A 56446-nucleotide genomic window follows, 5' to 3' on the forward strand; every position below is an offset into this window, starting at 1 on the left:
GTATCCTATTTCATTATTTCTTGTGAACATTTGATATTTTAAGTTAGACGCCAATCCGAAGATTGACGCTGCACTTACATCAAATGCCCACACTTATCGACTGTTAATTGTTAAAGAACTGTATTCGGCTACTGCTCTCGCGCTATCGACAAAGCGTTGTGTTTGTCAGCTGCGAAGAAGGAAGAGTATGAAGCTTTTTCAGCATTTCGTCAACCTTCTTTTTTTCCCACTTCACTCAGCATTTGCATGCATCGTTCAGCGAGGGAGCGAATTATAGCCTTGGGCTGCGCGTCCCACAAGGGCTATTTTGCAGCTGAGCAAATATTGCTGTGTGATATCGTAGCACCAACAATCCCCTGCCTCACCCACTTTGACTCTCATGCCTATCCCACACATCACCCCCACCGCCAATCCCGCACTGGCCAGCGCACTCGAACATGCCATCAATAGCAAGACCAAGCCGCTGGGCAGCCTGGGGCTACTGGAAACGCTGGCCCGCCAGATCGGCCTGATCCAGCAAAGCACGCAACTGGCACTACACCAGCCTGCCATCATCGTTTTTGCGGCCGACCATGGCGTCGTCGCCGAAGGCATTTCCGCCTATCCACAAAGCGTGACCTGGCAAATGGTGGAAAATTTCCTGGCCGACGGCGCCGCCATCAATGTCTTTGCCCGTCAGAACAATTGCGCCTTACATATAGTAGATGCGGGCGTCAATCACGACTTCGGCCCGCGCGACGGCTTGCTCGACCGCAAGCAGGGTCCAGGCACGCGCAACTTTGCCAAGGAACCCGCCATGAGCAAGGAACAGTGCATCGCCGCCATGCAGGCGGGGATGGACCTGGCCGCCACGCTCGATGGCAATGTGCTGGGCTTTGGTGAAATGGGTATCGGCAACACCACCGCCGCCGCCGCGCTGATGCACAAGCTGACGCAAACACCCGTTGCCGATTGCGTGGGCGCCGGCACCGGCCTGTCAAAGGAAGGCATCTTGCACAAACAGCAGGTGATCGAAGCGGCGGTCGCCCATCATGCGGCAGTCAATGCTCCACTCGACGTACTGGCTACCTTCGGCGGTTTCGAGATCGCCATGATGGCAGGCGCCATGCTCAAAGCGGCCGAACGGCGCATGATTTTGCTGATCGACGGCTTCATCGTCAGCAGCGCCTTGCTGGTGGCGGCCCGTCTGCAACCAGCCATCCTCGATTACTGCGTGTTTTCGCACTGTTCCGATGAAAACGGCCACCGCCAGCTGCTGGCCAGCCTGGGTGCGCGTCCGCTGCTGCACCTCGATTTGCGCCTCGGCGAAGGCACCGGTTCCGCCCTGGCCTTGCCGCTGCTGCACGCGGCCGTCAACTTCATGCGCGAGATGGCGACCTTCGCCTCGGCCCAGGTCAGCGAAAAGTCCACGCCAGACTAAGACCATGACCAATCCCGTTTCCGCCGCAGTCCATCAGTGCCGCCTCTTCTTCATTGCGCTGCAGTTCTTCACGCGCCTGCCGATTCCGCGCTGGGTGGGTTTCGAACCGGCCTGGTTGCAGCACGCCTCGCGCTACTTCCCGCTGGTCGGCGTGGTGGTGGCGGCCATTTCCGGCGCAGTGTATCTGCTGGCCAGCTGGCTCCTGCCTTCGGCGGTGGCCGTGCTGCTGGCCGTCGCCGCCGGCATTTATCTGACGGGCGCCTTCCATGAAGACGGCTTCGCCGACATGTGCGATGGCTTTGGCGGTGGGCTGACGCGCGAGCGGGTACTGGAAATCATGAAGGATTCGCGCATCGGCGCATATGGCGCCATCGGCATCATCTGCCTGCTCGCCATCAAATGCGCGGCGCTCGCTTCGCTGCCGCCACACATCGTCGTGGCGACACTGTTCATCGCCCATCCTTTGTCTCGCCTGGCCGCCGTCTCGCTGATCTGGGTCATGGACTATGCGCGCGACGAAGGCAAGGCCAAGCCGATGGCGCAAGAAATGACTGGCGGAGAGTTCATCATCGCCGCTACCTGCGCGCTGTTGCCCGCCATCGCCTGCGGCGTGCTGGGGATAGTTAACTGGGCTGCGCTGGTCTTTGCCATCGTGGTGGCGGCAGCTGCCGCATTCTGGCTGGGCCGCAAATGCCAGCGCCGCCTGCAAGGCTACACGGGCGACTGCCTGGGCGCAGTACAGCAACTGGCGGAAGTGGCGATTTACCTGGCCATCCTGTCCAGCTTCCAGCCTTCCATACGCTTCTATTAACATGCGACTGATTTTAGTGCGCCACCCCGCACCGCAGGTGACCAGCGGCACCTGCTATGGCCGCAGCGACGTGGCAGTGGCATCGCACGAAATGGCCTCGGCGCGCGCCAGCCTGCAAGCAACGCTGCCGGCCGGCGTGCCGCTGTATGCCAGCCCGCTGCGCCGCTGCGCCGGCCTGGCGACAGCATTGGCGCAAGACTTGCCTTCCAGCGGCTTGCACTTCGACGCGCGGCTGGCCGAGATGGATTTCGGCGCGTGGGAAATGCAGCCCTGGCACGCGATTGCACGCGCGGACATCGATGCCTGGGCCGCCGATCTGGCCTGGTACCGTCCCGGCGAGGGTGAGAATGTGCTGGCGATGGCCGCCCGCGTCGATGCGTTTTTAGGCGATCTGTTGCGTGAACAACACGAAACGGCAGTCATCATCTGCCACGCGGGCACCATCCGGCTGCTGTCGGCACTGCAAGCCCGGTTGCCATTGGAAGAAACCGCCCTGATGGCCGCCCGTTCCGCCCATAAAATCGCCTACGGCGCGACGGTTGTCGTCGATTTCTGATATCGAATCGTCCAGCCAGCCATTTCAGTCCACGCCCACTGCACGTATAATGACCGGGTTTTGGTGCCCGCGCTCATGTCCATGAGCGCAGTTAAACGGGAAACACGATGCCGCTCCCGCGGCGAGCGTGTGCTGCCCCCGCAACGGTAAGCAAGTGTCGCCCCTCCCGACAGGAAGCGGACGACAAGCTATCTCTGACAACCACTGTGCTTGCAATCATCGAGCATGGGAAGGTGGGATAGCGGTACTTGCCAGCCCGGATACCGGCCAGGACAGGTGGAAGTGTGCGAACGGGGATGTTCGCGATCCGAATGGCCCATGGCCATCTTCGATCGTCATCTTCAGTTCCCACTTCTGTTCAATCTGGCCTACGGGGACGTCGGCTGGTTGCATATTACTTACTGAAAATTATCATGACCCATGCTGTTTCCCGCCACGCGGCCCTCACGTCGCTCGCGCTAGCCATTGCCGCGCCTGCCGCTTTCGCCCAAGCCACGCCAGATACCTTCGATCCGATCGTCGTCACCGCCAGCCGCTACCCACAGCACCTGAGCGAAGTCTTGAGCGATACGCAGACCATCCGCTCGGAAGACATCGCGCGTTCGGGCGCCAGCTCGATTGTCGATCTGCTGCAAAAACAACGCGGCATCGAAGTGGCGCGTAACGGCGGCCCAGGCACCTCTGCCAGCGTATTCATCCGGGGCGCGAACAGCAGCCAGAATATCGTGCTGGTTGACGGCGTGCGCATTGGCTCATCCACTTTGGGTACGGCCAACTGGAGCGCCCTGCCCCTTTCCAGCATCGACCACATTGAAATCGTCTATGGTCCACTGAGCACCATGTACGGCGCGGACGCCATCGGCGGTGTGATCCAGATCTTCACGAAAAAAGGCGATGGCGCCACGCGCGTCTCCGCCTTCGCCGGTTACGGCAGCAACAACACGCGCCAGGTCGAAGCGCAAGTGGCCGGTTCCACCGCTGGCCCGAACAGCTTCAGCTATGCGCTGGCGGCTGGCAAGGAAAAATCGGATGGTTTCTCGGCCTCGAAACTCGGCGCATCGCCTGAATACACCTACAATCCAGACAAAGACGGCTACGACAAGGAAAGCTTCAGCGGCCAGTTCGGCTATCAGATGGCCAAAGGCCATGAAGTGGGCCTGACATTCCTGAATAGCGAATTGAAAGCGCAGTATGACGCCGGTCCTGGCTACGATGCACGCAGCAACGAGAAACTGGAAAACGTCTCCGTCTTCACGAAGAACGAATTTCTGCCCAACTGGACCAGTGAACTGCGTTATGCGGAAGCGCGCGACAAGGCCGGCAATGATGGCGGCACCGATTCGTGGAGCAAGAGCCAGATCAACACCAAGCAGACCGACCTGACCTGGCAAAATGACATCCGCTTCGGCCGCGACAACCTGCAACTGCTGGCCAGCTACCGCGATGAAGACGTGACGTCGACCCTGAATAAAGAAGTCACCGGCGGACGCAACACCAAATCCTTCGCTGCATCGTACAACCTGGTACGCGGCGCGCACCTGGTCAGCATCAGCGGCCGCCGTGATGACAGCTCGGCATTCGGCACGCACAACACGGGCAGCGTCGCCTACGGCTACCACATCACCAACGCACTGCGCGCCAACGCCAGCTACGGCACCAGCTTCCGCGCACCGACCTTCAATGAGCTGTACTACCCGGGCTATGGCCTGGCGACGAACAAGCCGGAACAGGGCCGCAACGCCGAAGTGGGTCTGCGCTACGACGACGGCGTGTCGAAACTGAGCGCCAGCTATTACCACAACAAGGTCAGCGACCTGCTGGTAAATGCCTCGCCTTGTCCCGATCCGCTGTTCACCGGCTACGGCTGCGCCTACAACGTCAACAAGGCGCTGCTGGAAGGCCTGACGATTGCTGGCGCACGCAAGTTCGGCGCTTTCAACGTCAGCGGCAACATCGACCTGCAAGACCCGCGCGATGAAACCAAGGACAAGCAACTGGTACGCCGCGCCAAGCAGCACGCCAACTTCGCCGTCGACTACACGGCTGGCGCGCTGACGTCGGGCGCCGAGTGGCAATTGTCGGGCAAGCGTTTCGATGATGCCGCCAACAAGAACGTCCTGGGCGGATATGGCCTGGTCAATCTGTACGCCACCTACCAGTTCACCCGCGACTGGTCGGTGCTGGCGCGCTGGAACAACATCGCCAACAAGGATTACGAACTGGCGCGCTTCTACGCGACACCAGGTTCGAAAGTCTTCGTCGGCGTACGCTACGGCATGAAATAACCCCGTCGTCATGATGTAAGCTGCGGGCGATGGCATGCCGCCGTCGCCCGCAGATGCAGTTCTGCAGTCCCCGTTTTTAAGGCAGTACATGCACCCATTTTTCCGCAACATGCGCCACCGCGCCACCGTGATCCTCACGGTGCTGATCGTGTGCGCAATTGCCAGTCTGATTTTCTCCGGCATGATCGGTTCGATCGCGATTCCGCTCGCCGACCTGCCGTCCGCCCTGTTCCATGTGGTGCAGGGCAAGACCGATACCCTCGCCGCCACCCTGCTCGACCTGCGCCTGGGCCGCGCGCTAACCGCGTTTGTCACCGGCGCGGCGCTCTCCTTGGCCGGCGTCATGATGCAGGCGCTGCTGCGCAATCCCCTGGCCGACCCGTACGTGTTGGGCATTTCCGCCGGCGCCTCCGTCGGCGCGCTGGCCGCGCTGCTGTTCATGTGCGCGCTGTGGGTGGTCGACGCTGCCGCCTTTGCCGGCGCCGTCGGCGTATCGATGCTGCTGTATTTCTTTGCCCGCCGCGACCTGCGCGGCGGCACGGCTGCCGAAGGCGGCGCCTCGCTCTTGCTGCTGACGGGCGTGATCCTGGCCTCGGCCTGCATGGCCATCGTCACCCTGATGCTGTCGATTGCCCCTGAGAGCCGCTTGCGCAGCATGGTGTTCTGGATGATCGGCGACCTGGCCGGCGCGCCCGCGCGGCTGATGCCCTGGCTGGTCCTGGCCGGCGCTCTGGTCTTTGCGCTGCGCTGCGCGCGCTCGCTGAACGTCATGGCCCTGCACGCGGAAGCGGCCAGCACGCTGGGCGTGCGCGTGGGCGCGTTGCGCAAAGGCCTGTTCTTCTGTTCCGGCCTGCTCACGGCCAGCGCCGTCACCAGTGCCGGCAGCGTGGGTTTTGTCGGCCTGATCGTGCCGCATGCGCTGCGCTTTGCCTGCGGCCCCGATCATCGCCTGCTGATACCGGCCGCCGCACTGGCCGGCGGCACCTTCCTGGTGCTGGCCGATACCTTGGCGCGTACCGTGCTGGCACCGTTGCAGCTGCCCGTCGGCGTGGTCACGGCCATGATAGGCGCGCCCGTCTTCCTGTACCAATTGCACCGCTTGCGCAGAGGATGAAACAAGCATGATCCGCACCCACCAACTCGGCCTGAAAGCAGGCACGCGCTGCCTGGTGGAAAACCTCACCTGGCACATCAGGGATGGCGAATGCTGGAGCGTGATAGGCCGCAATGGCGCTGGCAAGAGCACCTTGCTGCGCGCGCTGGCCGGCTTGCGCGAACCCGATGCGGGCCACGTCACGATACAGGACCGCGCCCTGGCCGACTGGCCGCTGGAGGAGCTGGCGCGTGAACGCGCCTTCCTGGCGCAGGCGCGCCACGATGCATTCTCGTACCGCGTCATCGAAACCGTGCTGTCGGCGCGCCACCCGTATCACGACAACCATTATTGGGAAGGCAGCGACGACCAGCGCATCGCCCTGGCCGCGCTGGCATCGATGGAAGTGGAACACCTGGCCGAGCGCGACGTGCGCAGCCTGTCCGGCGGCGAACGCCAGCGCGTGGCGATTGCCGCCATGCTGGCGCAGGATACGCCCCTGCTGCTGCTGGACGAGCCGGCCAATGCGCTGGACCTGGCGCACCAGGTCAGCGTCATGCGCCTGCTGTCGACACTGTGCCGCGAACAGAATAAAACCGTGGTGATGGTGGGCCATGACCTGAACCTGGCGCACAGCGTCTCGACCCATGCGCTGCTGCTGATGGGCGACGGCGGCTGGCTGGCCGGCTCCGTGGCCGAGGTGATGCAGGCCTCCATCCTGGGCGACTACCTGGGCCACCCGATCGAGATCATCGCCCACGGCAAACGCAAGATATTCATACCGAAAGAGGATTAAACATGAGCAACAACATCAACGCGGACACCGCAGCCAATACCGCAGCTGTCAACGAACGCCACCGCGTGCGCATGGAGCGCAAGAAGGCCATCATCGACGCGGCCATCGCCAAGGCCGACAAGGAAATCGGCATCATCATCGTCAACACGGGCAATGGCAAAGGCAAGAGTTCGAGCGGCTTCGGCATGGCCATCCGCGCCATGGGCCACGGCATGAAGGTGGGCGTGGTGCAGTTCATCAAGGGCGCCATGTCGACGGGCGAAGAAAAATTCCTGCGCCGCTTCCCCGACGAAATCAGCTTTCATGCGATGGGCGAAGGCTATACCTGGGAAACGCAGAACCGCGAACGCGACATCGAAAAAGCCGAACTGGCATGGGAGCAGGCGAAGACCTTCCTGGCCGACCCCAGCTACGGCCTGGTGCTGTTCGACGAACTCAATATCGCCCTCAAGTACAACTACCTCGACGTGCATAAGGTCATCGCCGACCTGCTGGAACGCCCGGCCATGCAGCACGTGGTCATCACGGGCCGTGGCGCACCGGACGAATTGATCGCCATCGCCGACACCGTCACCGACATGGCCGTCGTCAAGCATGCCTATGCGGCCGGCATCGGCGCGCAAGCCGGCACCGAGTGGTAACAGCGCCATGACGCGCACCCTGGTCTTCGGCGGCGCCCGTTCCGGCAAGAGCGCCTTTGCGGAAAAGCTGGCCCGCGAGTCGGGCAAGGAAGTGGTCTACATCGCCACCGCGCAGGCGGGCGATGAGGAGATGGTCACGCGCGTCAGGCACCACCGTGCGCAGCGCCCGGTCGAGTGGGCGACACTGGAAGAACCGCTGCGCCTGGGCGACGCCATCCTGCGGGAAGCACTGCCCGGGCGCCTGCTGCTGGTCGACTGCCTGACCCTGTGGCTGACGAATCTGATGTTTTCCACTGGCGAGGCTTACCCGGACGTGGGTGACATCGCCCTGCCCGAACTGTTCCACAGCGAGCGCGCGCACCTGCTGTACGCGCTTGCCGAAATCGAAGACAGCGGCTGCGACCTTATTCTGGTATCGAACGAAGTGGGCATGGGCATCGTGCCGTATGGCGCCATCTCGCGCTGCTTCACCGATGAAGCGGGCCGCCTGAACCAGGCCGTGGCGGCCGTGTGCGACAAGGCTGTCTTTGTCGCCGCCGGCCTGCCGCTGTACCTGAAAGGCGCCCCATGCTGAGCGGCCTGTCGCTGCCCATGCTGGCAGGCCTGATGACGGCCGGCGTGCTGCTCGATCTGATCCTGGGCGAGACGCGCCGCTGGCATCCGCTGGTGGGCTTTGGCCGCCTCGCCAGCGCGCTCGAACACCTGCTGAACCGGGGCCGTGGGCGTTTTCTGCGCGGCGCGCTGGCGTGGTCGCTGGCCGTGCTGCCGATCAGCTATGCCGCCTGGTGGCTGTGCGGCATGGCGGGTGCGGTCCTGCATGTCTTCCTGCTGTACCTGTGCCTCGGCTTGCGCAGCCTGCGCGACCACAATCAACCGATCGCCGATGCCCTGGCCATGGATGACCTGGGCAACGCGCGCCTGCTGACGGCGCGCATCGTCAGCCGCGACACGGCCAACGCCGACGCGGCCAGCCTGGCCAAGGCCAGCACGGAATCGCTGCTGGAAAACGGCAACGACGCCGTCTTCGGCACCCTGTTCTGGTTTGCCGTGGCGGGCGGCCCCGGCGCCGTGCTATTCAGGCTGGCCAATACCCTCGACGCCATGTGGGGCTACCGCAACGCACGCTACGACTGGTTCGGCTGCTGCGCCGCGCGCATCGACGACCTATTGAATTACCTGCCGGCGCGCCTGACGGCCCTGTCCTATGTCTTGCTGGGCAAGAGCATGGCGGATAAAAAACGCGCCTGGCAGTGCTGGCGCAGCCAGGCCCCCAGCTGGGGCAGCCCGAACGCGGGGCCCGTGATGGCCAGCGGCGCCGGCGCCCTGGGCCTGGCCCTGGGTGGCGACGCCATCTACGACGGCGCGCTGGAACGCCGCCCGCCGCTGGGCGCCGGCCGTCCGGCCGAAGCGCGCGACATCGACCGCGCCTGGCGCCTGGTGGCCGAAACGGCCGTGCTGTGGCTGATCTGGGTGGCGCTGCTGGCCGGGCTGTATTACCTGCGGGGGAAATACCTTGCTTGAACATGGCGGCAACCTGCGCGACGCCGCGCGCGAATATGGACGACCACTGGCCGACTGGATCGACCTGTCGACCGGCATCAATCCGCACGGCTATCCCGTGCCCGCCAGCAGCGCCAGCGCCTGGCACCGTCTGCCGGAAAGCAACCCGGCGCTGGTCGCCGCCGCCTGTGCCTACTATCACGCGCCAGCCATGCTGCCGGTGGCCGGCACGCAGGCGGCCATCCAGGCCTTGCCCCGGCTGCGCGCGCCATCCTGCGTGGTCGTCGCCGCGCCCTCATACGCGGAACACGCGCACCACTGGGGCCAGCACGGCCACAGCTTGCGGCATGTACCGTATGCGCAGCTGGCCGATGCCGTCGACCACTGCGACGTGCTGGTTGTCTGCAACCCGAACAACCCCACCGGCGCGCACATCGCGCCCGAGGTGCTGCTGGACTGGGCAAACAGGCTGGCCCAGCGCGGCGGCTGGCTGGTGGTCGATGAAGCGTTTGGCGACACGCAGGCGCAAGCCGGCCTGGGACCGCATGCGGGCCAGCCGGGACTCATCGTGCTGCGCTCGGTCGGCAAATTCTTCGGCCTGGCGGGACTGCGCCTGGGCTTTGTCGCCGCCCATCCCGAGCTGCTCAGCAAGCTGGCCGACATGCTGGGGCCATGGACCGTCAGCGGCCCGGCGCAGCAAGTGGCCCTGGCCGCGCTGACCGACGCGCGCTGGCAGGATGCGATGCGCCTGCGCCTGCGTGAAGAAGGCGAACGCCTGCGCCAGCTGCTCGCCAGCCACGGCATCGCCAGCGGCGGTTGCGCGCTGTTTCAATGGTGGCCGGAAGAAGACGCCGAAGCCTTCTGGCGCCACATGGCGCAGCAGGGCATCTGGGTGCGCCTGTTCCGCCACGCCGCCTACGGCATCCGCCTGGGCTTGCCGCCGAACGAAGACGCCTGGCTCCAGCTGGAACAGGCACTCACCACATGGAAGAAGCGATGAACCACTTGAAAACAGCACTGCTACTGGCGGGACTGATCTCGACCCAGGCGCACGCCGCCATCACCGTGCGCGATGACGATGGCAATGCCGTCACCCTGGCCAGGCCCGCGCAGCGCATCCTGGCGCTGGCGCCGCACGTCACGGAGCTGCTGTTCGCAGCCGGTGGCGGCGAGAAAATCGCCGGCGTCGTCAGCTATAGCGACTATCCGGAAGCGGCGAAAAAAATCCCGCAGGTAGGCGACAACCGCCAGTACGACATGGAGCGCATCATCGCCATGAAGCCGGACCTGATCGTCGTGTGGATGCATGGCAGCGCCGAGCGCCAGATCGCCATGCTGCGCCAGCTGAAGGTGCCGATTTATCACAGCGAGCCGCGCAAGCTGGCCGACATCCCGGACAGCATGGAGCGCCTGGGCCAGCTGATGGGAACGGAAAAAACCGCCAAGCCGGCCGCCGCGCAGCTGCGCGCCAAACTGGCCAGCCTGACGGCGCAATATGCGCAGCGCCCGCCCGTGCGCGTGTTTTACCAGGTGTGGGACAAGCCCCTGTACACCTTGAGCGGCGCGAGCATCATCAGCGACTCCATGCGCGTGTGCGGCGCGCAGAATATCTTTGCCGCGATGAAGGTGGTGGCGCCCGTCGTCACGCCGGAAGGCGTGCTGCAGGAAGACCCGGAAGCCATCTTCGGCACCAGCGAAAAAAGCGATCCGCGCAGCGAAGGCGGCCTGGCCATGTGGCGCGCCTTCCCCTCGATGACGGCCGTGCGCAGGAATAATCTGTTCCGCCTGAATGGCGACCTGCTGAACCGCGCCGGTCCGCGCATGATCGAAGGCACGGCCGCCATGTGCGAACAACTGGAGGTGGCCCGCCAGCGCCGCAGCGCTCCCGCAGCCAAGACGGCGCCATGAGTCACTATCAGCGCATCGCCTGCCTGTCGACGGAAGCCGTGGAAACGCTGTATGCGCTGGGCGCGCAAGACGTCATCGCAGGCATTTCCGGCTTCACCGTGCGCCCTGCCCGCGCACGCGAGGAAAAAACCAAGATCAGCGGCTTTTCGTCGACGAACCTGGAACGCATACTGGCAGTGAAACCGGATCTCGTGATCGGCTTTTGCGACATGCAGGCCGATATCTGCCGTGACCTGGTCAAGGCCGGCATCGAAGTACACCAGTTCAACCAGCGCACGGTGGACGGCATCCTGCGCATGATCGCCGTACTGGCCGCGCTGGTGCAGCGCGAGGATGCCGGCCACGAACTGATCGCCAGCCTGCGCGCGGACATCGCCGCCGCCCGGGCCCGCGCCGCCGCCTGGACGCGCCAGCCCGTGATGTACTTTGAAGAGTGGAATGACCCCCTGATGAGCGGCATCGGCTGGGCGGCGGAGTTGATCGGCATCGCCGGCGGCACGGACGCCTTCCCGGAATTGTCTGTGCATCCGGGCGCGAAAGAGCGCATCATCGGCGATCCTCAGGAGGTGGTGCGGCGCGCGCCCGACATCATCCTCGCCAGCTGGTGCGGCAAGAAGTTCCAGCCCGCGCAACTGGCGGCACGCCCGGGCTGGGAGGCGATTCCCGCCGTGAAAAACCAGATGCTGTTCGAGATCAAGTCGCCCGACATCCTGTCGCCCGGTCCGGCCGCCATTACAGAGGGGTTACGCCAGATCAGCGACATCATCGCGCGGTGGCAAGAGCGGCAGGAGCGCCAGCCATGAACACCCCCTTCCCCGCCCTGATGGTGCAGGGCACGACGTCCGACGCGGGCAAGAGCACCGTCGTTGCAGCCCTGTGCCGATTATTGATGCGCCGCGGCGTGACGGTAGCGCCCTTCAAGCCGCAAAACATGGCCTTGAATAGCGCCGTGACGGCGGACGGCGGAGAAATCGGCCGCGCGCAAGCCTTGCAGGCACTGGCCTGCGGCATCGCGCCGCACACCGACATGAACCCGGTACTATTGAAACCGTCGTCGAACACGGGCGCGCAGGTGATCATCCATGGCAAGGTGCGCGCCGAAATGGATGCGCGCGACTACCAGCAATACAAGACCATCGCCATGGGCGCCGTACTCGAATCGTACGCGCGACTGCGCCAGCAATATGCCGCCGTCATCGTCGAAGGCGCCGGCAGCCCCGCCGAAGTCAACCTGCGCGCGCGCGACATCGCCAACATGGGCTTTGCGGAAGCCGTCGACTGTCCCGTGATCCTGGTGGCCGACATCGACCGTGGCGGCGTCTTCGCGCACATCATCGGCACCCTGGCGTGTTTGTCCGACAGCGAGCGCGCGCGCATCCTCGGCTTTGTCATCAACCGCTTCCGCGGCGACATCTCGCTGCTGCAACCGGGCATCGACTGGCTGGAGCAGCAGACTGGCAAGCCCGTGCTGGCCGTGCTGCCCTACCTGCAAGGCTTGTTCCTCGACGCGGAAGACGCCGTCGACGCGATACAGACAGAACGCGGCGCCTTCAAGGTGGTGGTGCCGCAACTGCCGCGCATCAGCAACCACACGGATGTCGACGCGCTGCGCGCCCACCCCGGCATCGACCTGCAATTCATCCAGCAGGGGCAGCCGATTCCGCCGGCCGACCTGGTGATCCTGCCGGGCAGCAAGAACACGCGCGGCGATCTGGACTGGCTGCAGCAGCAGGGCTGGCCCGCCTATCTGGCGAAGCACCTGCGCTACGGCGGCAAGGTACTCGGCATTTGCGGCGGCTTCCAGATGCTGGGGGAATCCGTACACGACCCGCTGGGTGTGGAAGGGGTGGCTGGAGAATCGAAGGCACTGGGCCTGCTCGACATGGTGACTGAATTGACGGCGGAAAAGCGCCTGCAACAGGTGGCCGGCCACTGCACGTTTGCCGGCGCGGACGATGCGCGCGTGGCCGGCTATGAAATCCACATGGGCGTCTCGCAGGGCGCCGCCCTGCGGCAGCCGGCGTTCATGATCGATGGACGACCCGAGGGGGCCGTATCGGGCGACGGGCAAATCCTGGGCAGCTATTTGCACGGCATGTTCGACACGCCCGCCGCATGTTCCGCGCTGCTGCGCTGGGCGGGGCTGGACTCCGGCCACACGGTGGACACCGCCGCCCTGCGCGAGGCCAGCCTGGAGCGCATCGCCGACGCGGCCATCCCGCTGCTGGCCGCCCTGGAGCAAATCAAGCGCTGACTATTTTTTCAGGCACATGCCCATGTACGAACGGTCGGTCGAAAACTCGACTGCCATGCTCGACGACACGGGCATGAACATCGAATAATCGGCCGGCACATCGGCGGGGTCCTTGAACACGGCGACGCCATCGAAATCGACGGCTTGCGCGCCCAGGCCCAGCTTGTTGACGGTGATGGTTTCCGCATGCGTCTTGCCGGTCGTGTTATTCGTCAGGGTGGCGGTGCTGCCGGCAACGACGATGTTCGCGCTGATGCCCGACGCCGCGCAGGCATAGCTGCCATTGAGTTCCGTGCCGATCTTCTGCTGTTTGGCCGCCACGATAGTGCCCACGCGTAACACGTTCTGCTGGTTGCGGCTGTAGCGATCGATGAACAGCGCCAGCCCCCGGTCCCCGGCGTGCACGTGCACGATGCCGAAGTCCTGGCCACCCTGGCGGGCGACGAGCAAGCCGGTCTTCGCATCCTTGACCAGGGTCAGGCTGGCGTTTTCCGCTTCCAGCTGCGGCGATACCGCGGAGCACACGCCTTGCGCATTGAACACGCCGCCATTGCACAGTTGGGCCGCTCCGTCGGCTGCGATCTTGAGACTGCCTTTCGGATTGAAGCGGTCAGCGCCGTTCGATGCATTGCGCATGGCACCCAGGAAAATATAGTTGCCGGCCAACTTGGCCACGTCACCGACCGCATAGCCGCTGCCGCTGACGGTCGAGACCATGTTACCCAATTTGATATTGCCCGACAGCAGACGCGTGCGCGCATCGACGGTAACGCTGAAATCCGTTGCCGTGTAGGTGGTCAGATTGCCGGTGGTGGTAGCGCTGAACGTGCCGCTGCGGTCGCTCAAGCCGAACTGCGTCGACAGGACACGGATGGCATAGGTTTTCTTGACGCTGTCAAACGTGATGCGCCAGGTGTCGCCGATATCGGCGGCCACGTCATACACGCTTTCGTCAGCACTGGCGCCGGCAATGACATTCAGGCCAGCCTCTTTCGCCACGGCAACTGACGCCACCGTCACGCTGTCGGCGGCGACGACGGGCGGCGTCACCACGACAGGTGGTGTGACCACGACGGGCGGCGTGACTGGTGCTTCCGGCGTGCCGCCATCGCTGCCGCCACCGCATGCGGACAGGGCCGCGCCCAGGACAAGGAACGTAAATGCATTTTTCATGTGGTGTGACTTTCGGGAAAGAGGAGGCGGAGCTGCCAGAAGCACATGCTAGCCTTGCCCGCAATCTATTGCCATGGAACAAATGTTCCATGGACGCCGCCCCCGCACGCTGCCAGAATGACGATTGCGGGCGGCACGCCGGCGCCATTTATGTGACAATTCATCGTACTGTCGGCTCCGTTCTTCCTCCTCAGGCTCGCATCCATGACCAGTTCCCCGATTAAAAGCTACCTTCCCTGGGTGGTCGCCACTGCCCTGTTCATGGAGCAACTCGACTCCACCATCGTCAACACCGCCATCCCCGCCATGGCCGCCAGCCTGCAGGTAACGCCGCTGAGCCTGAAAGCCGTCGTCACCAGCTACATCCTGAGCCTGGCCGTGTGCATTCCCATCAGCGGCTGGATGGCCGACCGCTTCGGTACGCGGCGCGTATTTTCCGCCGCCGTGGCCATCTTTACCCTCGCCTCCATCCTGTGCGGCCTGTCCGTGAATGCTCCCATGCTGGTGGCCGCGCGCCTGTTGCAAGGGGTGGGCGCGGCCATGATGATGCCGGTGGGCAGGCTCACCATCATCCGCACCTTTCCCAAGTCACAATTGCTGGCGGCCATGAATTTCGTCATCATCCCCGCCCTGATCGGGCCCCTGCTGGGGCCCACGGTGGGCGGGCTGATCGTGCACTGGCTGTCGTGGCGCGAAATTTTCTTCGTCAACGTACCGGTCGGCCTGGCAGCGCTGTACCTGGCGCACCGCTACATGCCCGATTACTACGGCGACAAGCCCCGTCCGCTGGACCTGATCGGCCTGGTGCTGTTCGGCACGGGCATCGCCCTGCTGTCGTGGCTGCTGGAAATTTTCGGCGAACATCGCATCGATGCCACCTCGTTTGCCGTGCTGCTGTTCATTTCCATCAGCCTGCTGGCCGCGTATGCCTGGCATTCGAGCGAAGTGCTGCACCCGCTGCTGCGCCTGACCCTGTTCAAGATCCGCACCTTCCGCGTCTCCGTGGTGGGCGGCTTCGTCACGCGCCTGGGCGTGGGCGGCCTGCCTTTCCTGCTGCCGCTCTTGTACCAGCTGGGCCTGGGCCTGCCCGCCTGGCAGTCCGGCTTGCTGATGATGCCGTCGGCGGCGGCTGCCATGGGCATGAAATTCATTTCCGCGCGCGTACTGGCCCGCTTCGGCTACCGCCAGGTGCTGATCGTCAACACCGTGCTGATCGGCATCACCATCGCCATGTTTTCGCAGGTGGGCGCGGGCACGTCCCTGTACGTGATCGTCGGCATCAGCCTGTGCCTGGGCTTTTTCAATTCGCTGCAATTTTCCAGCATGAACACCATCGCGTATGCCGATGTCGACAAGACCGACTCCAGCATGGCCAGCACCATCGCCAGCTCGATGCAGCAACTGTCGATGAGCTTTGGCCTGGCCTTCGGTTCGCTGATCACGGGCTGGTACCTGGGCGACATGCCGCAGTCGGACCGCGCCATGCTCAGCACCGCCCTGCACCACACCTTTTTGACCCTCGCAGCCCTGACGGTGCTGTCCTCGCTGACCTTCTGGACCTTGCGCCGCGACGATGGAGAAAGCATCAGCAAGGGCACCGACAGCGACGAGGAAGAGGCGGCCGACGTGAAGGCCCAGGCCCTGGTGCAGACGGAAGTGCAAACCACCAAAGGCTGAGCCACATCAAGCTTGCCGCCAGCGCCGCTGGTGCTTTTGCCTGACGCTGCTACCGTGACGGCAGGAGGTGCAGATGGCGGCCGAGCGGCGCTTTGCATGGAAGGGGACGGACCGTCATGGCCAGGCGGTCGATGGCGTCTTGCGCGCCGCCGACGCCAGCACTGCGAAGGGCGCGCTACGCCGCCAGGGCATCCTCGCCACCCGTGTGCAGGCGGTGCGCGCCGCGCCCGGCAAGGCCATCACGCACAAGGATATCGCGCTGTTCACGCGCCAGCTGTCGACCATGATGGCGGCCGGCGTGCCGCTGCTGCACGCCTTCGACATCGCCGGCAAGGGCCACGCCAAACCCGCCGTCACGGAGCTGATGCGCGACTTGCGCCACGCCATCGAAGCGGGCAGCAGCCTGCAGCAAGCCTTTCGCCAGTTCCCGCAGCTGTTTGACGAGCTGTATTGCAAGCTGCTGGCGGCAGGCGAACAGGCGGGCATCGTGCAGGACTTGCTGGCGCGCCTGGCCACGCACCAGGAAAAGGCCATCGCCCTGCGGCGGCAAGTGCGCGGCGCGCTGATGTATCCGCTGCTCATCGTGCTCGTCGCCATCGCCGTCACGGCCATCATCATGAGCGTGGTCGTGCCCGCCTTCCGCCAGGTCTTCGACAGCTTCGGCGCACCGTTGCCGCTGCCCACCCTGGTCGTCATGGACTTGTCCGCTTTTGTTGTCCGCTACTGGCTGGCGCTGTTGGCGGCGCTCATGCTCGCTTGCCTGCTGCTGCACCTGGCCTGGCGCCGCTGGCCCGCCTTGCGGCGCAACACGCAGCTGCGGGCATTGCACCTGCCCGTCTTCGGTCCGCTCCTGCGCAAGGCGGCGATTGCGCGCTGGACGCGCACCCTGGCCGCCATGTTTGCCGCCGGCGTGCCGCTGCTCGACTCGCTCGGCCTGGTGGGCGCCGCCTCCGGTCACGCGCTGTACCAGGAAGCGACGGCGCGCATCGAGCGTGAAATCCGCGCCGGCGGCAGCCTGGCCCTGGCCATGGAGCACAGCGGCGTGTTCCCCCCGCTGCTGACGCAACTGGCCCTGATCGGCGAGGAATCGGGCGCGCTCGACGCCATGCTGTCGCGCGCGGCCGAGATCATCGAGGCCGATATCGACGCCACCGTGGCCACCCTTTCCGCGCTGCTGGAACCGGCGCTGATCGTGGTGCTGGGCGTGCTGGTCGGCGCCCTCGTGATCGCCCTGTATTTGCCGATTTTCAAGCTGGGCGCGGTGATTTGACTGCCGCCTGCAGTTCGCCACCGACACCCGGCATGCACCCATGCGTGTCATACATTTACCTTCTTATCAAATAATAGTAATTGACTATCCAATATATGTACAATATATTCAATTAATAGATAGCAAGTATTGTATATTCGTATCGCAATGCAGGGCATGAGGTAATCCAAGGGGTGGATCTGCCTGCTCGCCGTCGCACTGCGTACATGCTGGGGCCAGACTTGATTGTTTTGCCCCGCCCCGACATTTCACTCTTCTTCAAATTGCGATCATGCGTACTTCCAAAGCCCAACAAGCCAAAAACCATCGGCTGATCATTCAGACCGCCGTGGACCTGATGACCCAGCATGGGTTTGAGGGCACCACCATGAAGCAGATCGCGCGTGCCGCCGACGTGGGTGATGCCACCATCTACAAATACTTCCCTACCAAGGAGAAACTGGTAACCGCCTACTTTCAGCAAGCCATTGCAGACGCGGTGGCGCAAGCCGACCAGACGCAGGGACAGAGCGAATTTTCGCTGCAGGAGCGCCTGCAACTGGTGGTCGAGAGTCTGCTGGAAGGTTTGCTGGCCGACCGCGAATTTGTGGGCCTGGCGCGCGGCATGGTGGAGCGCGCGCCCACGCTGCTGTTGGGCGAGCAACTGCCCGGCAAGCCTTTGCTCCAGCAAACCTTCCTGCAGATGCTGGAGCAGGCCGAGACGACCGGTGAAATCGTGCCTTGCGGCTTCAAGCCCAGCCTGGCCGGACTGTTGGCCGACTATGTGTACGGCGTCATTGCATACTGGCTGCGCGACACCTCCGAGCAGTTTTCCAACACCACGCAAATGGTCGATTTAAGCTTGGGCGTGCTGGTGTTAGCCTTGCGCAGCGGTCTGGTGGACAAGCTGCTGGAGCTGGGCGGTTTCCTGGTGCGCAGCCAGCTGGCGCGCCTGATGCAAGACGGCAATGGCTTGCTGGACCTGCTGCAATTGGCCCGCCGCGGCTTGGGCGGGGTACGCTCATGAGGCCCACGACCAGGACGAACAAAGTTGCGCAATTGCCACGTACCGGGCGTCTTTCGCGTGGCGCGATTGTCGGCATGGCAGTGGCGCGGGCCGGGCTGACCCACCTGGGCCATAAGGCCAAGTCGATGACGCGCGACGATACGACAACGGAACAGGCCCGCGTGGCACATGAGGCGGAACTCGGGCGCATCCTGTTTGCCGCGTTGAACCAGCTCAAGGGCACGGCACTCAAAGCCTCGCAGCTGCTCAGCATGGAACTCGGCTTTCTACCCGAGGGCATGCGCCAGGAACTGGCCCGCGCCCACTATCAGGTCACGCCGCTGAACCGCGCGTTGGTGATCAAAGTGATGCGCCAGGAGTTTGGCCAGGATCCGCAAGCCCTGTTCCAGCAATTCGATCCGATCGCCTTTGCCGCCGCCAGTCTGGGTCAGGTCCACGCCGCCAGCATGACCGACGGTCTGGCAGTGGCCGTCAAACTACAATACCCCGGAATGGCGGACTCCATTGGCAGCGACATGCGTATGCTGCGCAGCCTGCTGCAAGCCTGGGGGGACCGCTCGGAGATGATGCCCAAAGCCGATATCATCGCGCGCATGATGGATGACATCGAACGGAAACTGGCCGAAGAGCTGGACTATTTGCACGAGGCACAGACCATGCAATGGTTTGCCCAGCATCTCACGCTGCCGGGCCTGGTGATCCCCCAGCCGGTAATGGGCCGCACCACACGCCGCGTGCTGACCATGCAACGCCTGCCGGGACTGCATCTCAACGAATGGTTGCTGACCGAACCCGATCAAGCCGCACGTGATCAGGCTGGTCAGCTGCTGTTTGACGCCTTCTTTCATTGCACCTTTGTGCTGCACCGCCTGCAAGCCGACCCGCATCCGGGCAACTATCTGTTCATGCCGGACGGCCGACTGGGCCTGCTGGACTTTGGCTGCACCCGCGCGCTGGACGCTGCCTTTTGCCAAGCGCTCAGCGCGCTTTGGTCGGCACAGCTGCGCGACCCGGCGGACCACGGCGCCATGCAGCAGGCCTATCGGGACTTGGGCCTGATTGGGCCGAATCTGAATGCGCAGGACTTTTGCCAGCAACTGCTGCCGGCAATGGCCGAGCGGCATGCCTGGCAGAAGTTGCCGTTTACCGTGGCGGTGTATGACTTTGCGCAACACCCGCCATACCCACGTCCATCAGCCGAACATCAGCGCCAGGCACTTCGGCACCTGCAGTCCTTGCCTGAGGAACTGCCCTACGTCGACCGGGCCTATTTAGGCCTGATCCAGCTTCTCAAAACCCTCGGTGCACGTGTGCGCACCGCCAACCCCTGGATTCGTTGAATGCATACGACGTTTCTGCCTCCGCGATGCGCAGTCTTCATCATGCCTGGCAGCAGCCACGCCGCGCTTGTGCAATATCCGAGCACCACCGTTCCATCACCTGGTGTTGCACTTGATCCTCAGTACCCCCCAAGCCTGTCGGCACGCTCTCAAAAAGGAAAAACATGTCCAAGTCTGCGTATAGCGCCAAAGTATTCGCCCTCTACTTGTTCGTCGTTGGGCCCGTGTTAGTCGTCGCGCCAAACTTCTTGCTGTCGATCTTACAAATTCCGCCAACCTCCGAGGTCTGGATTCATTTGCTTGGCGTTGTCGTATCCATGATTGGCGTCTATGCGTGGGTCGCAGCCAAGCACGAAAACAAGCCGTTTCTGGTCGCGTCGGTATACACGCGCCTCTTCGTGTTCGCGGCCTTCACGACCTTCGCTGCCATTGGCCTTGCCAGCCCGATGATCGTTTTTTTCGGCGTCGCAGATCTGCTTGGAGGAATGTGGACCTACTTCGCACTGAAAGCCGACGCGCAGTCGGCAAGAACTGTCCTGGCGGGCCAGCACTGAGGCCCGTCCAATTTTGCATGCGCGCCAATCAAAACAACCGCAGTCCGACCGTCACTCACTTTACAGAGAGAGTTTTATTCATGACAAACGAAGCAAACAAAGTCTTCTTCATTGCTGCGCCAGCGGCAGCCATGTCGGCGTCAGGATTGACGCGCATTGATTTCTCCGACGGCTATGCCGGTCAGGGGGATCGAACCTACGTGGACGCCGAACAAGCGGGGCGCGCCGTGTTCGCTGAACCGCATCGCATGCTCACCTGGCTCATTATTTTGCGCAACGGAATCGTCGCACCGTTGGGACTAAAGAAAAGTATCAGCTTTAGCGATCGCGGGCTGGGGAAGATTGGCATGTTTCCGATTATTTCCAGTACGCGCACTGAAGTCGTCGTCGGTGGTGACGACAAGCATCTGGATTTTCGGATCTGGATAAGCATTCAACCGAGTCTGCAGGGATCGGAAGTGACGGTTTCAACCTTGGTTAAAATACACAATCTCTTTGGAAGAGTTTATTTGTTTATCATCATGCCGTTTCATAAGCTGCTGACACGCTCGCTGTTAAAACGCGCGGTCAACCGGCGCGACAAGGTGCAGCGCAAGCCAGAAAGGTGACCTCATTGTTGCCGCCTACCGAATATTGACCATCTAAAGGCAGCGTCGGCGTTTCCAGCGCCCTGCGCAAAACATCCCCATGTGCAGGCAGATGTTTTACACTGCGGCAATGCCAGGCAATGTTTGCGCGGCAACATCATCACCTCAGACCCATCCACCATGCTGCAAGATACCCTGCTGTTCGCCGCGCCCGGCAATTTTCCCGTCGCCCTCGTCGCCGCCCTGTTCGGCCTGATCGTCGGCAGTTTCCTCAACGTGGTGATCCACCGCGTGCCGACAATGATGCAGCGCGAATCCGATAATTATGTGGCGGAAGAAAGCGGCCTGCCCTTGCCGCATACGGACCGCTACAACCTGATGCTGCCGCATTCGCACTGCACCGCTTGCGGCCACCGCATCACGGCCATGGAAAACATCCCCGTCATCAGTTACCTGCTGCTGCGCGGCAAGTGCAGCGCCTGCAAGGCCCCCATCTCCGTGCGCTACCCGCTGGTCGAGTTGCTGACGGGCGCGCTGTCGGCCCTGTTGATCTGGCACTTCGGCAGCGGCTGGACGGGCCTGGCCACGCTCGTGTTTGCCTGGCTGCTGATCGCCATGACCTTCATCGATGCCGACACGCAAATGCTGCCCGACGACTTGACCTTCCCCTTGCTGTGGGCGGGTCTGCTGGTCAACATCAATAGCACCTTCGTGCCCCTGCAGGACGCCGTCATCGGCGCGGCCGCCGGCTACCTGGCCCTGTGGGCCGTGTACTGGGCCTTCAAGCTGGCGACAGGCAAGGAGGGAATGGGCTATGGTGACTTCAAATTGCTGGCGGCGCTCGGTGCCTGGCTGGGCTGGACCATGCTGCCGACCATCATATTGTTGTCGTCGCTGGTCGGCGCCGTGGTCGGCATCGGCCTGATCGTCTTCGCCAGGCGAGGGCGCGACAAACCGATTCCGTTCGGCCCCTACCTGGCGGCGGCGGGCCTGATCGCGCTGCTGTACGGCGCACCCCTGTCGCGCCTCATGCCAGGCCTGAGCGGCTGACCGGTGCCGCACCGCGCCCCTATGGATAAATACATGCAAACACAAAACGTCCCCTATTTCAGCGTCGGCCTCACCGGCGGCATCGGTTGCGGCAAGAGCACCGTGGCCGACCTGTTCGCCGCGCACGGCGCCACCATCGTCGACACCGACCAGATCGCCCACAGCCTGACGGCGCCGAACGGCGCCGCCATGCCGGCCCTGGTGGCGGAATTTGGCCCCGACTACGCCGATGCGCGCGGCGCCCTCGACCGCACAAAAATGCGCAACCTGGTGTTTGCCGACGCCGCCGCCAAGGCCAGACTGGAAGCCATCCTGCATCCGCGCATCCGCCAGGCCACCTTGGCGGCGGCCGCCGCAGCGACGGGCAGCTATGTGATCTTTGCCGTGCCCCTGCTCGTCGAGTCCGGCGGATGGGTGGAGCGAGTCAACCGCGTGCTGGTCATCGATTGCCTGGAAAGCCTGCAAGTGTCGCGCGTGATGGCGCGCAATGGCTTATCGGAAGAACAAGTCAAAGCCATCATGGCCACGCAAGCCACGCGCGCCATGCGCCTGGCGGCGGCGGACGATGTGATCGACAATAATGGCGATTTGGCCGCCCTGGCGCCGCAGATTGCCCAGTTGCACGATTTATATCTGGCATTTTCAAAAAGAATGGCCGGAATCGGGCCGCAACGTTTGTAATTTGTCGACGCTTGGTTCAAAATCACGGGATTGTTTGCAGGTCCTTACTTAAGGGAATTATTTTGATTGTCTACGAATACCCTTTCAACGAACGCATACGTACCTTGTTGCGTCTGGAAGACCTGTACGACAAATTCAAGTTCTTCATCCAGCAAGAGCATGCAATGCAGCACCATGTTGCCTTGGCAACTATTTTCGACATGCTCGAAGTGGCCGGCCGTGCCGACCTGAAGTCCGACCTGCTGCAGGAACTCGAGCGCCAGCGCCAGAGCTTGCTCGGCTACCGCAGCAATCCGAATGTGGAGCCGGAAACCCTGGACGCCATCCTCGGTGAACTCGACAGTGTCAGCGGCGCCCTGGTGGCGGCGCAAGGCAAGACGGGCCAGAATATCCGCGACAATGAATGGCTGATGAGTATTCGCGGCCGCACCATCATCCCGGGCGGCGCCTGCGAATTCGACTTGCCTTCCTACTTTGCCTGGCAAAAACGCAGCTCCGAGCAGCGCCTGACCGATATCCACGCCTGGTTCGCCCCGCTGGCGCCCCTGTTCGATGCGCTGGCCCTGGTCTTGCGCCTGCTGCGCGATTCCGGCGGACCCGTTAAACTGATCGCCAATGGCGGCAGCTACCAGCAAATGCTGCAAGGCAAGGTGTATCAGATGCTGCGCCTGAGCCTGGATGAAAACATCGGCGCCATCCCGGAAATTTCCGCCAACAAATATATGCTGTGGGTACGCTTCACGACCCAGGGTGGCGACTTGAAACCCAAGCCGCTGGAAGTCGATGTTCCGTTCGAGCTCACGCTCTGTAATTTTTAACTGTTACTCATTTGCCCCATCATGACCGTCGTTAACTGCCCTACCTGTGCCGCCAAAGTCGAATGGACTGAAGCCAACAAATTCCGCCCCTTCTGCTCGGAACGCTGCAAGCAGATCGACCTGGGCGCCTGGGCCGAAGAGAAATACACGATCCCCGCCGCCGACCCGTTCGAAGATCCGCTCGCGGACGAAGACAACAAGCCGCAATAAGCCTCAATTAAACGGATTTTCCAGGCGCAGTCCCTGCGTCACGAAACTGTCGAGCCTGCCGCTGACCACCGTCAAATCATAGGCGATGCCCATCGCCGCGATCTGTCCATCGACGCCGTGCGCATGGCCGCGGCCATGCAGGCGCGCACACACAAGTGCGCAATCGAGGTCAAATTCCAGCAGCCGCGGCGCATATTCCGCCAGCACGGCTTCCAGCCAGCCTTCCAGCGCCAGTGCTTCCAGCGCCGCTTCGCGCCGCCAGCTGCGCTGTATGCCCGCACACAACTGCGCGATCACCTGCACCGGCACATAGCGCGCGTCAGGCGCTATCCGTTCGAAAAATGCGAGCACGCCTGCCGGCGCAGCGCCACCCTTGCGCGCCGCAACGATCACATCGGCATCGAGCAGATAGCCGGGCATCGGCATGGCGGGTCAGGAGCCGCGCTGGAAATCCGCGTCGTGCCCCACGTCGGGCATGCTGCGCAAAATATCGTCGAGCGGGCGCTTCGGCAGCGGTCGCAAGGCGCTGCGCAGGATGTCGCGGTGCTCCTCTTCGATGCTGCGCCCATGCGCGCGGGCACGCTTGTGCAGCGCGGCGATCAGCAATTCATCGGTATCGGTAAAGGTCAGTGTCAGCGGCATGCGAAACTCCCCGGTGCGTGATGCAAGCACTGTAGCGCAAAGCGCCGCCGATACAAGGAAAGTCACAGGAAAGCTTGCGCCAGCGCGCAGCAAGGAGCTGCCCGCTGGCACAAATAGAGATTAACAACACCTAACAAAACCGTAGCGAGCGGAAGGCAGAGGTGGCTAAGAAGCGCAACCGTACGAAGGTACGGGGGCGCCGAGCCGGTGAGCATCGCAGGCCGCCTATACCGACGCGCAGCAGGTTTTGATAGGTGTACTAAGCAGGCGCCAGGGATTCCCGGCGCACCTCATCAAGCCATTCCAGCAGGGGAATGGTGGCCGGCAGCAAGGGTTCCACACCGACCGTGCCTTGCCAGGCGAACGCCTGCCCTTCCAGGCTTTGCGGCTCGCCCCGCCATTCGCGGCTGATATAGAAATGCAGGCGCACATGGGCGTGCGGATACACATATTCGACGCCGCACCAGGCCTCGGCACTGTCGATATACAGCCCCAGTTCCTCGACGAACTCGCGTTTCAAGGCATCAAAAATGGCTTCGCCCGGCTCGACCTTGCCGCCCGGGAATTCCCAATAGCCGTCATACGGCTTGCCGGCCGGGCGCTGGCCCAGCAGCACGTCGCCATTCGGCTTCATCAGGATGCCGACAGCCACATCGACCGGTTTCACTTTCACTTCGCTCATTGCGGCAACTTTCCCGCAGGTAGTTTCCCAGCATAATCGCGCGCGAATTGCCAGGCGACACGGCCCGAACGCGAACCGCGCTGCAAGGCCCAGCGCAGGGCGTCGCCGCGCGCTTGCGCGATCTGCTCCGGCGTGCAGCCGAAGGAAGCGAGCCAATGGGCCGCGATATCGAGGTAGTCATCCTGCTTGAATGGATAGAACGACAGCCACAGGCCGAAGCGCTCGGACAGCGAAATTTTTTCTTCCACCGTCTCGCCCGGATGCAAATCGCCATCGTCGTCCGTCTTGTAGCTGCTGTTGTCCGACATGCGTTCGGGCATCAGATGACGGCGGTTCGAGGTGGCGTAGATCAGCACATTGTCCGATTGCGCGGCGATGCTGCCATCGAGCGCCACTTTCAGCGCCTTGTAGCCGTTTTCGCCCTCTTCGAACGACAGGTCGTCGCAAAAGATGATGAAGCGCTCGGGGCGCGCCGCCACCAGGTCGACGATGTCGGGCAGGTCGGCAAGATCCGCCTTGTCCACTTCGATCAGGCGCAAGCCCTGGCCGGCGAACTGGTTCAGGCATGCCTTGATCAGCGAGGACTTGCCCGTGCCGCGCGCGCCCGTCAGCAGCACGTTGTTGGCCGGGCGTCCGCTGACGAACTGACGCGTGTTCTGTTCAATTTGCGCTTTTTGCGTGCCGATATTGTGCAAGTCGTCCAACGCGATGTTCGACACGTGGGCCACGGCCTGCAAATACGCTGCTGCGCCCTGGCGCCGGCGCCAGCGGAAGGCAAAGCTGGTCCAGTCCGGCGCGGGCGTCGCCTGCGGCAGGATCGCTTCCACGCGCGCCAGCAAGCTTTCCGCGCGCAGCAGGAATTGATCGAGACCGGTCATGAGCGGTAGTCGGCGTTGATCGACACGTAGTCATGCGACAGGTCGCACGTCCACAAGGTCGCCGTGGCGTCGCCGCGCGCCAGTTTCACGCGGATGGTGATTTCGCTTTGCTGCATCACGCGCTGGCCATCCTGTTCCTGGTAGTCCGGGTTGCGGCCGCCATTCTTGGCCACCCACACGTCGTCCAGGTACAAATTCAACTGGCCCACATCCAGGTCGTCCACGCCCGCGTAGCCGATGGCGGCCAGGATGCGGCCCAGGTTCGGGTCGGAGGCGAAGAAGGCCGTTTTCACCAGCGGAGAATGGGCGATGGAATAGGCGATCTTGCGGCACTCTTCCACGTTGCGGCCGTCTTCCACGGTCACGGTCATGAATTTCGTCGCGCCTTCGCCGTCGCGCACGATGGCTTGCGCGAGGAAGGTCGACAGTTCGGTGACGGCAGCGGCCAGTTGTGCATAGTGCGGCGAGTCGATCGAATCGACGACCAGGCTGCCGGCGCCCGTGGCCACCAGCATGAACGAGTCATTGGTGGAGGTGTCGCCGTCGATGGTGATGCAGTTGAACGATTTATCGGCCGCCTGCTTCACCAGCTGGTCCAGCACCGGTTGCGCCACGGTGGCGTCAAACGCGAGGAAACCGAGCATGGTGGCCATGTTCGGCTTGATCATGCCGGCGCCCTTGCTGATGCCCGTCAGGGTCACCGCGTGGCCACCGATGGTGACGCTGCGCGAGCCGGCTTTCGGCTGCGTGTCGGTGGTCATGATGGCTTCGGCGGCCGAGAACCAGTTGTCCGAAGTGAGCGCGGCCACGGCTTGCGGCAAGCCGGCCACCAGGCGCTGCACGGGCAAGGGTTCGAGGATCACGCCGGTGGAAAACGGTAAAATTTGCTGCGGCGTGCAGCCCAGTAGCTCAGCCAGCGCGGTGCAGCTGGCCTGTGCGTCGGCCAGGCCCGATTCGCCCGTGCCCGCATTCGCGTTGCCCGTGTTGACCAGCAGCGCACGGATCGGCGCGGCGCCGGCCGTCACGGCGGCCAGGTTGGCTTTCGCAATTTGCACGGGCGCGGCGCAGAAGCGGTTCAAGGTAAATACGCCGGCCACGGTGGCCGTCGGCGCCAGTTTCAATACCAGCAAATCCTTGCGGTTGGGTTTCTTGATGCCGGCTTCGGCAACACCGATTTCAATGCCGGCGACGGCTTTCAAGTCGGCGGCGACGGGCTTGGGAGAATTGACGGCCATGGTGATTTCTTCTGCGAGGGAAAAGGGAAGCGCTATTGTAGCGCCTTCGCGGCCAGGGTGAACATGCGGCAAGGGAATAGTCGCGGCGGTGCCGAAGCGAAGCGGCTTGCGATTTATCAGAACCATGTCACTTGGGGGCGCTATGGTATGGGCATGGACGATGGTGAGTCATGCCATCGCACCGGCCAGAGAGGGTGTCATGGCGCATGCTCAGTCAAACCGAATGCAGCACAGCGATGCGGGTCTGTCATGCCTGTTGCGTCTGTTACGCCTGTTTTGCCTGCTGGCATGGTTGACGGCCTGTACGGTGCAAGATGGTGTGGCGTACCGTCTGGACGGCGACTCTGCCGAACTGGCATCTGAAGCGCCGCCTGCGGCTGAAAGCCCACCGACTGCCGGGGTAACGCGGCCATCGCCGCCCAGTCCGTGGAGCAGTGCATGGTCGGGCACGGGTGGCCTGCTGGGCAACCTCGGCAACCTGGTCGGCAGCACCGGCAGCGGCGGCACGCTGGCGTCCGGCAACGAGACTGCGCCAGCCGGCGCCACGCACGTCACCGTGTATTACGCCACCGACAGGCAATACCAGCCCAGCAGCCACAATTATGGCTGGCAGCCCAACCGCGCGGCGCCCCACCTCAGCTATGGCAGCGTCGTGGTGAGCATTCCTGAAAAAAGAGCGCCGGGCGAACTGCCGTTGCCGCCCTGGTACGCCATCCTTTCCAGCGATAATGCGCAAAAATATGTGCTGATCAAGGGAGCCACGCGCCTGTCGCGCGCGGATTTTCTCGCCACCGTCAAGGCCAGGATACAGGCTGCCCCGGAACGGCACGCCGCCTTCATCTACATCCATGGCTACAGCAACACGTTTGACGACGCGGCCCGGCGCACGGCGCAGATGGCGGTCGACCTCGATATCGGCGCCCTGCCCGTGTTCTACAGCTGGCCGTCGAAAGGCACCCTGGCCGGCTACGAATACGACCAGAATTCGGCCGAATGGACGCAGGCGCACCTGCAGGCCTTCCTGGCCGACTTCGCGGAACATTCTTCCGCCACGGATATCTACCTGATCGCCCACAGCATGGGCAACCGCCCGATGACCGTGGCCCTGGCCAACCTGCTGGAAAAACGCCCCGAACTGCTGCCCCTGTTCAAGCAGGTGGTGCTGGCGGCGCCGGACATCAATGCCGATGTCTTCCGCGACCAGATCGCCCCCCGTTTTGCCAGCCTCAAGCTTCCCACCACCCTGTACGCTTCCGCGAACGACAAGGCCATGCGCGCTTCCTATACCTTTGCCGACTGGGACAGGATAGGCGACATCCGCGGCCCCGTCGTCGGCATCCCCGGCATGGAACTCGTCGATGCCTCGACCGTCATCATGAACTTCATGGGACACGATTACTTCGCCAGCAACCGCGTCTTGCTGACCGATATCGCCACCATGATCAAGACGGGGCAACGGGCAAGGAACCGTGGCGGATTGAAAGGCATTCCGTCGCAGGCGCCGCAATACTGGGCCTTTCCCTGAGCCGCCTGGCGCGCGCAACAGGCAAAAAAAAACGGAGACCGCAGTCTCCGTTCTTCTCAGGCCGATAAAACCGGCTTTACGCCAGCTTGCCGTGGCAAGCCTTGTACTTCTTGCCGCTGCCGCAAGGGCATGGGTCGTTGCGGCCCACTTTGACGCCCATGCTCACGCTCATGTCATCGACGTTGTCCGTGTTGCCGCCTGCCGCAGGCGCCAGCAGTTCTTCCGGCGCCGCGTTCGGGTCGAACTCGGCGTGCTGGTAGTGCACGTTTTCCACGTGCGACTGCTGCATCGCCTGTTCGGCCGCATCAACTTCTTCGCGCGACTGGATACGCACCGTCATCACGTGTTTCGTGACGTCGTTCTTGATCATGTCGAGCATCTGGCCAAACAGTTCAAACGCTTCGCGCTTGTATTCCTGTTTCGGGTTCTTCTGCGCATAACCGCGCAGGTGAATACCCTGGCGCAGGTGATCGAGCGCCGCCAGGTGTTCGCGCCAGTGGCTGTCGACGCTTTGCAGCATGACATTGCGCTCGAAGCCGCCAAACGATTCCTTGCCGACGATATCGATCTTCGACTGGTACACGGCATCGGCCGCGACCAGCACTTTTTCCAGGATCTCTTCGTCCGTCAGGGTCGCATCGGCTTCCAGCATTTGCTGCAACGGCAAGTCGAGCTGCCATTCGCTGGACAGGGTATTTTCCAGGCCCTTGATATCCCACTGCTCTTCCACCGATTCATGCGGCACGTACTCATGCACCAGGTCGGTGAACACGCCATGGCGCAGCGAGCCGATCATTTCCGAAATGTCGGTCGTTTCCAGCAGTTCGTTACGCTGCTGGTAGATGACTTTACGCTGGTCGTTGGCGACGTCATCGTATTCCAGCAATTGCTTGCGGATGTCGAAGTTGCGCGCTTCGACCTTGCGCTGGGCCGATTCGATCGAACGCGAAACGATGCCTGCCTCGATCGGTTCGCCTTCCGGCATTTTCAGACGATCCATCACGGCGCGCACGCGGTCACCGGCGAAGATGCGCAGCAGCGCATCGTCGAGCGACAGGTAGAAGCGCGACGAACCCGGATCGCCCTGGCGACCGGCACGACCACGCAGCTGATTGTCGACGCGACGCGATTCGTGGCGTTCGGTGCCGATGATATGCAAACCGCCCGCATTGACCACGTGGTCGTGCAAGGATTGCCATTCATCGCGCAGCTTCTGCGACTGGGCGGCCTTGTCGGCATCGCTCAGTTCAGGATTGGCTTCGATGAACTTGATCTGGTTCTCGACGTTGCCGCCCAACACGATGTCCGTACCGCGACCGGCCATGTTGGTGGCGATGGTGATGGCTTTCGGACGGCCTGCCTGGGCGATGATTTCGGCTTCGCGGGCATGCTGCTTCGCGTTCAGCACGTTGTGCGGCAAACCGGCCTTGGTCAGGATGCCCGACAGCAGTTCCGAGTTCTCGATCGAGGTCGTACCGACCAGCACGGGCTGGCCGCGCTCGTAGCAGTCGCGGATGTCGTTCAACATCGCGTTGTATTTTTCCGCCGACGATTTGTAGACCTGATCCTGGCGGTCCTTGCGCTGCAACGGACGATTTTGCGGGATCACGACCGTTTCCAGGCCGTAGATTTCCTGGAATTCGTACGCTTCGGTATCGGCCGTACCGGTCATGCCGGCCAGCTTGGCGTACATGCGGAAGTAGTTCTGGAAGGTGATCGAGGCCAGGGTCTGGTTCTCGTTCTGGATCTTGACGCCTTCTTTCGCTTCGACGGCCTGGTGCAAGCCATCGGACCAGCGGCGGCCCGTCATCAGACGGCCCGTGAATTCATCGACGATGACGACTTCACTGTTCTGCACCACGTAGTGCTGATCCTTGAAGTACAGCGCGTGCGCGCGCAGGGCCGCATACAGGTGATGCACGAGGCTGATGTTGGCCGAATCGTACAGCGACGCGCCTTCCGGCAGCAGGCCCATTTCCATCAGGATGCGCTCGGCCTTTTCGTGGCCCGCTTCCGTCAGCAGCACCTGGTGCGCCTTTTCATCCTTGGTATAGTCGCCCGGCACGTCAACCTTGCCCTTGCCGTCCGGCGTTTCTTCGCCGATCTGCAAGGTCAGCAGCGCAGGCACTTCATTGATCTTGTAATACAGGTCCGTGTGGTTCTCGGCCTGGCCCGAAATGATCAACGGCGTACGCGCTTCATCGATCAGGATCGAGTCGACCTCATCGACGATGCCGAAGTTCAGGCTGCGCTGCACGCGCTCGCGCGCTTCGTAGACCATGTTGTCGCGCAAGAAGTCGAAACCGAATTCGTTATTCGTGCCATACGTGATGTCGGAGTTGTACGCCTGCTGCTTGGCGCTGTGCTCCATCTGCGACATGTTCACGCCCGTCGACAGGCCCAGCCACGCATACAGGCGGCCCATGGTCTCGGCATCGCGCTGCGCCAGGTAATCATTGACGGTGACGATGTGCACGCCCTTGCCCGACAAGGCATTCAGGTAGGCTGGCAAGGTGGCCATCAGGGTCTTGCCCTCGCCCGTGCCCATCTCCGCGATCTTGCCAAAATGCAAGACCATGCCGCCGATCATCTGCACATCGAAGTGGCGCATGCGCAGGACGCGCTTGCTGGCCTCACGGCAGACGGCAAAGGCTTCCGGCAACAAGGCATCGAGCGATTCGCCAGCGGCGATGCGTTCCTTGAAGGCAGGCGTCTTCGCTTGCAGCTCGGCATCCGACAGCTTTTCGATGGCCGGCTCGAGCGCATTGATCTCGCGTACCGTTTTTTGGTATTGCTTGAGCAGCCGCTGGTTGCGGCTACCGAAAATCTGGGTCAGTAATGACATGCTTGAATTCTTGAAAAAACGCCGTTAAAAAAAGCTCGGTAGGTGACAACGAGGTAACAATCGCGTGACCGCACGGAGTTCGACTATGGCAAAAGACGATGATTTTATCATGCGTTCCCGCCAAGGTTGGGCTAATGCACCATATAACAATAGCTTAATGACAAACAAATGGCAGAAATTGCGGACATTTTCCATACTGTAAGGCAATACGACCGGCCAGCCTGCGCCACACCCGCCGCCGCACTCGTCATGCGCGGGCGAGTGTGCTATGTTTCGGCCATGCGAACTCCCACTTATTCTCCGGCACCGCGCCGCGGCTACGGCTTTGCCCGTTCAGGCCCGGCCGTCACGGGCGCAACCGATTTTCTGCGCGGCAACGCCACGATGGCTTCCCTGATGCCCACCGTCACGCGCCTGGCCGCCCTGCAAAAAGATTGCGCCAGGGCCTTGCCGGCGATGTTCGAGCATTGCGACATCCTGCAATTCGAGGGTGGCCAGCTGGTGCTGGCCACGCCGAACGCGGCGCTGGCGGCCAAGCTCAAACAGCAATTACCGAAACTGCAAGGGGAACTGGAAAGAAAGGGCTGGCAGATTTCAGGCATCAAGCTGAAAGTGCAGGTCATCAGGAGCATCGCGCCCATCGTGCATACGCGGGCACTGGTCTTGCCGGAAAAAGCCATGACGGCCCTGGAAGAGCTGAGCACGGCCTTGCCCGCGTCGAAGCAGAATGAACAGTTGATCGCGGCGCTGCGCAATATGCTGCGCCACCACCGCGAACCTAAAGATTAGCAACGCCAGGCGGCAGCACGTAGGTCGGATTAGGCCCTTCGGGCCGTAATCCGACAACATTGTTGGCGCCTGCGGGGTTGTCGGATTACGGCCTGCGGCCTAATCCGACCTACGTCAACGACCACTCGCGCTCCATTTGACGGAGATATGACTGCGGCGCTTCCTCGTTGGTGGCGAACGAGACGATTTCATACGCGTCCGGCTGTTCCAGCAGCGCCAGCAGCAACTGGTTGTTCAGTGCGTGGCCCGACTTGTGCGCCGTGTAATACGCCAGCAAGGGGTGGCCCACCAGATACAGGTCGCCGATGGCGTCGAGGATCTTGTGGCGCACGAACTCGTCTTCATAGCGCAAGCCATCGGCGTTGAGGATGCGGTATTCATCCATGACGATGGCGTTTTCCAGCGAACCGCCACGCGCCAGGCCCATGCCGCGCAAGCTTTCCACGTCCTGCATGAAACCAAAGGTGCGCGCGCGCGCCACGTCGTGCACATACGACACGTCGCCGAAGTCGACCGAGGCGCGCTGCATCGTGCCATCGACGGCCGGATGATTGAATTCGATGAAGAAGTCGAGCTTGAAGCCATCGTACGGCGACAGGCGCGCCCATTTCTCCGCGTCGCCCTTGCCGTGACGCACTTCCACCGGCTTGATGACCTTGATGAATTTCTTCGCCGCCTGCTGCTCTTCCACGCCGGCCTGCTGCAGCAGGTAGACGAAGGACGAGGCGGAACCATCCATGATGGGAATTTCTTCCGCATTCACGTCGATAACCATATTATCGACACCCAGGCCGGCCGCCGCCGACATCAGATGTTCCACGGTAGACACCCTGGCGCCATCCTTGATCAGCACGGAAGCCATGCGCGTATCGCCCACGGCCATGGCGCTGGCGGGAAACTCGACGATGGGATCGAGGTCGATGCGGCGAAACACGATGCCCGTGTCGATCGCGGCAGGACGCAAGGTCAGCTCGACCTTGGTGCCAGAGTGCAAACCGACACCGATGGTGCGGACCTGTTGTTTGATAGTGCGTTGTTTTAACATCTGTCGATTATATCTATTTGCCGGATTTTCGTTGCGGTGCGGCATGGCTGACGCCAGAAATACCACAACCATTGATTAAGGATGCTCGCTCTCGGCGTGCACGGCTTCGCGGCGCACCAGATAAATCCCGCTGCCGATGATAATGGCCGCGCCGATCAGGGTGTATTTGTCGGGCAAGGCGCGCCACAGCAGCCAGTCCAGGGCCATGCCCCAGGCCAGGGCCGAGTATTCGAACGGCGCCACGCTGGACGCCTTGCCAAAGCGAAATGCCTCCGTGATGGCTAGCTGCCCCAGGAAGCCGCTGACGGACAGGCCCGCCAGCAGCCACCAGTCTTCGCGGCGGATGCCCACCCACTCGTGCGCCGACAGCGCCACGCCGCCGATGGCCATCATCACCATCAGCCAGAAGACCATGCTTTCGCTGGCGTCCGTACGGCTCAGGATGCGTCCCGTGACGGCCGAAATGGCGTAGCAGGCGGCCGAACCCAGCACGGCAAGGCCGGCCAGCGAAAAGAATCCCGAGCCGTCCGGGCGCAGCGCCACCAGCACACCCAGCAGCCCCACGGCGATGGCGCACCAGCGCGCGACATCGACTTTTTCCTTCAAAATAAAAACCGACAGGACCGTGATCAGCAAGGGCGCGACGAAGAACAGCGCATACGCCTCGGCCAGCGACATGCGCTTCAAGCCGTAGGCGAACAGCGTAATCATGGCCACGCCCAGCGCTCCGCGCAGCAAGTGCAGCGGCCAGCGCACCTTCAGCACGTTCTTGAAAGCGCCGCGGTACAGCAGGTACAGGCACACGAGCGGCAAGGACGACAGCGCGCGCAAGGCCGTCACCTGCATGGCGGGATAATGGGCGGACAGCAGCTTCATGGCCGTGTCCATCAGGGAAAACATGGCGACAGCGATCAGCATCACATAGATGCTGCGCAGGTTGGGGTTGCGGGGTAACAGGACAGACTCCGGGCAAAAGAACGGGACCGTCATCATGGCGACGGCAGGAGCCAGGACCGGTTGGCAAGGCCACACCGTCGGCCCGATTATAGCAAGCGCAGCCGTTTACCTTATGACACTGGCAACAGCATCACCAGCTTCAGCTCGTGCTGGCGCGCCAGGTGCAAGGTCACCTGATTGAACTCCAGCAGCCCCTGCTGCGCATGCTGGAAGCGGCGCAATCCCCCATCGCGACCCTGCACCTGCTGCGCGCCCCACCACTGACGGAACTCCACGCTGGCCTGCGTCAGTTCCGCGATCAGGCCGGCCAGCGGCGCCTGGTCCGCCTGGCGGCCAATATCGGCGCGAAATTCCGCCACCAGCCGCTGCGCCCGTTCGGGCCAGCCGACGACCAGCGCGCGCGCCCCCGCATCGAGGAACATGAAGCGCAGCTGGTTCGGTGTGTCCCCGTCGTCATGCAGCCAGCCCGTGAACAAGGCGGACGCCGCCCCGTTCCACGCCACGGCATTCCATGCGCGGTCCAGGATGTACGCGGGCGCGTCGATGGCGGCGACGATGGCGGACAGCTCGGCGGCGGCCGGCCCTCCGCCCTCGCCGGTGCCGTGGCTGGGGTCATGCTTGTCGGCCACCTCGAACAGATAGGCGCGCTCGGCCGCGCTCAGCTGCAGCACCTGCGCCAGGCGGGCCAGCATCTTGGCCGACGCCGACACGGGCCGCCCCTGCTCCAGCCACGTCAGCCAGGTGGGGCTGACATCGCACAGCTGCGCCAGCTCTTCGCGCCGCAAGCCCGGCGTGCGGCGGCGCCCACCTCCAGGCAGGCCGGCCATGGCGGGAGTGACGGCTTCGCGCCGGACGCGGATGAATTCAGCGAGCTTGTTCGACATCAGATGCCTGCATGGTAGTAGATATACCAGTATAAGTTATGGTCTTGTTACAGGATAATTTTATCCCTATTCTGCAGGAACTCACCCATCCACAGGAGAAAACCATGCAGCAGCACGATGTCGTTACCGAACAGTTTGGCAAGACGGCGAATGCCTACCTGAGCAGCGCGGTACACGCGCAAGGCGCCGACCTGGTGCTGATGCAGGAATGCGCGCGCCGCCATGGCAAGCAAGGAAAACCTCATGTACTGGACCTGGGCTGCGGCGCCGGCCACGCCAGCTTCGCCGTCGCTCCCGTGGCGCAATCGGTCGTCGCCTACGACCTGGCGCAGCCCATGCTCGACGTGGTCGACTGCGCCAGGGTGCAGCGCGGCTTGCACAACATCCGCACGCAACAGGGCGATGTGGCCCGCCTGCCGTTTGCCGACGCCAGCTTCGACATGGTCGTCACGCGCTTTTCCGCGCACCACTGGAACGACGTGGCGGGCGCGCTGGCGGAAGCCTGGCGCGTGCTTCGCCCCAATGGCACTTTATTGGTGGTCGACATCGTCGCACCGAAAACGGCCCTGTACGACAGCACTCTGCAAGCGGTGGAAATGCTGCGCGACGCGTCGCACGTGCGCGACTACCGCAGCTGCGAATGGGGCGCCAAGTTCGACAACGCGGGCTTCACGCACAGCTTGCGCAGCGTGTGGAAGCTGACGATGCAGTTCGACGAGTGGGTGGCGCGCATGCGCACGCCGAACGAGCGCGTGGCGGCCATCCGTAACCTGTTCGATGGCGCGCCCGAGGAAGCGCGCCGATATTTTGCGCTGCAGGACGATTATTCGTTCAGCATCGATGCGGCCATGTTCGAGGCGACCAAACCGCAGGTGCAATAAAAAAACGGCGCCGATGGCGCCGTTTTTTATTGCGTAGGTTGGATTAGCGCGCAGCGCGTAATCCAACAATGCTGAAGCAAACGCGGTGCGAACGCAGCTCGTCGGCTTACGCTGCGCTAAGCCGACCTACGCCGACCTGCACAGGTCCACCCAAGCGACACTCTGCTTAGGCCAGCTGGCCCAGCAAGGTTTCCGCATTCGACACTTCAAACTTGCCGCCCTGCTCGACGTTCAATTGCGTCACGACGCCATTGTCGACCAGCATCGAGTAGCGCTGCGAGCGCGTGCCCATGCCGTGCTTGGAAAAATCGGCGTCCAGGCCCAGGGCCTTGCTGTAGGCGGCATTGCCGTCAGCCATCATGCGTACCACGCCGGTGGCTTTCTGGTCGCGGCCCCAGGCGCCCATCACGAACGCGTCGTTGACGGAGATGCACCAGATTTCATCGACGCCTTTGGCTTTCAGGTCGGCAGCGTGCTGCACGTAGCCTGGCACGTGCTGTGCGGAGCAGGTCGGGGTGTAGGCGCCTGGCAGGCCGAAGATGGCGATCTTCTTGCCCTTGACCAGGTCTTGCACGTTGAACGTGTTCGGGCCCAGTGCGCAACCTTCGGTTTCGCTTTCGATGAATTCAGCCAGGGTGCCTTCTGGCAGGGTGTCGCCGATCTTGATGGTCATGTTGACTCCTTGTGTACTGTCGGTTGAGGATGCTGCCGGCATGATGCCGACACTGCGCAATAGTATGCCTGACTTGCCGTATTTGTGCAGAAAGTGGCCGCAAAGGCAAAGGCAAAAGTCAAAAAACGGCAAAAAAACGGCGACCCTCAGGCCGCCGTCGTGTTTGCTGACATCAGATCACCTTAATCAGCCTGTTTGCGCAGGAAGGCCGGGATATCGTAGGTTTCCATGCCATTCTTTTCCATCGCGCGCACCTGCTCGGAAGCCGATTCGCGACGCCATACCGCCGGCGCCTTCATGCCGTCGAAACCGGCTGCCGGCGTGGCCACGCCTACCGTCGTCGTCGCCGCTTGCGCGCTACCCATGGCAGCCGACGGGGTCAACGGGCTGTTGTGGGTGCCGGTGCGCAGCACTTGCTGCGGTACCAGCTGGATGTTTTTCTTGGCGCGGCCCAGACCCGTGGCCACCACGGTGACGCGGATGTCGTCGCCCATGGCGTCGTCGTAGGCGATACCTTGCGCGATCGACGCGTCCGGCGCGGCAAACGCGCGCACGGCAGCCATGACTTCCTTGATCTCTTTACCTTTCAGGCCACGGCTGGCCGTGACGTTGACCAGCACGCCGCGCGCGCCAGAGAGATCAATGCCATCGAGCAGCGGCGAAGCGACAGCCTGTTCGGCGGCGATGCGCGCGCGGTCGACGCCGGAAGCGGTCGCCGTGCCCATCATGGCCTTGCCCTGCTCGCCCATGATGGTTTTCACGTCGTTGAAGTCGACGTTGATGTGGCCCGGCACGTTGATGATCTCGGCAATGCCGGCCACCGCGTTGTTGAGCACATCATCGGCGTGCTGCATCCATTCCAGCATGCTTTCGTCTTCGTAGATCTCTTCCAGTTTTTCATTGAGGATGATGATCAGCGAATCGACGTGCAAGGAGAGCTGCTCCAGGCCTTCGTCGGCGATGTCCATGCACTTCTGGCCTTCGTACGAGAAGGGCTTCGATACCACGGCGACCGTCAGCGCGCCCAGCTCCTTGGCCACTTCGGCCACGATAGGTGCAGCGCCCGTGCCCGTGCCGCCGCCCATGCCGGCAGCGATGAAGACCATGTGCGCGCCGCGCAGCGCGTCGGCGATGCGTGCGCGCGATTCCTCGGCCAGCTGGCGGCCGACGGCAGGCTTCATGCCGGCGCCCAGGCCGGTATCGCCGATCTGGATGATGTTGTGCGCCTTCGATGTCGACAGGGCCTGTGCGTCGGTGTTGGCGGCAATGAACTCCACACCCGACATGCCTTTGTTGATCATGTGTTGGACTGCATTGCCACCCGCACCGCCGACGCCGACGACCTTGATGACGGTACCTAAAGCTGTGTTATCGACCATATCGAACTCCATGATGTGCTCCTATCAGATGCGGTTTCCAAGCGCCAGGCCTCATATTGGTAGGAGAACTGGAGATTGAAAACTGCGGTTAAATATAAAATAAAGTTATGTGTGTGTACCTGCGATGCTGCCAAAAAACCTGTGCTGCCGGGCGAAAATCACGCCCTTAAAAATTGCCTAAAAACCATTCTTTCATGCGCTGCCAGACGGCTTTCACCGAGCCGTCCTGACGCGTCACAATGTGGCCGCGCAAGTATTGCTTCTTCGCTTCCAGCAGCAGGCCCAATACCGTGGCGTAGCGCGGACTGCGCACCACGTCGGCCAGCTGGCCCCGATACTCGGGCGTGCCCAGGCGCGCCGGTTTCAGGAAAATATCTTCCGCCATTTCCACCATGCCGGGCATGATGGACGTGCCGCCCGTGAGCACGATGCCCGACGACAGCACGCCTTCGTAACCGGATTCGCGCACCACCTGGTGCACCATCGCGAACAGCTCCTCGACGCGCGGCTCGATCACCGCCGCCAGCGCCTGGCGCGACAGGTTGCGCGGGCCGCGGTCGCCCAGACCGGGTACTTCCAGCGATTCGCCAGGGTCGGCCAGGACCTGCTTGGCCACGCCATAGCGGATCTTGATTTCTTCCGCTTCCGCGGTCGGGGTACGCAAGGCCATGGCGATGTCGTTGGTGATCTGGTCGCCGGCGATGGGAATGACTGCCGTATGGCGGATCGCGCCATCGGAGAATACCGCCACATCGGTCGTGCCGCCGCCGATGTCGATCAGCACCACGCCCAGTTCCTTCTCGTCGGGCGTGAGCACCGCATCGGCCGAAGCCATCGGCTGCAGGATCAGGTCCGACACTTCCAGGCCGCAGCGGCGCACGCACTTGACGATGTTCTGCACCGCCGACACGGCGCCGGTGACGATATGCACCTTCACTTCCAGGCGGATGCCGCTCATGCCGATAGGCTCGCGCACATCTTCCTGGCTGTCGACGATGAACTCTTGCGGCACCGTGTGCAGCAATTGCTGATCGGTGGGAATGTTAACCGCTTTTGCCGTCTCGATGACGCGCGCCACGTCGGTGGCCGTCACTTCCTTGTCCTTGATGGCTACCATGCCGCTGGAATTGAAGCTGCGGATATGGCTGCCCGCAATGCCCGCATACACATTGCGGATCTTGCAGTCAGCCATCAGCTCGGCCTCTTCCAGCGCGCGCTGGATGGATTCCACCGTGGCCTCGATATTGACCACCACGCCCTTTTTCAGGCCCTTCGATTCGTGCTGGCCCAGCCCGATCACTTCGTGGCGTCCGTCGGACATCACTTCGGCTACCACCGCCACCACTTTCGAGGTGCCGATGTCGAGGCCGACGATCAGGTTTTTCGCGTCTTTTGTCATTTCTGTCGCCTAGTTTTTTGGGCTATTGTTAAATTGATGATTCGGTTAAGCCGGTTTTTTAATCGGACTGCCATTTTTCTTCCTGATCGCTGGCGCCGGCCTGCCATCCTTGCCTTCGGCCGGTATCACCAGGCCGGCGGAACTGAGCGCCAGGCCATTCTGGTAGCGCATATCGATCGTGTCGATATTTTCCAGCCGGCTCGCCAGCTGCGGGTAGATGCCCACCAGCCGGTCGACCCGTGCCTTCAGGGTCGTATGATTCTGCTCGCGTCCCAGCGCCACGCTCATGCCGTTATCCAGTTTCACGGTCCATGCATAGCGGCTCGACAGCGACAGGGTTTCCGGCACCATCTTCAGCGGCGCAAACCACTTTGCCAGCTGCACATAGGTGGCCAGCACTTCCTTCTCGCTGCCATCGGGACCGGCAAACGCAGGCAACTCATGGTCGTCTTCCGCTTCGGCCACGTTGGCTGTAAACACGTCGCCCTTGACCGACAGCAAACGCCCGTCCTCGCCCCAGGTACCCAGCGCTTCGTGTTCTTCCAGCGCCACGATCAGCTGGTTCGGCCACTCGCGCCGCACGCTGGCACGGCGCACCCAGGGCACCGATTCGAACACGCCGCGCACGCTTTCCAGGTTGGTCGTGAAGAAATTGCCCTTGATGCGGCCCAGCGTGCCGCTGCGCAGGGTCAGGTAATTCACGTGACGCAGGCCCTTGTCGTCCGCGCTTTCCACCTTGATCGTGCGCAGGTCGAACATGGGACGCTGCGACACCCACCAGACGCCGGCGGCCACGCACACGACCAGAACCGCGGCCAGCAAGCCGTTGGCAGTCGTATTGAGGCTTTTAGCGTCATGCCACATATCAGTGCTGTCCCTTGTGCATTTTCAGTCGCGCGCCGGAAACGATTTCCAGGCACAGGTCTTCATAGCTGGTACCTTCCGCGCGCGCTGCCATCGGCACGAGCGAGTGGCCCGTCATGCCGGGCGAGGTATTGACTTCCAGCAGAAACAGCTTGCTGTCGGCCGCGCGCATCAGCACGTCGACCCGTCCCCAGCCTTCGCAGCCGAGGGCACGGTAGGCTGCCACGGCGATGCGCTCCATTTCCGACACGATCGCCTGATCCAGCTGCGGCGGACAAAAATACTGCGTGTCGTCCGTGAAGTATTTGTTCTGATAGTCGTAATTGCCTTGCGGCGCGACGATCTCGATCGGCGGCAGCGCGCGCGCCGTGGCGCCCTGGCCCAGGATCGCGACGGTGAATTCGCGGCCCTTGATGAATTCCTCGGCCAGTACCGAATCGTCGAGACCGGCGGCGATGTCGTAGGCGGCCTGGAAGGCCGAGGCCTCGTTGACCGTCGTGATGCCGATGCTCGAACCCTCATGCGGCGGCTTGACGATCAGCGGCAAGCCCAGTTCCGCGGCCACCTTGGCCAGGTCGGAGCTGTCGTCCAGCACCGCATACTTCGGCGTCGGCAACTGGTGCATCAGCCAGATCATCTTGGTATAGACCTTGTCCATGCCCACCGCGCACGCCATCACGCCGCTACCCGTGTAAGGGATGCCCAGCTGTTCCAGCGCGCCCTGCAGACTGCCGTCTTCGCCGAAGCGGCCATGCAGCGCGATGAAGACGCGGTCAAATTGCTCAGCGGCCAGTTCGGCCAGGCTGCGTTCGCCCGTGTCGAACGCGTGCGCGTCCACGCCACGGCTTGTCAAGGCGGCCAGCACGCCCGCGCCGGACATCAGCGACACTTCGCGCTCGGCCGAGCTGCCGCCGAACAGGACGCCGACCTTGCCCAATTGTTTAACGTCGATAGCTGAAGCTTGGTTCACGTCAGGCCTTTACAGTGTGAGATTGATACGTTGTCAGTTGTTGCGGGATGCCGCTGATCGAGCCGGCGCCCATGGTCAGCACGATGTCGCCGTCGCGCGCCACGCTCATGATGGTGTCGGCCATGTCCGTCATGGACTCGACGAAAATCGGTTCGATCTTGCCGCGCGCGCGCAGCGCATGCGCCAATGCGCGGCCGTCGGCGGCGACGATAGGCGCTTCGCCTGCCGCATACACTTCGGACAGCAGCAGCACGTCGGGTGCACCGAGCACCTTGACGAAATCCTCGAACAGGTCGCGCGTGCGGCTGTAGCGGTGCGGCTGGAAAGCCAGCACCAGGCGACGGCCAGGATAGGCGGCGCGCGCAGCGGCCAGGGTCACTTCCGTTTCCACCGGATGGTGGCCGAAATCGTCAACCAGCGCAAAGGTGCCGCCGTTCGGCAGCGCCACGTCGCCATAGCGCGTGAAGCGGCGGCCCACGCCGGAAAACTCGGCCAGGCCTTGCTGGGTGGCGCTGTCGGCGATGCCGATTTCGCGCGCGATGGCGATCGCCGAGCAGGCATTTTGCACATTGTGCATGCCAGGCTGGTTCAGCACCACGTCAAGATCAGGATAGCCTTCCTGCAGCACCGTGAAATGCATTTCCAGGCCCACGGCGCGCGCGTTGACGGCGCGCACTTCGGCGTCCTGCGCGAAGCCATAGGTGGTGACCGGCTTGGTCACGAACGGGATGATGGCGCGTACGTGCGGATCGTCGATGCACAGCATGGCGCGGCCATAGAAAGGCAGACGGTGCGTGAACTGCACGAACGCCTGCTTGAGCTTTTCGAAATCGTGCTCGTAGGTGTCCATGTGATCGGCGTCGATATTCGTGATCACTTCGATCATCGGCGTCAGGTTCAGGAACGAGGCGTCCGACTCATCGGCTTCGGCCACCAGGTAGTCGCCCGAACCGAGCTTGGCGTTCGCGCCGGCGCTGGTCAGGCGTCCACCGATCACAAAGGTAGGATCGAGGCCGCCCTGCGCAAGCACCGACGCGACCAGGCTGGTCGTCGTCGTCTTGCCGTGCGTGCCGGCGATGGCGATGCCGCGTTTCAGACGCATCAATTCACCGAGCATCACGGCGCGCGGCACCAGCGGGATCTTGCGCGCACGCGCTGCCACCACTTCCGGATTGTCTTGCGGGACGGCGCCCGAGGTCACGACCGCATCGGCGTCGCCGATATTCTCGGCCGCGTGGCCGAGCATGACCGTCGCGCCCAGGCTCGCCAGGCGCTGCGTCGCCGCATTGCTGCCCAGGTCCGAGCCCGACACCTTGTAGCCCAGGTTGACCAGCACTTCGGCGATGCCGCTCATGCCGCTGCCGCCGATGCCGACAAAGTGGATATTGTTTACTTTATGCTTCACAGAGCTAACCTCATGCCAGTTTTTCCAATACGTGTGCGATCGCCTCATTGGCGTCGCGCTTGCCTGCTGCCAGTGCCGCCTGCGCCATCTGCTGGCAGGTATCGCGCGTCAAGGACGCCAGCAGGGTGCTCAGCGACGTCGCACTCATTTCCGTCTGCGGCAGATGAATCGCCGCGCCTTGTTTGGCCATCCATTGCGCGTTGTCGCGCTGGTGGCTCGTGGTCGACGCCACCAGCGGCACGAGCACGCTGGCCACGCCGGCCGCCGTCAATTCCGACAGGGTGATGGCGCCAGCGCGGCAAATCACCAGGTCGGCCTCGGTATACGCCCTGGCCATGTCGTCGATGAAGTCGACCACATTGGCCTGCACGCCCGCCTGCGCATACGCGGCATGCAGGGCGTCGATATTCTTCTTGCCCGACTGGTGCGTCACCAGCGGACGTTCGCCCTGCGGCATCAGGGCCAGCGCGGCCGGCAGATTGTCGTTCAGCGCTTTCGCACCCAGGCTGCCGCCCACCACCAGGATGCGCAGCGGCCCGCTGCGGCCCGCAAAGCGTGACGCCGGCGGCGCCATGGCGAGGATCTCGGCGCGCACGGGATTGCCCGTGACGACGGCCTTGCCGGCGGCGCTGCCGAAATCGGCGGGAAAGCCGAAGCACACCTTTTGTGCCAGCGGCACCAGCGTCTTGTTCGACAGCAGCAGCGCCGCATCCGCATTGACCAGCACCAGCGGCACGCCCTTCAGGCGCGCCATCAGGCCGCCCGGCACGGTCACGTAGCCACCCATGCCCATCACCACGTCCGGCTTGCGGCTGGCGATGAAACGGCGGATGGCAAAAAAGCTCGCCAGCATCCTGAAGCCGCCTTTGAGCGTATGCGCCAGGCCCTTGCCGCGCATGCCGGAAAATGCAATGGCGTCCATGGGAATGCCGCTCTTCGGCACCAGTTCCTGCTCCATGCCATGGGTCGTGCCCAGCCAGCTCACTTCCCAGCCGCGCGCGCGCATGGTCTGCGCAATCGCCAGGCCAGGAAAAATATGGCCGCCGGTGCCGGCCGCCATGATCATCAGTCTTTTCGTCGTTTTCAAGTTCGTCACGTTATTCATAGCCGGCCTCCGCGCATCAGGATCCGGTTTTCGTAATCGATGCGCAGCAAAATCGCCAGGCCGATACAGTTAATCAGTACGCCCGTGCCGCCATAACTCATCAGAGGCAAAGTCAGGCCCTTGGTCGGCAGCAGGCCCAGGTTCACGCCCATGTTGATGAAGGTCTGCACGCCGATCCAGATGGCGATGCCTTTCGCCGTCAGGCCCGCGAAGGTCTGGTCGATGGCGATCGCCTGGCGGCCGATGTCGAAGGCGCGCTTGATAATCCAGTAGAACATGCCGATCACGATCAGCACGCCCACCAGGCCCAGTTCCTCGCCGATCACGGCCAGCAAGAAGTCCGTATGTGCTTCGGGCAGGTAGTGCAGCTTTTCCACGCTGCCGCCCAGGCCCACGCCAAACAGTTCGCCGCGCCCGAAGGCGATCAGCGAGTGCGTCAACTGGTAAGCCTTGTTCAGCGCATTATCTTCCTGCCAAGGATCGAGATACGCAAAAAACCGCTCGCGGCGGAATTTCGACAAGGCGATGATGGTGACGAAGATCGCCGTCAGCATGGCGCCGATGCCGCCGAACCAGATGGCGTTGACGCCGCCCAGGAACAGGATGCCCATGGCGATGCAGACGATCACGCCGAAAGCGCCCAGATCGGGCTCCATCAGCAGCAGCAGGCCAACGAAGCTGACCGCCAGCGCCATCGGCATGAAGCCCTTGGTCAGCTTGTGCATGTATTCCTGCTTGCGCACGGTGTAATCGGCAGCGTACAGCACCATCACCACCTTCATCAGCTCGGACGGCTGCGGCCGCAGGCCCGGCAGGTTCAGCCAGCGGCGGCCACCGTTGACCGACACGCCCAGGCCCGGTATCAACACCATCACCAGCAGCACCAGGGTGCCGATGAACAGCCACGGCGCCATTTTTTGCCAGGTAGCGACGCGGATGCGGAACACCAGCGCGGCGACGATGATCGATATACCGATGAACAAGGCCTGACGCACGACAAAATAATTGTTGGTGTAGGCGGCGAACTTGCGCGCGTCCGACAGCGAGATCGACGCCGAATACACCATCACCATGCCCAGCAACATGAGCAGCAGGACAACCCACACCAGCGGCTTGTCATAGTCCATCATCTTCGATTGCCGCGCGCGGCTATCCAGCGGCTTGGCAGCCGAGCCGGAACCAAAGCTGAAGGGCAGTTGGAAGGCCATCAGATATCCTGTCCGTTTTCCAGCGCGATGTCGCGCACGGCGTCGACAAATACCTGCGCGCGGTGCGCATAGTTCTTGAACATGTCCAGGCTGGCGCAGGCGGGCGACAGCAGCACGGCATCGCCGGCCAGCGCCAGGCTGCTGGCGCGCTTGACCGCTTCCGGCAAGGTGGCGCAGTCGATGATGTCCACGCCAGCCGGCGCCAGAGCAGCGCGCAGCGCCGGCGCATCGCGGCCGATCAGCACCACGGCACGCACGTAGCGCGACACCGGTTCGGCCAGCGGCGAGAAGTCCTGCCCCTTGCCGTCACCGCCGGCGATCAGCACCAGGCGCTGCTGCGCACCGCCAAACGCCTTGCCCAGGCCAAACAACGCAGCCACGGTCGCGCCCACGTTGGTGCCCTTGCTGTCGTCGTAGTATTCGACTTCACCCACGGCCGTGATCAGTTCCACCCGGTGCGGCTCGCCCTGATACTCGCGCAAGCCATGCAGCAGCGGCGCGAATGGCAGGCCGATGGCGCGGCACAGGGCCAGCGCCGCCAGCGCATTCGAGGCATTGTGCTGGCCACGGATTTTCAGCGCATCGGCCGGCATCAGTTTCTTCGCCATCGTCGGCACCGGTTCCGGCGCCGGATCGTTCTTCCTGCGTTTTTTCTCGATGACTTCTTCGCTGGGCACGGCTTGCGCCAGCCAGAAGATGCCCCGTTCATTGACCAGGCCAAAGCTGTCCACGTCAAGCGGCTCGCCCGTGCCGAAGGTGATCGTCGCGGCCAGCGGATCGGCCATGTGCATAACCAACGCATCGTCGCGGTTCAGGATGCGCACGGTCTGGTCGCCGAAGATGCGTGCCTTGTCGCTCGCATAGGAGGCCATGTCGCCATGCCAGTCCAGGTGATCCTGCGACAGATTCAGAACCGTGGCCGCATCGGCCTGCAGGCTGAACGTCGTGTGCAGCTGGAAGCTGGACAACTCCAGTATCCACGCCTGCGGCAAGCTGCTGGCGACGGCTTGCGCGGCTTCGCCCTCTTCTTCAACGGCGACGGGCGCAGGCTCGGCATCGAGCACCTCGCGCAGCACGTCCAGCGCCGCCGGGCTGATATTGCCGGCCACGCGCGTGGCCAGGCCGGCGCGTTCGCACAGCAACCCCACCAGGCTGGTGACCGTCGTCTTGCCGTTGGTGCCCGTGATGGCGATGACTTTCGGCGCATAGCCGCGTTCCGCCTTGAGCGCGGCCAAGGCCTGCGCGAACAGTTCGATCTCGCCCCACACGGGGATATTTTTCTCCGCAGCGGCAGGTGCAATCAGCGCCAGTTCGCGGCCCGGCGCCAGGCCGGGGCTGACGGCGACAAAATCGACGCCATCGAGCAGCTCGGCCGTGAAGGCGCCGGCGATGAACTGCGCCTGCGGCACGGCGGCCTGCAGCGCGGCCAGGCGCTCAGGGGTTTGCCTTGTATCGGCCACGCGCACACAGGCACCGCTGCGGGCCAGCCACAGGGCCATGGCCAGGCCCGACTCCCCGAGGCCCAGTACCAGTGCGGTTTTAGCGTCGTACATCATCAGCGCAGCTTCAAGGTGGTCAGGCCGAGCAGCACCAGCATCATGGTGATGATCCAGAAACGCACGACAACCTGCGTCTCTTTCCAGCCTTTTTGTTCAAAATGGTGATGCAGTGGCGCCATCAGGAAAACGCGGCGGCCCGCGCCATAGCGCTTCTTGGTGTACTTGAACCAGACGACCTGGATAATCACGGACAGCGTTTCGACGACGAAGATGCCGCCCATGATGAACAGGACGATTTCCTGGCGCACGATGACGGCCACGGTGCCCAGCGCGCCGCCCAGCGCCAGCGCGCCCACGTCGCCCATGAACACCTTCGCGGGGTGCGTGTTATACCAGAGGAAGGCCAGGCCGGAACCGGCCAGCGCGCCGCAGAAGATCACCAGTTCGCCGGCGCCTGGAATGTGCGGAATGAACAGGTAGCGCGCATACGTGGCGTTACCCGTCAGGTAGGCGAACAGGCCCAGGGCAGTGCCCACCATTACGGTCGGCATGATGGCCAGGCCATCCAGGCCGTCCGTAAAGTTGACGGCATTGCTGGTACCGACGATGACGCAGTAGGTCAGCGCGATGAAGCCCCACACGCCCAGCGGATAGCTGATGGTCTTGAAGAACGGGACGATCAGGTCGGCTTTCGGCGGCAGGTCCATGGCGAAGCCGGACTGCACCCAGGCGTAGATCAGATTCCACACGTGACCCGCGTCGGGTTCCGACACGGAGACAGAAAACGCCAGGTAAAACGCGGCGACGATGCCGATCAGCGACTGCCAGAAGTATTTTTCGCGCGAGCGCATGCCTTCCGGGTCCTGGTGCACCACCTTGCGGTAGTCGTCGGCCCAGCCAACGGCGCCAAAACCCAAGGTGACGATCAGGACCGGCCAGATGAAGCGGTTCGACAGGTCGGCCCACAGCAGGGTGGAAATGCCGATGGCGATCAGGATCAGCACGCCGCCCATGGTGGGCGTGCCGTGTTTTTTCAAGTGCGTCTGCGGGCCGTCCGTGCGCACGGCCTGGCCGACCTTCATGCGCGTGAGCATGCGGATCACGGCGGGACCGGCGCACAGGCCGATCAAAATCGCCGTCAGCGTGGCAAAGACGGCGCGGAAAGTGATGAAGTTAAAGACCCGCAATGGGCCAATGTCGTCCTGGAAATAATGAGCGAGCCAGAGCAGCATGATTAGTGAGCTTCCTTGTTATTGTTGTTTGAACCAATCAAATGCTGCACGGCCCGTTCCATTTTCATGAAGCGGGAGCCCTTGATTAATACTGTTGCATCCGAACGGCCGGACAAATGCGCATCGAGCGCCGCCAGCAAGCCGTCGAACTGTTCGAAATACTCCACGACCGTGCCCGATTCCTGGCTGGCGGCAGCCTGCGCCGCATTCACCAGATGGCGCGCCAGACCGCCCGTCGCCAGCACGTATTCGATGCCTTTGATGGCGGCGTAGGTGCCGATCTCTTCGTGGAACTGCTGTCCCTGCGTGCCGACTTCGCCCATCTCGCCCAGCACCAGGATGCGTGGTGCCGCAGCCTGCGCCAGCACATCGATGGCCGCGCGCGCCGAATCCGGATTGGCGTTATACGTGTCGTCGATGATGGTGGCGCCGTTGGCGGCACGTTTTTTCTGCAGGCGGCCGTTCACTGGCGCGAACGCCTCCAGGCCCTGCTGGATATGTTCGATGGCGATGCCCGCGCCAACGGCGCATGCCACGGCCGCCAGCGCATTGCGCACATTATGCTCGCCCGCCGCCTGCAAGCCGACGAAGAACTGGCGCAAGCTGCCGTCCGGCGCGCGCACGCTGACAAACATGTCGCTGCCAAAATCCTCGGCCGCGCGATGCGTGCAGCTCACATCAGCCTCCTTCGACAGGCCAAAGGTGATGACGGCGCGCGCGCCGGCCAGCTCGCGCCACACGGGCGTGAATTCATCGCCGTGCGGGAAGACGGCCACGCCGTCGTCGGCCAATGCCGCCAGCGCGGCGCCGTTCTCGCGCGCCACCGCTTCCACCGTATGCATGAATTCCTGGTGCTCGCGCTGCGCGTTGTTGACCATTGCCAGCGTCGGCGCGGCGATTGCCGCCAGGCGCGCGATTTCGCCCGGATGGTTCATGCCCATTTCGATCACGGCCGCCTGGTGCTGCTCGCTCAGGCGAAACAGGGTCAATGGCACGCCGATTTCATTATTCAGGTTGCCGCGCGTGGCCAAACGGCCTTCTTCGCCAAAGGCCGCCGCCAGGATGGCCGAAATCATCTCCTTGACGGTGGTCTTGCCGTTGCTGCCGGTGACGCCGATGACGGGCAAATTGAAACGGCCGCGCCAGTGATGGGCGATGCGTCCCAGCGCCACCAGGGTATCGGCGACCACGATGGCCGGCACCTTGCCGCTATCCCAGCCTGCGGGCAGGTGCTCGACCAGCACGGCGGCGACGCCGCGCGCGGCCACCTGGTCGAGGAAGTCGTGGGCGTCGAAACTCTCGCCGCGCAAGGCGACGAAGAGCGAGCCGGCTTGGGCGCTGCGGCTGTCGGTGGACACGCCGTCGAACGCTGCGTCGCCCGTCAGCTGCGCGCCGTCCAGCGACGGCATCAGTTCTGTCAGGGTGCCGCGCATCAGTTCGTCCTCATCATGGTCAGGCGCGCGGACAGGGCCAGCTGCGCATGGTCGGCATCGGAGAACGGCAGTTTCTTGCCCTTGATTTCCTGGTACGGCTCATGGCCTTTGCCCGCCAGCAGGATCACGTCCGGCTTGGCGGCATGCTTGATGGCCGACAGGATGGCCGCAGCGCGGTCTTCGATAGCCTGTGGCTGCGGGCCGTCTGCACGCATGCCGGCGACGATTTGCGCGATGATGGCGTGCGGGTCTTCGCTGCGCGGATTGTCGCTGGTGACCACCACGTGATCGGCCAGCTGCGCGATGGCGCCCATCTGCGGACGCTTGCCCGGATCGCGGTCGCCGCCGCAGCCGAACACGCACCACAGCTGGCCGCCACGCTCCTGCGCCACCTGGCGCAAGGCGGCCAGGGTTTTTTCCAGCGCGTCCGGCGTATGCGCGTAATCGATGACGACCATCGGCGCTTCCTGGCCACCCACCTGTTGCATGCGGCCTGGGGCCGGCTGCAGCGATTCGATGCCGTCGATGGCGGCGCGCAGGCCGGTGCCATGCGCCAGCAAGGCGCCCAGCACGGCCAGCGCGTTACTGATATTGAAGTGACCCACCAGTTGCGTCTTGACCAGCGCCACGCCCAGCGCGCATTCCAGGTGGAAGTCGGTACCGGCATGGCGGCTGCGGAACTGGCTGGCGCGCAGCATCAGCACACCCGGCAAGTCAGGCTGGCTGGCCGCATCCTGCAAGGTGTAGCCGATGACGGGATATTCGCCGGACAGCTTGCCATCCACGTGGCGCGCCAGGCGCAGCCCCATGGGGTCATCGAGGTTGATGACGGCCGTTTTCAGGCCGGGCCAGTCGAACAGCTTGACCTTGGCCGCCTCGTAGGCCGCCATGTCGCCATGGTAGTCGAGGTGGTCGCGCGTCAGATTGGTGAACATGGCGACATCGAAATGCATGCCGGCCGCGCGTTCCTGGTCCAGGCCGATCGACGACACTTCAATGGCAACGGCCCGGGCGCCGGCATCGCGCATGGTGGCCAGTTTACGCGCCAGCAGCACGGCGTCGGGCGTGGTGTAGCCGGTGACGTCGAATTCGATGGCGCCGCGCGGCTTGCACAGGCCCACGCCCAAGGTACCGATGACGGACGATGTTAGGCCAAGGCGCGCCAAGGCCTGCGCCAGCCACAGCGCGCACGAGGTCTTGCCATTCGTGCCGGTCACGCCGGCGCTGAACATGGCGCTGTCGGGCATGTCGTAGAAAGCATGCGCCACGGGGCCGGCCAGGCGTTTCAGGTCGCTGACCAGCAGGTGCGGCACAGTCCATGCGGCGTTCCATTCGACGGCGTCATGCACGATGGCGGCGGCGCCCTGCTCGATGGCGGCGGCGATGAAATGCGTGGCGCCCGCATAGGCGAAAAACACGTCGCCGCGCTGCACGCGGCGCGAATCGGACGTCAGCTGCCCGGACGGGGCAGCCGTTTTGATCCACAAACTGATGTCTTGTATGGTCATGAGTGACTTCACATGGCCTCCGGGCCGGCATTGGCCGGGACCACGATTTCGGTAACGGAGGAATCGGGCGGTACGTTCATCGCGCGCAGCGCGTTGGTCGCAATCGCCGCGAAAGCGGGAGCGGCAACCTGGCCACCATAGTGGGCGGGGCCGGTCGGTTCATCGATCATCACGGCAATGATGAAGCGCGGCGCCGACATCGGCACCATGCCCACGAAAGAGCCGATGTATTTGCGCGGCATCGCATAGCGGCCGTTTTCCACCTTGTAGGCGGTACCCGTCTTGCCGCCCACGCGGTAGCCGGCGACCTGGGCGCGCTTGGCCGAGCCGTGCGCGCCGGAGACCACCAGTTCCAGCATGGCGCGCATGTCGGCGGCCGTCTTCGGCTTGATCACCTGCTGGCCCACGGGCAGCTCATTGACCTTCTGGAATGACAAGGGGATCGTGTCGCCATCGCGGGCGAACATCATGTAGGAGCGCGCCAGCTGGATCAGCGAGACGGAAATGCCGTTACCGTAGCTCATGGTGGCCTGTTCCACCGGGCGCCACGATTTATACGGACGCACGCGGCCGGCCACGGCGCCGGGAAAGCCCCATTTCGGCTGCTGGCCGAAGCCCACCTTGGTAAACATTTCCCACATTTCCTGCGACGGCATGCCCAGCGCGATTTTCGAGGTGCCGATGTTCGACGACATCTCGATGATTTCGGAAACACTGATCACGCCGTGCGGCTTGGTGTCGGTAATGGTGCGGTCGGCGATGGTGTAGCGGCCCGGACCCGTGTCGATCAGGGTGCCCGGCTTGACTCTGCCCGTATCGAGCGCCAGCGAGACGGTGATCGGTTTCAGGGTCGAACCGGGTTCAAAGGTGTCGGTCATGACGCGGTTGCGCAGCTGCTGTCCGGTGAGCTTGCGGCGGTCGTTCGGGTCGTAGCTGGGGTAGTTGGCCAGGGCCAGCACTTCGCCCGTGTGCACGTCGAGCACCACGGCGCCGCCTGCCTTGGCATTGAATTTTTCCACCGCTTCCTTCAGCTGCGTGAAGGCGATGTACTGGATCTTGCTGTCGACGGACAGGGTCAGGTCCTTGCCGTCATGCGGTTCGTGGATGAAGCCGATGTCTTCGACGATGTGGCCCAGGCGGTCCTTGATCACGCGGCGGCTGCCGGTGGTGCCGACGAGGGTTTTCTGCTGCGCCAGTTCCATGCTTTCCTGGCCCACGTCTTCCACGTTGGTAAAGCCCACCACGTGGGTCATCACTTCGCCCTGTGGATAAAAGCGCTTGTACTCCTTGCGCTCGTCGATGCCGTCGATGCCCAGCTTGGAGATCTTGTCGGCCACTTCCATCTCGACCTGGCGTTTGAGGTATACGAAGCTGCGGTCCGAATCGAGCTTCTTGCGCAATTCATTGACATTCATTTCCAGCAGGCCGGCCAGCGCGTTGATTTTCTCGGGCGACGCCTGCAGCACGTCGTCGGGAATGGCCCAGATGGCTTTCACGGGCACAGACGAAGCGAGCACCTGGCCGTTGCGGTCGGTGATCTTGCCGCGCGTGGCCGGCAGTTCCAGCGTGCGCTCGTAGCGGGCCTTGCCCTGCTTTTGCAAAAACTGCGTCGACACGCCCTGCAGCCACAGCGCGCGCGCGCCCAGGCCGGCGAAAGCGAAGAACAGCAGGAACAGCACGACGCGCGAACGCCAGACGGGCAGACGCACCGCCAGTACGGGGTTCTTCGAGAATGGCACGCCTTTCGATGCCGCCACCCGGCCGTTGCTATTACCGCCCAACTTCATTACTCGCCCTCCGTCAGGTATTGCGTACGCGCCGCCGTCAACGGCGTCATGCTCAGGTCGCGCCGTGCGATCGATTCAATGCGTTCATGCTTGCCCAACGTGGACTGATCCAGCTGCAGTTGTGCCCAGTCGATGTCGAGCTGGCGCGACAGCGCTTGCGCGCGCTCCAGGTCGATCAGCAGGTGGCGCGACTGGTACTGCGCGTTCACCAGCGACAGGCCGCAGCACACCAGCAGGGCCGACAGCACGACACACAGCTTGCCAGTCATCGGACGCCGCCACTGACCGGAATGGGCAAACGCTGCGCCACGCGCATCACGGCCGAACGCGAACGGGGGTTACCCTCGATCTCGGCATCGGACGGCTTCATCTTCAATATCAGCTTCATTTCCGGCTGCGGCAAGTCGACCGCGCGGATCGGCAGGCGGCGGTCAGGCTGCTCGACGTTCGCCTTCGAGGCGAAGAAACGCTTGACCATGCGGTCTTCCAGCGAATGAAAACTGATCACGGCCATGCGCGCGCCGGGCGCCAGGCAGGCATACGCCTGGTTCAGACCGATCTCGAGATCCTCGAGCTCTTTGTTAATGAAAATGCGGATTGCCTGAAAGGTGCGGGTAGCGGGGTCCTTACCCTTCTCGCGGGTCTTGACGGCGCCTGCCACGATGCCGGCAAGCTGTCGTGTGCTTGAAATTGGCTGGACTGCCCGGCCAGCAACAATCGCCTTTGCAATCTGAAAAGCAAACCGTTCTTCCCCATAATCGCGTATCACTTTCTCTAAATTCTGCTCGGTTTCCACCGCCAGCCATGCGGCCGCGGAGATGCCGCGCGTCGTATCCATGCGCATGTCCAGCGGTCCGTCGTTGCGGAAGCTGAAACCGCGCGCCGCATCGTCGACCTGCGGCGACGAGATGCCCAGGTCGAGCAAGATGCCGTCCACCTGCCGCACGCCACGCGCGGCCAGGCTGGCCGTCATGGTGGCAAAGCTGTCATGGACAATTTCAAAGCGGGGGTCGCCGATCTGTTCGGCCGTGGCGATGGCTTGCACATCCTTGTCGAAGCCGATCAGGCGCGCGTCAGGCGCCAGGCGCGACAAAATCAATCGGCTATGGCCGCCGCGGCCAAACGTGCCATCGACGTAAATACCGTGTGCGCGGTCGCCCGTCAGGTCGAGCGCATCGACCGCTTCATCGAGCAGCACCGTGCGATGCTGAAATTCCGGCACCGTGAGTTGTGTCATTACGGAGCCTTAGAAAGAAAAATTGGAAAGTACATCGGGGGTGCCGGCATCGATCGCCTGCTGTTCTTTGTCGGCCAACTTGGCGGCATCCCATATTTCAAAGTGGCTGCCCATGCCGATCATCATGACTTCGCGCGCCAGCCCCACGGCGTTGCGCAATTCAGGCGAGATCAGCACGCGGCCGGCCGAGTCCAGCTCGACGTCGACGGCGTTGCCGAGGAAGATGCGCTGCCAGGCGCGCGCCGACATGGGCCAGGCGGCGATTTGCTGGCGGTGGCTTTCCCACACGGGACGGGGGAAAAACAGCAGGCAGCCATCGGGATGCTTGGTCAGGGTCAGACGGCCTTCGCATTGAATCGCCAGCGCGTCACGGTGCTTGGCAGGGATAGACATCCTGCCTTTGGCATCGAGATTGATTGCGGACGCGCCTTGAAACACGGAAGACCTTTTTTGAGCTTGGGTTGCGATGCTTGCGCATCATGATGAAAAGGGGGAAATTTCCCACAAAAACACACTTTTTCACACAGTTGCCCACTTTAGAGTAAGCAAAGATAGTGGTCAAGCGGTTTCCGATTGGCAAAACAGGAATTTTATTAATGAAATTAAGGACTTAGCGCATATCGTTGAAGCTGTCTCAAATAAAAATATATCGATAAATTAGATACTTATGAAAGATAGTGAATGTGCTACCTCATCTGCACACATGTGTTTTCCTACCGTAAACATCGAAAAAGACGAAATGTAAAAATTGAATTTTTTACAGTTAGTTGACACATGACAATACTTTCGCCCTCCAGGCACGACAACGAGCAGCCACAGCGAAAGACTTGGTTTAAGGCAAAAAAATTCGCCCTTGGCGCGTACCGACCCTGTTTTCCGGGGTTGGCCTGATGCGGATCAACTATTTTTGCAATGCAGCAATTAATTGAGAAGAAGAAACTTTAACCAATTGTTCATTTTAGTTGTATATACAACTTTATCCTGAGCACTATCTTTTTGGAAACAAAAAAAGCCCCTTTGCGGGGGCTTTTTGGCGGCGCGCAGCAAGCAAACCGCTGCGGCCGATACACTCCCCGGCAGACCAGGGAGCTAAAATTCAAGTGAAGCAGGCCGGTAGGCCGGATTTTGTTACGGCGCCTTCCCTTGCAGGTTGGCGCTATGACAGTCATTCCTCTAGGCGCCAGATTACTCGGGCGCTCAAGCTTTCTACCCGCACGCTCCGCGAGCAGCATCATCGCGTGCCTATTTGAAATTGCACCAGGTGGAGGTTACCGCGTTTCACCGTAACTTAATACGCTCGTCTCTGTGGCCCTATTCCTCGCCTTATACCCCCTCTCCGTACAAGTACGTCGAGTAGGCTTTCAGCGGACGGCCGTTAACCGTCACCCCGCTCTATGGAGTCCGGACCTTCCTCCCGCCAGCGCATTGCTGCGCCGGCCAGCGACTGTCTGGCCTGCTTCACCCGCCATTGTACCGCGCCGCGGCATGTTTCGGCAAAAGCGCGGTGTGACCGTCGGGGGATTGTGTAATTCGGTGTCGCCATTTCAAAAGCCGGGCCAAATCGGCTCACATAGAATAAGGCAAGCTGCTTGCATGCAAGCGCATGCGCACCGCTTGCCCCATTTCTTTGCCACCCACTAGAATATAAAGAGCCGAACATGACGCAACAATCCCGTACCGGCGGCCAGATCCTGGTCGATGCCCTGCAGATCCACGGTGTCGACACCGCCTTTGGCGTGCCTGGCGAAAGTTACCTCGACGTGCTCGACGCCCTGCACGATTCGGGCATCCGCTTCATCATCAACCGCCAGGAGGGCGGCGCCGCCTTCATGGCCGAAGCCTACGGCAAGCTGACGGGCAAGCCGGGGATCTGCTTCGTCACGCGCGGACCGGGCGCCACCAACGCCTCGATCGGCGTGCACACGGCGTATCAGGATTCGACGCCGATGATCCTGTTCATCGGCCAGGTGGGCAACGATTTCGTCGACCGCGAAGCGTTCCAGGAAATCGACTACCGCCGCATGTATGGCCAGATGGCCAAGTGGGTGGCGCAGATCGACCGCGCCGAGCGCATCCCCGAATACCTGGCGCGCGCCTTCCAGGTCGCCACCAGCGGGCGCCCCGGCCCCGTGGTGCTGGCCCTGCCGGAAGACATGCTCATTTCCATGGCGACTGTCGCCGACACGCGCGCCTACCAGCCGGTGCAAGCATCGCCATCAGAACAGCAACTGCTGCAATTGTGCGCCATGCTGGCCGAAGCGCAACGTCCGCTGGTGTTGCTGGGCGGCACCACCTGGACACCGCAGGCGTGCGCCGACCTGCAACAGTTCGCGGAAAGCAACCACTTGCCCGTCGCCTGCGCCTTCCGCTTCCAGGACTTGCTCGACAATGCCCACCCGAACTACATTGGCGACGTCGGCATCGGCATCAACCCGACACTGGCCGCGCGCGTGAAAAATGCCGACCTGGTCATCGCCATCGGCCCGCGCCTCGGTGAAATGACGACGGGCGGCTACACCCTGTTCGAGTCGCCCGTGCCGCGCCAGCGCCTGGTGCACATCCATACGGATGCCGAAGAGCTGGGCAGCGTTTACCAGGCCGAGCTGATGATCAACAGCGGCATGCCGCAGGTCTGTGCCATGCTGGCCGCCATGGCCCCTGTCGACGCTTCCGCCTGGCAGCACACGCCGAGCGAAGCGAAGGCCGAGCTGGCCGCCTACCAGCAGCGCCCGCCCATCTTCCAGGATGGCCAGG

Annotated in this window: 53 protein-coding genes, 1 other RNA gene and 1 riboswitch (1 of these 55 cut by a window edge); of the genes, 27 read left to right on the forward strand and 27 right to left on the reverse strand. The window is 62.8% G+C overall.

Annotated features, from left to right (window positions below; all coding sequences use genetic code 11):
* The first annotated feature begins 379 nt into the window (after positions 1–379).
* The 13 genes from cobT to ACP7DW_RS18225 all read left to right on the forward strand — a co-directional run bounded on the left by cobT (position 380) and on the right by ACP7DW_RS18225 (position 13264).
* The gene (gene cobT, locus ACP7DW_RS18165) at positions 380–1420 is read left to right on the forward strand and encodes a nicotinate-nucleotide--dimethylbenzimidazole phosphoribosyltransferase (protein ID WP_426056214.1); all 1041 of its coding nucleotides are present in this window, start codon (positions 380–382) and stop codon (positions 1418–1420) included.
* A 4-nt stretch (positions 1421–1424) separates the two neighbouring features.
* Entirely contained in the window at positions 1425–2231 is an 807-nt protein-coding gene (locus ACP7DW_RS18170) for an adenosylcobinamide-GDP ribazoletransferase (RefSeq protein ID WP_426056213.1), read from the forward strand.
* Position 2232: 1 nt separating this feature from the next.
* The gene (locus ACP7DW_RS18175; protein ID WP_426056212.1) at positions 2233–2787 is read left to right on the forward strand and encodes a histidine phosphatase family protein; all 555 of its coding nucleotides are present in this window, start codon (positions 2233–2235) and stop codon (positions 2785–2787) included.
* 44 nt (positions 2788–2831) lie between these two features.
* A riboswitch (cobalamin riboswitch) is annotated at positions 2832–3073 on the forward strand.
* A gap of 127 nt (positions 3074–3200) precedes the next feature.
* Complete coding sequence (locus tag ACP7DW_RS18180) at positions 3201–5072, forward strand: TonB-dependent receptor domain-containing protein (protein WP_426056211.1); 1872 nt, start codon at positions 3201–3203, stop codon at positions 5070–5072.
* Between the two features lie 88 nt (positions 5073–5160).
* Entirely contained in the window at positions 5161–6186 is a 1026-nt protein-coding gene (locus ACP7DW_RS18185; protein WP_282408048.1) for a FecCD family ABC transporter permease, read from the forward strand.
* Between the two features lie 7 nt (positions 6187–6193).
* Complete coding sequence (locus ACP7DW_RS18190) at positions 6194–6961, forward strand: ABC transporter ATP-binding protein (RefSeq protein ID WP_426056210.1); 768 nt, start codon at positions 6194–6196, stop codon at positions 6959–6961.
* Between the two features lie 2 nt (positions 6962–6963).
* Positions 6964–7602 (forward strand): cob(I)yrinic acid a,c-diamide adenosyltransferase, encoded by a 639-nt coding sequence (gene cobO / locus ACP7DW_RS18195; RefSeq protein WP_426056209.1) that lies wholly within the window; start codon positions 6964–6966, stop codon positions 7600–7602.
* A 7-nt stretch (positions 7603–7609) separates the two neighbouring features.
* Positions 7610–8176: a bifunctional adenosylcobinamide kinase/adenosylcobinamide-phosphate guanylyltransferase gene (cobU, locus tag ACP7DW_RS18200; protein WP_426056208.1), complete on the forward strand. Its 567-nt coding sequence runs from the start codon at positions 7610–7612 to the stop codon at positions 8174–8176.
* Entirely contained in the window at positions 8170–9123 is a 954-nt protein-coding gene (gene cbiB / locus ACP7DW_RS18205) for an adenosylcobinamide-phosphate synthase CbiB (protein ID WP_426056207.1), read from the forward strand. Before cobU ends, cbiB begins: the two co-directional genes overlap by 7 nt.
* Positions 9116–10102 carry a threonine-phosphate decarboxylase CobD gene (gene cobD / locus ACP7DW_RS18210; RefSeq protein ID WP_426056206.1) on the forward strand — a complete coding sequence of 329 codons (987 nt, stop codon included), beginning with the start codon at positions 9116–9118 and terminating at the stop codon, positions 10100–10102. Before cbiB ends, cobD begins: the two co-directional genes overlap by 8 nt.
* Complete coding sequence (locus ACP7DW_RS18215; protein WP_426056205.1) at positions 10099–11010, forward strand: cobalamin-binding protein; 912 nt, start codon at positions 10099–10101, stop codon at positions 11008–11010. Before cobD ends, ACP7DW_RS18215 begins: the two co-directional genes overlap by 4 nt.
* Positions 11007–11813, forward strand: coding sequence for an ABC transporter substrate-binding protein (locus ACP7DW_RS18220; RefSeq protein WP_426056204.1), 807 nt, complete (start codon positions 11007–11009; stop codon positions 11811–11813). Before ACP7DW_RS18215 ends, ACP7DW_RS18220 begins: the two co-directional genes overlap by 4 nt.
* On the forward strand, positions 11810–13264 hold the full coding sequence (locus tag ACP7DW_RS18225) for a cobyric acid synthase (RefSeq protein WP_426056203.1): 1455 nt from the start codon (positions 11810–11812) through the stop codon (positions 13262–13264). The genes ACP7DW_RS18220 and ACP7DW_RS18225 overlap by 4 nt, the downstream gene beginning before the upstream one ends.
* Here the strand turns inward: ACP7DW_RS18225 and ACP7DW_RS18230 are convergent, their stop codons facing one another.
* A complete protein-coding gene (locus tag ACP7DW_RS18230; RefSeq protein ID WP_426056202.1) occupies positions 13265–14437 on the reverse strand; it encodes a hypothetical protein in 1173 nt (390 codons plus the stop codon). It lies immediately after the preceding gene.
* Positions 14438–14641: 204 nt separating this feature from the next.
* Here ACP7DW_RS18230 and ACP7DW_RS18235 point away from each other — a divergent pair, with 204 nt between their 5' ends.
* From ACP7DW_RS18235 to yacG, 10 genes are all read left to right on the forward strand, one after another.
* A complete protein-coding gene (locus ACP7DW_RS18235) occupies positions 14642–16114 on the forward strand; it encodes a DHA2 family efflux MFS transporter permease subunit (protein WP_426056201.1) in 1473 nt (490 codons plus the stop codon).
* A gap of 73 nt (positions 16115–16187) precedes the next feature.
* Positions 16188–17384 carry a type II secretion system F family protein gene (locus ACP7DW_RS18240; RefSeq protein WP_426056199.1) on the forward strand — a complete coding sequence of 399 codons (1197 nt, stop codon included), beginning with the start codon at positions 16188–16190 and terminating at the stop codon, positions 17382–17384.
* A 271-nt stretch (positions 17385–17655) separates the two neighbouring features.
* A complete protein-coding gene (locus ACP7DW_RS18245) occupies positions 17656–18390 on the forward strand; it encodes a TetR family transcriptional regulator (protein ID WP_426056198.1) in 735 nt (244 codons plus the stop codon).
* 125 nt (positions 18391–18515) lie between these two features.
* Positions 18516–19730, forward strand: a complete 1215-nt coding sequence (locus ACP7DW_RS18250; protein ID WP_426056197.1) for an ABC1 kinase family protein — start codon at positions 18516–18518, stop codon at positions 19728–19730.
* Between the two features lie 164 nt (positions 19731–19894).
* Positions 19895–20284 carry a hypothetical protein gene (locus ACP7DW_RS18255; RefSeq protein ID WP_426056196.1) on the forward strand — a complete coding sequence of 130 codons (390 nt, stop codon included), beginning with the start codon at positions 19895–19897 and terminating at the stop codon, positions 20282–20284.
* An 80-nt stretch (positions 20285–20364) separates the two neighbouring features.
* Positions 20365–20892 (forward strand): DUF2867 domain-containing protein, encoded by a 528-nt coding sequence (locus tag ACP7DW_RS18260; protein WP_426056195.1) that lies wholly within the window; start codon positions 20365–20367, stop codon positions 20890–20892.
* Between the two features lie 159 nt (positions 20893–21051).
* Complete coding sequence (locus ACP7DW_RS18265; RefSeq protein WP_426056194.1) at positions 21052–21921, forward strand: prepilin peptidase; 870 nt, start codon at positions 21052–21054, stop codon at positions 21919–21921.
* A 33-nt stretch (positions 21922–21954) separates the two neighbouring features.
* A complete protein-coding gene (gene coaE / locus ACP7DW_RS18270; RefSeq protein ID WP_116745857.1) occupies positions 21955–22602 on the forward strand; it encodes a dephospho-CoA kinase in 648 nt (215 codons plus the stop codon).
* A gap of 62 nt (positions 22603–22664) precedes the next feature.
* Positions 22665–23420 carry a cell division protein ZapD gene (zapD, locus tag ACP7DW_RS18275; protein ID WP_298406132.1) on the forward strand — a complete coding sequence of 252 codons (756 nt, stop codon included), beginning with the start codon at positions 22665–22667 and terminating at the stop codon, positions 23418–23420.
* A gap of 18 nt (positions 23421–23438) precedes the next feature.
* Positions 23439–23630, forward strand: coding sequence for a DNA gyrase inhibitor YacG (gene yacG, locus ACP7DW_RS18280; RefSeq protein WP_034748814.1), 192 nt, complete (start codon positions 23439–23441; stop codon positions 23628–23630).
* Between the two features lie 3 nt (positions 23631–23633).
* Here yacG and ACP7DW_RS18285 read toward each other — a convergent pair whose 3' ends face one another.
* The 5 genes from ACP7DW_RS18285 to argJ all read right to left on the reverse strand — a co-directional run bounded on the left by ACP7DW_RS18285 (position 23634) and on the right by argJ (position 27067).
* Positions 23634–24056, reverse strand: a complete 423-nt coding sequence (locus tag ACP7DW_RS18285; RefSeq protein WP_426056193.1) for a VapC toxin family PIN domain ribonuclease — start codon at positions 24054–24056, stop codon at positions 23634–23636.
* Positions 24057–24062: 6 nt separating this feature from the next.
* The gene (locus ACP7DW_RS18290; protein ID WP_426056192.1) at positions 24063–24272 is read right to left on the reverse strand and encodes a FitA-like ribbon-helix-helix domain-containing protein; all 210 of its coding nucleotides are present in this window, start codon (positions 24270–24272) and stop codon (positions 24063–24065) included.
* Positions 24273–24531: 259 nt separating this feature from the next.
* Positions 24532–24954, reverse strand: coding sequence for an NUDIX domain-containing protein (locus tag ACP7DW_RS18295; protein ID WP_102120172.1), 423 nt, complete (start codon positions 24952–24954; stop codon positions 24532–24534).
* Positions 24951–25832: an ATP-binding protein gene (locus ACP7DW_RS18300; RefSeq protein WP_426056191.1), complete on the reverse strand. Its 882-nt coding sequence runs from the start codon at positions 25830–25832 to the stop codon at positions 24951–24953. Before ACP7DW_RS18300 ends, ACP7DW_RS18295 begins: the two co-directional genes overlap by 4 nt.
* On the reverse strand, positions 25829–27067 hold the full coding sequence (argJ, locus tag ACP7DW_RS18305) for a bifunctional glutamate N-acetyltransferase/amino-acid acetyltransferase ArgJ (RefSeq protein WP_426056190.1): 1239 nt from the start codon (positions 27065–27067) through the stop codon (positions 25829–25831). The genes ACP7DW_RS18300 and argJ overlap by 4 nt, the downstream gene beginning before the upstream one ends.
* 319 nt (positions 27068–27386) lie before the next feature.
* Between argJ and ACP7DW_RS18310 the strand changes: the two genes are divergently transcribed.
* On the forward strand, positions 27387–28592 hold the full coding sequence (locus ACP7DW_RS18310; RefSeq protein ID WP_426056189.1) for an alpha/beta hydrolase: 1206 nt from the start codon (positions 27387–27389) through the stop codon (positions 28590–28592).
* Positions 28593–28668: 76 nt separating this feature from the next.
* Here ACP7DW_RS18310 and secA read toward each other — a convergent pair whose 3' ends face one another.
* A complete protein-coding gene (secA, locus tag ACP7DW_RS18315) occupies positions 28669–31437 on the reverse strand; it encodes a preprotein translocase subunit SecA (RefSeq protein WP_426056188.1) in 2769 nt (922 codons plus the stop codon).
* Positions 31438–31716: 279 nt separating this feature from the next.
* Between secA and ACP7DW_RS18320 the strand changes: the two genes are divergently transcribed.
* Complete coding sequence (locus ACP7DW_RS18320; RefSeq protein ID WP_071079376.1) at positions 31717–32226, forward strand: DciA family protein; 510 nt, start codon at positions 31717–31719, stop codon at positions 32224–32226.
* A gap of 109 nt (positions 32227–32335) precedes the next feature.
* On the opposite strand, the gene lpxC is transcribed toward ACP7DW_RS18320, so the two are convergent.
* From lpxC to ACP7DW_RS18335, 3 genes are all read right to left on the reverse strand, one after another.
* Positions 32336–33271 carry a UDP-3-O-acyl-N-acetylglucosamine deacetylase gene (gene lpxC, locus ACP7DW_RS18325; RefSeq protein WP_426056187.1) on the reverse strand — a complete coding sequence of 312 codons (936 nt, stop codon included), beginning with the start codon at positions 33269–33271 and terminating at the stop codon, positions 32336–32338.
* Between the two features lie 75 nt (positions 33272–33346).
* Entirely contained in the window at positions 33347–34189 is an 843-nt protein-coding gene (locus ACP7DW_RS18330) for a DMT family transporter (RefSeq protein ID WP_426056218.1), read from the reverse strand.
* 149 nt (positions 34190–34338) lie between these two features.
* The gene (locus tag ACP7DW_RS18335; protein WP_426056186.1) at positions 34339–35112 is read right to left on the reverse strand and encodes a helix-turn-helix transcriptional regulator; all 774 of its coding nucleotides are present in this window, start codon (positions 35110–35112) and stop codon (positions 34339–34341) included.
* 104 nt (positions 35113–35216) lie between these two features.
* On the opposite strand from ACP7DW_RS18335, the gene ACP7DW_RS18340 reads away from it, so the two are divergent.
* Positions 35217–35993, forward strand: coding sequence for a class I SAM-dependent methyltransferase (locus ACP7DW_RS18340; RefSeq protein ID WP_426056185.1), 777 nt, complete (start codon positions 35217–35219; stop codon positions 35991–35993).
* 166 nt (positions 35994–36159) lie between these two features.
* On the opposite strand, the gene ACP7DW_RS18345 is transcribed toward ACP7DW_RS18340, so the two are convergent.
* The 17 genes from ACP7DW_RS18345 to rnpB all read right to left on the reverse strand — a co-directional run bounded on the left by ACP7DW_RS18345 (position 36160) and on the right by rnpB (position 55152).
* Positions 36160–36666 (reverse strand): peroxiredoxin, encoded by a 507-nt coding sequence (locus tag ACP7DW_RS18345; protein WP_058050716.1) that lies wholly within the window; start codon positions 36664–36666, stop codon positions 36160–36162.
* 182 nt (positions 36667–36848) lie between these two features.
* Positions 36849–38057 carry a cell division protein FtsZ gene (gene ftsZ, locus ACP7DW_RS18350; RefSeq protein ID WP_141171799.1) on the reverse strand — a complete coding sequence of 403 codons (1209 nt, stop codon included), beginning with the start codon at positions 38055–38057 and terminating at the stop codon, positions 36849–36851.
* A 154-nt stretch (positions 38058–38211) separates the two neighbouring features.
* On the reverse strand, positions 38212–39444 hold the full coding sequence (gene ftsA / locus ACP7DW_RS18355) for a cell division protein FtsA (protein ID WP_010394955.1): 1233 nt from the start codon (positions 39442–39444) through the stop codon (positions 38212–38214).
* Between the two features lie 45 nt (positions 39445–39489).
* Positions 39490–40308: a cell division protein FtsQ/DivIB gene (locus ACP7DW_RS18360; RefSeq protein WP_426056184.1), complete on the reverse strand. Its 819-nt coding sequence runs from the start codon at positions 40306–40308 to the stop codon at positions 39490–39492.
* A 1-nt stretch (position 40309) separates the two neighbouring features.
* Complete coding sequence (locus ACP7DW_RS18365; RefSeq protein WP_426056183.1) at positions 40310–41278, reverse strand: D-alanine--D-alanine ligase; 969 nt, start codon at positions 41276–41278, stop codon at positions 40310–40312.
* 1 nt (position 41279) lies between these two features.
* Positions 41280–42683: a UDP-N-acetylmuramate--L-alanine ligase gene (murC, locus tag ACP7DW_RS18370; protein WP_426056182.1), complete on the reverse strand. Its 1404-nt coding sequence runs from the start codon at positions 42681–42683 to the stop codon at positions 41280–41282.
* A gap of 10 nt (positions 42684–42693) precedes the next feature.
* The gene (gene murG / locus ACP7DW_RS18375) at positions 42694–43788 is read right to left on the reverse strand and encodes an undecaprenyldiphospho-muramoylpentapeptide beta-N-acetylglucosaminyltransferase (protein WP_426056181.1); all 1095 of its coding nucleotides are present in this window, start codon (positions 43786–43788) and stop codon (positions 42694–42696) included.
* Positions 43785–44996 carry a putative lipid II flippase FtsW gene (gene ftsW / locus ACP7DW_RS18380; protein ID WP_282408022.1) on the reverse strand — a complete coding sequence of 404 codons (1212 nt, stop codon included), beginning with the start codon at positions 44994–44996 and terminating at the stop codon, positions 43785–43787. Before ftsW ends, murG begins: the two co-directional genes overlap by 4 nt.
* The gene (gene murD / locus ACP7DW_RS18385; RefSeq protein ID WP_426056180.1) at positions 44996–46552 is read right to left on the reverse strand and encodes a UDP-N-acetylmuramoyl-L-alanine--D-glutamate ligase; all 1557 of its coding nucleotides are present in this window, start codon (positions 46550–46552) and stop codon (positions 44996–44998) included. The genes ftsW and murD overlap by 1 nt, the downstream gene beginning before the upstream one ends.
* Positions 46552–47727 carry a phospho-N-acetylmuramoyl-pentapeptide-transferase gene (mraY, locus tag ACP7DW_RS18390; RefSeq protein ID WP_071079386.1) on the reverse strand — a complete coding sequence of 392 codons (1176 nt, stop codon included), beginning with the start codon at positions 47725–47727 and terminating at the stop codon, positions 46552–46554. Before mraY ends, murD begins: the two co-directional genes overlap by 1 nt.
* A 2-nt stretch (positions 47728–47729) precedes the next feature.
* A complete protein-coding gene (locus ACP7DW_RS18395; protein ID WP_426056179.1) occupies positions 47730–49160 on the reverse strand; it encodes a UDP-N-acetylmuramoyl-tripeptide--D-alanyl-D-alanine ligase in 1431 nt (476 codons plus the stop codon).
* Complete coding sequence (locus tag ACP7DW_RS18400) at positions 49160–50668, reverse strand: UDP-N-acetylmuramoyl-L-alanyl-D-glutamate--2,6-diaminopimelate ligase (protein WP_426056178.1); 1509 nt, start codon at positions 50666–50668, stop codon at positions 49160–49162. Before ACP7DW_RS18400 ends, ACP7DW_RS18395 begins: the two co-directional genes overlap by 1 nt.
* A gap of 8 nt (positions 50669–50676) precedes the next feature.
* Positions 50677–52455: a peptidoglycan D,D-transpeptidase FtsI family protein gene (locus ACP7DW_RS18405; RefSeq protein ID WP_298406181.1), complete on the reverse strand. Its 1779-nt coding sequence runs from the start codon at positions 52453–52455 to the stop codon at positions 50677–50679.
* Positions 52455–52724 (reverse strand): cell division protein FtsL, encoded by a 270-nt coding sequence (ftsL, locus tag ACP7DW_RS18410; RefSeq protein ID WP_034748894.1) that lies wholly within the window; start codon positions 52722–52724, stop codon positions 52455–52457. The genes ACP7DW_RS18405 and ftsL overlap by 1 nt, the downstream gene beginning before the upstream one ends.
* The gene (gene rsmH, locus ACP7DW_RS18415; RefSeq protein WP_426056177.1) at positions 52721–53692 is read right to left on the reverse strand and encodes a 16S rRNA (cytosine(1402)-N(4))-methyltransferase RsmH; all 972 of its coding nucleotides are present in this window, start codon (positions 53690–53692) and stop codon (positions 52721–52723) included. Before rsmH ends, ftsL begins: the two co-directional genes overlap by 4 nt.
* A 9-nt stretch (positions 53693–53701) precedes the next feature.
* The gene (mraZ, locus tag ACP7DW_RS18420) at positions 53702–54130 is read right to left on the reverse strand and encodes a division/cell wall cluster transcriptional repressor MraZ (RefSeq protein WP_034748899.1); all 429 of its coding nucleotides are present in this window, start codon (positions 54128–54130) and stop codon (positions 53702–53704) included.
* A gap of 660 nt (positions 54131–54790) precedes the next feature.
* An RNA gene (gene rnpB, locus ACP7DW_RS18425) (RNase P RNA component class A) lies at positions 54791–55152 on the reverse strand.
* Between the two features lie 198 nt (positions 55153–55350).
* Here rnpB and ACP7DW_RS18430 point away from each other — a divergent pair.
* Positions 55351–56446, forward strand: the 5' portion of a protein-coding gene (locus ACP7DW_RS18430) for a thiamine pyrophosphate-binding protein (RefSeq protein ID WP_426056176.1). 608 nt of this gene lie beyond the right edge of the window; 1096 of the gene's 1704 nt are visible here — the first part of the coding sequence; it begins with the start codon at positions 55351–55353; its stop codon lies beyond the right edge, outside the window.

The sequence above is a fragment of the Janthinobacterium sp. PSRC1-1 genome (assembly GCF_049897525.1).
GTDB lineage: Bacteria > Pseudomonadota > Gammaproteobacteria > Burkholderiales > Burkholderiaceae_D > Janthinobacterium > Janthinobacterium tructae.

Excerpts from the sequence above, each read along its gene's own strand:
- ACP7DW_RS18260 (WP_426056195.1), top strand. The coding sequence starts at position 20,365 with ATGACAAACGAAGCAAACAAAGTCTTCTTCATTGCTGCGCCAGCGGCA.
- ACP7DW_RS18180 (WP_426056211.1), top strand. The coding sequence starts at position 3,201 with ATGACCCATGCTGTTTCCCGCCACGCGGCCCTCACGTCGCTCGCGCTA.
- secA (WP_426056188.1), bottom strand. The coding sequence starts at position 31,437 with ATGTCATTACTGACCCAGATTTTCGGTAGCCGCAACCAGCGGCTGCTC.
- ACP7DW_RS18175 (WP_426056212.1), top strand. The coding sequence starts at position 2,233 with ATGCGACTGATTTTAGTGCGCCACCCCGCACCGCAGGTGACCAGCGGC.
- ACP7DW_RS18345 (WP_058050716.1), bottom strand. The coding sequence starts at position 36,666 with ATGACCATCAAGATCGGCGACACCCTGCCAGAAGGCACCCTGGCTGAA.
- ftsZ (WP_141171799.1), bottom strand. The coding sequence starts at position 38,057 with ATGGAGTTCGATATGGTCGATAACACAGCTTTAGGTACCGTCATCAAG.
- ACP7DW_RS18250 (WP_426056197.1), top strand. The coding sequence starts at position 18,516 with ATGACGCGCGACGATACGACAACGGAACAGGCCCGCGTGGCACATGAG.
- lpxC (WP_426056187.1), bottom strand. The coding sequence starts at position 33,271 with ATGTTAAAACAACGCACTATCAAACAACAGGTCCGCACCATCGGTGTC.
- rsmH (WP_426056177.1), bottom strand. The coding sequence starts at position 53,692 with ATGACACAACTCACGGTGCCGGAATTTCAGCATCGCACGGTGCTGCTC.
- ACP7DW_RS18240 (WP_426056199.1), top strand. The coding sequence starts at position 16,188 with ATGGCGGCCGAGCGGCGCTTTGCATGGAAGGGGACGGACCGTCATGGC.
- coaE (WP_116745857.1), top strand. The coding sequence starts at position 21,955 with ATGCAAACACAAAACGTCCCCTATTTCAGCGTCGGCCTCACCGGCGGC.
- murD (WP_426056180.1), bottom strand. The coding sequence starts at position 46,552 with ATGATGTACGACGCTAAAACCGCACTGGTACTGGGCCTCGGGGAGTCG.
- ACP7DW_RS18395 (WP_426056179.1), bottom strand. The coding sequence starts at position 49,160 with ATGCGCGGCACCCTGACAGAACTGATGCCGTCGCTGGACGGCGCGCAG.
- ACP7DW_RS18340 (WP_426056185.1), top strand. The coding sequence starts at position 35,217 with ATGCAGCAGCACGATGTCGTTACCGAACAGTTTGGCAAGACGGCGAAT.
- ACP7DW_RS18230 (WP_426056202.1), bottom strand. The coding sequence starts at position 14,437 with ATGAAAAATGCATTTACGTTCCTTGTCCTGGGCGCGGCCCTGTCCGCA.
- ACP7DW_RS18320 (WP_071079376.1), top strand. The coding sequence starts at position 31,717 with ATGCGAACTCCCACTTATTCTCCGGCACCGCGCCGCGGCTACGGCTTT.
- murG (WP_426056181.1), bottom strand. The coding sequence starts at position 43,788 with ATGAATAACGTGACGAACTTGAAAACGACGAAAAGACTGATGATCATG.
- ACP7DW_RS18265 (WP_426056194.1), top strand. The coding sequence starts at position 21,052 with ATGCTGCAAGATACCCTGCTGTTCGCCGCGCCCGGCAATTTTCCCGTC.
- ACP7DW_RS18360 (WP_426056184.1), bottom strand. The coding sequence starts at position 40,308 with ATGTGGCATGACGCTAAAAGCCTCAATACGACTGCCAACGGCTTGCTG.
- ACP7DW_RS18290 (WP_426056192.1), bottom strand. The coding sequence starts at position 24,272 with ATGCCGCTGACACTGACCTTTACCGATACCGATGAATTGCTGATCGCC.
- ACP7DW_RS18330 (WP_426056218.1), bottom strand. The coding sequence starts at position 34,189 with ATGCTGATCGCTGTCGCCATGTTTTCCCTGATGGACACGGCCATGAAG.
- ACP7DW_RS18400 (WP_426056178.1), bottom strand. The coding sequence starts at position 50,668 with ATGACCATACAAGACATCAGTTTGTGGATCAAAACGGCTGCCCCGTCC.
- cobT (WP_426056214.1), top strand. The coding sequence starts at position 380 with ATGCCTATCCCACACATCACCCCCACCGCCAATCCCGCACTGGCCAGC.
- ACP7DW_RS18170 (WP_426056213.1), top strand. The coding sequence starts at position 1,425 with ATGACCAATCCCGTTTCCGCCGCAGTCCATCAGTGCCGCCTCTTCTTC.
- ACP7DW_RS18245 (WP_426056198.1), top strand. The coding sequence starts at position 17,656 with ATGCGTACTTCCAAAGCCCAACAAGCCAAAAACCATCGGCTGATCATT.
- ftsA (WP_010394955.1), bottom strand. The coding sequence starts at position 39,444 with ATGACAAAAGACGCGAAAAACCTGATCGTCGGCCTCGACATCGGCACC.
- cobU (WP_426056208.1), top strand. The coding sequence starts at position 7,610 with ATGACGCGCACCCTGGTCTTCGGCGGCGCCCGTTCCGGCAAGAGCGCC.
- ACP7DW_RS18300 (WP_426056191.1), bottom strand. The coding sequence starts at position 25,832 with ATGACCGGTCTCGATCAATTCCTGCTGCGCGCGGAAAGCTTGCTGGCG.
- cbiB (WP_426056207.1), top strand. The coding sequence starts at position 8,170 with ATGCTGAGCGGCCTGTCGCTGCCCATGCTGGCAGGCCTGATGACGGCC.
- mraY (WP_071079386.1), bottom strand. The coding sequence starts at position 47,727 with ATGCTGCTCTGGCTCGCTCATTATTTCCAGGACGACATTGGCCCATTG.
- ftsW (WP_282408022.1), bottom strand. The coding sequence starts at position 44,996 with ATGGCCTTCCAACTGCCCTTCAGCTTTGGTTCCGGCTCGGCTGCCAAG.
- ACP7DW_RS18235 (WP_426056201.1), top strand. The coding sequence starts at position 14,642 with ATGACCAGTTCCCCGATTAAAAGCTACCTTCCCTGGGTGGTCGCCACT.
- ACP7DW_RS18255 (WP_426056196.1), top strand. The coding sequence starts at position 19,895 with ATGTCCAAGTCTGCGTATAGCGCCAAAGTATTCGCCCTCTACTTGTTC.
- ACP7DW_RS18335 (WP_426056186.1), bottom strand. The coding sequence starts at position 35,112 with ATGTCGAACAAGCTCGCTGAATTCATCCGCGTCCGGCGCGAAGCCGTC.
- ACP7DW_RS18295 (WP_102120172.1), bottom strand. The coding sequence starts at position 24,954 with ATGAGCGAAGTGAAAGTGAAACCGGTCGATGTGGCTGTCGGCATCCTG.
- ACP7DW_RS18185 (WP_282408048.1), top strand. The coding sequence starts at position 5,161 with ATGCACCCATTTTTCCGCAACATGCGCCACCGCGCCACCGTGATCCTC.
- ACP7DW_RS18285 (WP_426056193.1), bottom strand. The coding sequence starts at position 24,056 with ATGCCGATGCCCGGCTATCTGCTCGATGCCGATGTGATCGTTGCGGCG.
- ACP7DW_RS18225 (WP_426056203.1), top strand. The coding sequence starts at position 11,810 with ATGAACACCCCCTTCCCCGCCCTGATGGTGCAGGGCACGACGTCCGAC.
- ACP7DW_RS18405 (WP_298406181.1), bottom strand. The coding sequence starts at position 52,455 with ATGAAGTTGGGCGGTAATAGCAACGGCCGGGTGGCGGCATCGAAAGGC.
- ACP7DW_RS18215 (WP_426056205.1), top strand. The coding sequence starts at position 10,099 with ATGAACCACTTGAAAACAGCACTGCTACTGGCGGGACTGATCTCGACC.
- ACP7DW_RS18220 (WP_426056204.1), top strand. The coding sequence starts at position 11,007 with ATGAGTCACTATCAGCGCATCGCCTGCCTGTCGACGGAAGCCGTGGAA.
- argJ (WP_426056190.1), bottom strand. The coding sequence starts at position 27,067 with ATGGCCGTCAATTCTCCCAAGCCCGTCGCCGCCGACTTGAAAGCCGTC.
- ACP7DW_RS18190 (WP_426056210.1), top strand. The coding sequence starts at position 6,194 with ATGATCCGCACCCACCAACTCGGCCTGAAAGCAGGCACGCGCTGCCTG.
- ftsL (WP_034748894.1), bottom strand. The coding sequence starts at position 52,724 with ATGACTGGCAAGCTGTGTGTCGTGCTGTCGGCCCTGCTGGTGTGCTGC.
- cobO (WP_426056209.1), top strand. The coding sequence starts at position 6,964 with ATGAGCAACAACATCAACGCGGACACCGCAGCCAATACCGCAGCTGTC.